Source organism: Streptomyces sp. NPDC044064, from assembly GCF_056434245.1.
The window spans coordinates 143,963-198,758 of sequence record NZ_JBWKFN010000004.1 but is presented as its reverse complement, the minus strand read 5'-3'; the positions used below and the strand labels follow the sequence as shown (position 1 = coordinate 198,758).

55 protein-coding genes and 2 pseudogenes (1 of these 57 only partly in view) are annotated in these 54,796 nt (G+C 71.9%); 33 read left to right on the top strand and 24 right to left on the bottom strand.

Going from position 1 to position 54,796, the window contains the following annotated elements; translation table 11 throughout:
- Positions 1–561, bottom strand: partial view of an MFS transporter gene (locus AC07DS_RS08600; protein WP_479143746.1) — the beginning only. It extends 888 nt beyond the left edge of the window; only the first 561 of its 1,449 coding nucleotides appear in the window; it begins with the start codon at positions 559–561; the stop codon falls past the left edge of the window.
- A gap of 341 nt (positions 562–902) precedes the next feature.
- On the opposite strand from AC07DS_RS08600, the gene AC07DS_RS08595 reads away from it, so the two are divergent.
- Complete coding sequence (locus AC07DS_RS08595; protein WP_479143745.1) at positions 903–1,811, top strand: helix-turn-helix transcriptional regulator; 909 nt, start codon at positions 903–905, stop codon at positions 1,809–1,811.
- 276 nt (positions 1,812–2,087) lie between these two features.
- On the opposite strand, the gene AC07DS_RS08590 is transcribed toward AC07DS_RS08595, so the two are convergent.
- Entirely contained in the window at positions 2,088–2,768 is a 681-nt protein-coding gene (locus AC07DS_RS08590) for an NAD(P)H-dependent oxidoreductase (RefSeq protein ID WP_479143744.1), read from the bottom strand.
- Between the two features lie 191 nt (positions 2,769–2,959).
- Between AC07DS_RS08590 and AC07DS_RS08585 the strand changes: the two genes are divergently transcribed.
- The 4 genes from AC07DS_RS08585 to AC07DS_RS08570 are packed head-to-tail and all read left to right on the top strand — an operon-like array spanning position 2,960 to position 6,151.
- Positions 2,960–4,393: a DUF2252 domain-containing protein gene (locus tag AC07DS_RS08585; RefSeq protein WP_479143743.1), complete on the top strand. Its 1,434-nt coding sequence runs from the start codon at positions 2,960–2,962 to the stop codon at positions 4,391–4,393.
- 40 nt (positions 4,394–4,433) lie between these two features.
- The gene (locus AC07DS_RS08580; protein ID WP_145879064.1) at positions 4,434–4,910 is read left to right on the top strand and encodes a hypothetical protein; all 477 of its coding nucleotides are present in this window, start codon (positions 4,434–4,436) and stop codon (positions 4,908–4,910) included.
- 49 nt (positions 4,911–4,959) lie between these two features.
- Positions 4,960–5,772: a hypothetical protein gene (locus AC07DS_RS08575; RefSeq protein ID WP_479143742.1), complete on the top strand. Its 813-nt coding sequence runs from the start codon at positions 4,960–4,962 to the stop codon at positions 5,770–5,772.
- 49 nt (positions 5,773–5,821) lie between these two features.
- Entirely contained in the window at positions 5,822–6,151 is a 330-nt protein-coding gene (locus AC07DS_RS08570; RefSeq protein WP_479143930.1) for a rhodanese-like domain-containing protein, read from the top strand.
- An 18-nt stretch (positions 6,152–6,169) separates the two neighbouring features.
- On the opposite strand, the gene AC07DS_RS08565 is transcribed toward AC07DS_RS08570, so the two are convergent.
- The 6 genes from AC07DS_RS08565 to paaA all read right to left on the bottom strand — a co-directional run bounded on the left by AC07DS_RS08565 (position 6,170) and on the right by paaA (position 11,014).
- Positions 6,170–7,303 (bottom strand): acyl-CoA dehydrogenase family protein, encoded by a 1,134-nt coding sequence (locus AC07DS_RS08565; protein ID WP_479143741.1) that lies wholly within the window; start codon positions 7,301–7,303, stop codon positions 6,170–6,172.
- A 124-nt stretch (positions 7,304–7,427) separates the two neighbouring features.
- Entirely contained in the window at positions 7,428–8,492 is a 1,065-nt protein-coding gene (locus AC07DS_RS08560) for a 2Fe-2S iron-sulfur cluster-binding protein (RefSeq protein ID WP_479143740.1), read from the bottom strand.
- Positions 8,492–9,019 carry a 1,2-phenylacetyl-CoA epoxidase subunit PaaD gene (paaD, locus tag AC07DS_RS08555; protein WP_479143739.1) on the bottom strand — a complete coding sequence of 176 codons (528 nt, stop codon included), beginning with the start codon at positions 9,017–9,019 and terminating at the stop codon, positions 8,492–8,494. Before paaD ends, AC07DS_RS08560 begins: the two co-directional genes overlap by 1 nt.
- Complete coding sequence (gene paaC, locus AC07DS_RS08550; protein ID WP_479143738.1) at positions 9,013–9,732, bottom strand: 1,2-phenylacetyl-CoA epoxidase subunit PaaC; 720 nt, start codon at positions 9,730–9,732, stop codon at positions 9,013–9,015. The genes paaD and paaC overlap by 7 nt, the downstream gene beginning before the upstream one ends.
- Positions 9,729–10,016 (bottom strand): 1,2-phenylacetyl-CoA epoxidase subunit PaaB, encoded by a 288-nt coding sequence (gene paaB, locus AC07DS_RS08545; RefSeq protein WP_145879076.1) that lies wholly within the window; start codon positions 10,014–10,016, stop codon positions 9,729–9,731. Before paaB ends, paaC begins: the two co-directional genes overlap by 4 nt.
- A complete protein-coding gene (gene paaA, locus AC07DS_RS08540) occupies positions 10,013–11,014 on the bottom strand; it encodes a 1,2-phenylacetyl-CoA epoxidase subunit PaaA (protein ID WP_479143737.1) in 1,002 nt (333 codons plus the stop codon). The genes paaB and paaA overlap by 4 nt, the downstream gene beginning before the upstream one ends.
- A gap of 308 nt (positions 11,015–11,322) precedes the next feature.
- On the opposite strand from paaA, the gene AC07DS_RS08535 reads away from it, so the two are divergent.
- Genes AC07DS_RS08535 through AC07DS_RS08525 form a run of 3 tightly spaced genes read left to right on the top strand, consistent with a single transcriptional unit; the run spans position 11,323 to position 14,098 of the window.
- On the top strand, positions 11,323–12,129 hold the full coding sequence (locus AC07DS_RS08535; protein WP_479143736.1) for a DUF5819 family protein: 807 nt from the start codon (positions 11,323–11,325) through the stop codon (positions 12,127–12,129).
- Positions 12,126–13,346 carry an HTTM domain-containing protein gene (locus AC07DS_RS08530; protein ID WP_479143735.1) on the top strand — a complete coding sequence of 407 codons (1,221 nt, stop codon included), beginning with the start codon at positions 12,126–12,128 and terminating at the stop codon, positions 13,344–13,346. Before AC07DS_RS08535 ends, AC07DS_RS08530 begins: the two co-directional genes overlap by 4 nt.
- Positions 13,343–14,098, top strand: a complete 756-nt coding sequence (locus AC07DS_RS08525; RefSeq protein WP_479143734.1) for a TrmH family RNA methyltransferase — start codon at positions 13,343–13,345, stop codon at positions 14,096–14,098. Before AC07DS_RS08530 ends, AC07DS_RS08525 begins: the two co-directional genes overlap by 4 nt.
- Here AC07DS_RS08525 and paaN read toward each other — a convergent pair.
- Complete coding sequence (paaN, locus tag AC07DS_RS08520) at positions 14,095–15,786, bottom strand: phenylacetic acid degradation protein PaaN (protein ID WP_479143733.1); 1,692 nt, start codon at positions 15,784–15,786, stop codon at positions 14,095–14,097. The genes AC07DS_RS08525 and paaN overlap by 4 nt on opposite strands.
- 160 nt (positions 15,787–15,946) lie before the next feature.
- Here paaN and AC07DS_RS08515 point away from each other — a divergent pair, with 160 nt between their 5' ends.
- The gene (locus AC07DS_RS08515; protein WP_479143732.1) at positions 15,947–17,461 is read left to right on the top strand and encodes a 3-hydroxyacyl-CoA dehydrogenase; all 1,515 of its coding nucleotides are present in this window, start codon (positions 15,947–15,949) and stop codon (positions 17,459–17,461) included.
- On the top strand, positions 17,458–18,045 hold the full coding sequence (locus AC07DS_RS08510; RefSeq protein WP_479143731.1) for a TetR/AcrR family transcriptional regulator: 588 nt from the start codon (positions 17,458–17,460) through the stop codon (positions 18,043–18,045). The genes AC07DS_RS08515 and AC07DS_RS08510 overlap by 4 nt, the downstream gene beginning before the upstream one ends.
- 2 nt (positions 18,046–18,047) lie before the next feature.
- Here AC07DS_RS08510 and AC07DS_RS08505 read toward each other — a convergent pair whose 3' ends face one another.
- Complete coding sequence (locus tag AC07DS_RS08505) at positions 18,048–18,542, bottom strand: Lrp/AsnC family transcriptional regulator (protein ID WP_479143730.1); 495 nt, start codon at positions 18,540–18,542, stop codon at positions 18,048–18,050.
- Between the two features lie 175 nt (positions 18,543–18,717).
- Between AC07DS_RS08505 and pdhA (AC07DS_RS08500) the strand changes: the two genes are divergently transcribed.
- From pdhA (AC07DS_RS08500) to AC07DS_RS08470, 7 genes are read left to right on the top strand one after another with little or no spacing between them, the layout of a single operon-like run.
- Positions 18,718–19,863: a pyruvate dehydrogenase (acetyl-transferring) E1 component subunit alpha gene (pdhA, locus tag AC07DS_RS08500; protein WP_479143729.1), complete on the top strand. Its 1,146-nt coding sequence runs from the start codon at positions 18,718–18,720 to the stop codon at positions 19,861–19,863.
- The gene (locus AC07DS_RS08495) at positions 19,860–20,864 is read left to right on the top strand and encodes an alpha-ketoacid dehydrogenase subunit beta (protein ID WP_145879093.1); all 1,005 of its coding nucleotides are present in this window, start codon (positions 19,860–19,862) and stop codon (positions 20,862–20,864) included. The genes pdhA (AC07DS_RS08500) and AC07DS_RS08495 overlap by 4 nt, the downstream gene beginning before the upstream one ends.
- Entirely contained in the window at positions 20,864–22,174 is a 1,311-nt protein-coding gene (locus tag AC07DS_RS08490; protein WP_479143728.1) for a dihydrolipoamide acetyltransferase family protein, read from the top strand. Before AC07DS_RS08495 ends, AC07DS_RS08490 begins: the two co-directional genes overlap by 1 nt.
- Positions 22,175–22,220: 46 nt before the next feature.
- The gene (locus tag AC07DS_RS08485) at positions 22,221–23,111 is read left to right on the top strand and encodes an NTP transferase domain-containing protein (protein WP_479143727.1); all 891 of its coding nucleotides are present in this window, start codon (positions 22,221–22,223) and stop codon (positions 23,109–23,111) included.
- Positions 23,108–24,460, top strand: coding sequence for a molybdopterin molybdotransferase MoeA (locus tag AC07DS_RS08480; protein WP_479143726.1), 1,353 nt, complete (start codon positions 23,108–23,110; stop codon positions 24,458–24,460). The genes AC07DS_RS08485 and AC07DS_RS08480 overlap by 4 nt, the downstream gene beginning before the upstream one ends.
- Positions 24,457–25,554, top strand: a complete 1,098-nt coding sequence (locus AC07DS_RS08475) for a potassium channel family protein (RefSeq protein ID WP_479143725.1) — start codon at positions 24,457–24,459, stop codon at positions 25,552–25,554. The genes AC07DS_RS08480 and AC07DS_RS08475 overlap by 4 nt, the downstream gene beginning before the upstream one ends.
- Positions 25,555–25,601: 47 nt before the next feature.
- Positions 25,602–26,582 (top strand): NAD(P)H-quinone oxidoreductase, encoded by a 981-nt coding sequence (locus AC07DS_RS08470; protein WP_479143724.1) that lies wholly within the window; start codon positions 25,602–25,604, stop codon positions 26,580–26,582.
- 13 nt (positions 26,583–26,595) lie between these two features.
- On the opposite strand, the gene AC07DS_RS08465 is transcribed toward AC07DS_RS08470, so the two are convergent.
- Positions 26,596–27,213 carry a hypothetical protein gene (locus AC07DS_RS08465; protein ID WP_479143723.1) on the bottom strand — a complete coding sequence of 206 codons (618 nt, stop codon included), beginning with the start codon at positions 27,211–27,213 and terminating at the stop codon, positions 26,596–26,598.
- A gap of 164 nt (positions 27,214–27,377) precedes the next feature.
- Between AC07DS_RS08465 and AC07DS_RS08460 the strand changes: the two genes are divergently transcribed.
- The gene (locus tag AC07DS_RS08460) at positions 27,378–27,914 is read left to right on the top strand and encodes a bacterial proteasome activator family protein (protein ID WP_479143722.1); all 537 of its coding nucleotides are present in this window, start codon (positions 27,378–27,380) and stop codon (positions 27,912–27,914) included.
- A 122-nt stretch (positions 27,915–28,036) separates the two neighbouring features.
- Here the strand turns inward: AC07DS_RS08460 and AC07DS_RS08455 are convergent, their stop codons facing one another.
- A complete protein-coding gene (locus AC07DS_RS08455) occupies positions 28,037–29,674 on the bottom strand; it encodes a protein kinase domain-containing protein (RefSeq protein ID WP_479143721.1) in 1,638 nt (545 codons plus the stop codon).
- A gap of 343 nt (positions 29,675–30,017) precedes the next feature.
- Between AC07DS_RS08455 and AC07DS_RS08450 the strand changes: the two genes are divergently transcribed.
- The gene (locus tag AC07DS_RS08450; RefSeq protein ID WP_479143720.1) at positions 30,018–31,637 is read left to right on the top strand and encodes a protein kinase domain-containing protein; all 1,620 of its coding nucleotides are present in this window, start codon (positions 30,018–30,020) and stop codon (positions 31,635–31,637) included.
- 51 nt (positions 31,638–31,688) lie between these two features.
- Here AC07DS_RS08450 and AC07DS_RS08445 read toward each other — a convergent pair whose 3' ends face one another.
- Together AC07DS_RS08445 and AC07DS_RS08440 are read right to left on the bottom strand one after the other, a co-directional pair.
- Positions 31,689–32,732, bottom strand: coding sequence for a phosphotransferase (locus tag AC07DS_RS08445; RefSeq protein WP_479143719.1), 1,044 nt, complete (start codon positions 32,730–32,732; stop codon positions 31,689–31,691).
- 167 nt (positions 32,733–32,899) lie between these two features.
- A pseudogene (locus AC07DS_RS08440) lies at positions 32,900–33,572 on the bottom strand (DNA-binding response regulator).
- A 341-nt stretch (positions 33,573–33,913) separates the two neighbouring features.
- Between AC07DS_RS08440 and pdhA (AC07DS_RS08435) the strand changes: the two are divergent.
- The 3 genes from pdhA (AC07DS_RS08435) to AC07DS_RS08425 are packed head-to-tail and all read left to right on the top strand — an operon-like array spanning position 33,914 to position 37,568.
- Entirely contained in the window at positions 33,914–35,125 is a 1,212-nt protein-coding gene (gene pdhA, locus AC07DS_RS08435) for a pyruvate dehydrogenase (acetyl-transferring) E1 component subunit alpha (protein WP_479143718.1), read from the top strand.
- 2 nt (positions 35,126–35,127) lie between these two features.
- The gene (locus AC07DS_RS08430; RefSeq protein ID WP_145879113.1) at positions 35,128–36,114 is read left to right on the top strand and encodes an alpha-ketoacid dehydrogenase subunit beta; all 987 of its coding nucleotides are present in this window, start codon (positions 35,128–35,130) and stop codon (positions 36,112–36,114) included.
- Positions 36,115–36,125: 11 nt separating this feature from the next.
- A complete protein-coding gene (locus AC07DS_RS08425; protein WP_479143717.1) occupies positions 36,126–37,568 on the top strand; it encodes a dihydrolipoamide acetyltransferase family protein in 1,443 nt (480 codons plus the stop codon).
- 72 nt (positions 37,569–37,640) lie between these two features.
- On the opposite strand, the gene AC07DS_RS08420 is transcribed toward AC07DS_RS08425, so the two are convergent.
- The gene (locus AC07DS_RS08420) at positions 37,641–38,606 is read right to left on the bottom strand and encodes a BRO-N domain-containing protein (protein WP_479143716.1); all 966 of its coding nucleotides are present in this window, start codon (positions 38,604–38,606) and stop codon (positions 37,641–37,643) included.
- A gap of 341 nt (positions 38,607–38,947) precedes the next feature.
- On the opposite strand from AC07DS_RS08420, the gene AC07DS_RS08415 reads away from it, so the two are divergent.
- The 4 genes from AC07DS_RS08415 to AC07DS_RS08400 all read left to right on the top strand — a co-directional run bounded on the left by AC07DS_RS08415 (position 38,948) and on the right by AC07DS_RS08400 (position 41,079).
- Positions 38,948–39,118, top strand: a complete 171-nt coding sequence (locus AC07DS_RS08415) for a hypothetical protein (protein WP_479143938.1) — start codon at positions 38,948–38,950, stop codon at positions 39,116–39,118.
- A 145-nt stretch (positions 39,119–39,263) separates the two neighbouring features.
- On the top strand, positions 39,264–40,037 hold the full coding sequence (locus AC07DS_RS08410) for a hypothetical protein (protein WP_479143715.1): 774 nt from the start codon (positions 39,264–39,266) through the stop codon (positions 40,035–40,037).
- 143 nt (positions 40,038–40,180) lie between these two features.
- Positions 40,181–40,591: an alpha/beta fold hydrolase gene (locus AC07DS_RS08405; RefSeq protein ID WP_479143714.1), complete on the top strand. Its 411-nt coding sequence runs from the start codon at positions 40,181–40,183 to the stop codon at positions 40,589–40,591.
- A gap of 2 nt (positions 40,592–40,593) precedes the next feature.
- Positions 40,594–41,079 (top strand): alpha/beta fold hydrolase, encoded by a 486-nt coding sequence (locus AC07DS_RS08400; protein WP_479143713.1) that lies wholly within the window; start codon positions 40,594–40,596, stop codon positions 41,077–41,079.
- Here the strand turns inward: AC07DS_RS08400 and AC07DS_RS08395 are convergent.
- The 3 genes from AC07DS_RS08395 to AC07DS_RS08385 all read right to left on the bottom strand — a co-directional run bounded on the left by AC07DS_RS08395 (position 41,076) and on the right by AC07DS_RS08385 (position 43,039).
- Positions 41,076–41,528, bottom strand: coding sequence for a hypothetical protein (locus AC07DS_RS08395; RefSeq protein ID WP_479143712.1), 453 nt, complete (start codon positions 41,526–41,528; stop codon positions 41,076–41,078). The two genes, AC07DS_RS08400 and AC07DS_RS08395, sit on opposite strands and share 4 nt — an antisense overlap.
- On the bottom strand, positions 41,525–42,067 hold the full coding sequence (locus AC07DS_RS08390; protein ID WP_145879121.1) for an RNA polymerase sigma factor: 543 nt from the start codon (positions 42,065–42,067) through the stop codon (positions 41,525–41,527). Before AC07DS_RS08390 ends, AC07DS_RS08395 begins: the two co-directional genes overlap by 4 nt.
- A 66-nt stretch (positions 42,068–42,133) precedes the next feature.
- Entirely contained in the window at positions 42,134–43,039 is a 906-nt protein-coding gene (locus AC07DS_RS08385) for a D-alanyl-D-alanine carboxypeptidase family protein (protein WP_479143711.1), read from the bottom strand.
- 188 nt (positions 43,040–43,227) lie between these two features.
- On the opposite strand from AC07DS_RS08385, the gene AC07DS_RS08380 reads away from it, so the two are divergent.
- Positions 43,228–43,878: a GntR family transcriptional regulator gene (locus AC07DS_RS08380; protein ID WP_479143710.1), complete on the top strand. Its 651-nt coding sequence runs from the start codon at positions 43,228–43,230 to the stop codon at positions 43,876–43,878.
- Positions 43,875–45,170 (top strand): MFS transporter, encoded by a 1,296-nt coding sequence (locus AC07DS_RS08375; RefSeq protein WP_479143709.1) that lies wholly within the window; start codon positions 43,875–43,877, stop codon positions 45,168–45,170. Before AC07DS_RS08380 ends, AC07DS_RS08375 begins: the two co-directional genes overlap by 4 nt.
- Before the next feature lie 52 nt (positions 45,171–45,222).
- On the opposite strand, the gene AC07DS_RS08370 is transcribed toward AC07DS_RS08375, so the two are convergent.
- Positions 45,223–46,047: a maleylpyruvate isomerase family mycothiol-dependent enzyme gene (locus tag AC07DS_RS08370; protein WP_145879129.1), complete on the bottom strand. Its 825-nt coding sequence runs from the start codon at positions 46,045–46,047 to the stop codon at positions 45,223–45,225.
- Between the two features lie 181 nt (positions 46,048–46,228).
- Between AC07DS_RS08370 and AC07DS_RS08365 the strand changes: the two genes are divergently transcribed.
- Positions 46,229–47,047: a carbon-nitrogen family hydrolase gene (locus AC07DS_RS08365; RefSeq protein WP_479143708.1), complete on the top strand. Its 819-nt coding sequence runs from the start codon at positions 46,229–46,231 to the stop codon at positions 47,045–47,047.
- A gap of 22 nt (positions 47,048–47,069) precedes the next feature.
- On the opposite strand, the gene AC07DS_RS08360 is transcribed toward AC07DS_RS08365, so the two are convergent.
- Positions 47,070–47,564, bottom strand: coding sequence for an LURP-one-related/scramblase family protein (locus AC07DS_RS08360; protein WP_479143707.1), 495 nt, complete (start codon positions 47,562–47,564; stop codon positions 47,070–47,072).
- Positions 47,565–47,596: 32 nt separating this feature from the next.
- A complete protein-coding gene (locus AC07DS_RS08355) occupies positions 47,597–48,631 on the bottom strand; it encodes a GlxA family transcriptional regulator (protein WP_479143706.1) in 1,035 nt (344 codons plus the stop codon).
- 51 nt (positions 48,632–48,682) lie between these two features.
- Between AC07DS_RS08355 and AC07DS_RS08350 the strand changes: the two genes are divergently transcribed.
- From AC07DS_RS08350 to AC07DS_RS08340, 3 genes and pseudogenes are all read left to right on the top strand, one after another.
- Entirely contained in the window at positions 48,683–49,069 is a 387-nt protein-coding gene (locus AC07DS_RS08350) for a cupin domain-containing protein (protein WP_479143705.1), read from the top strand.
- A 148-nt stretch (positions 49,070–49,217) separates the two neighbouring features.
- Positions 49,218–50,069 (top strand): calcium-binding protein, encoded by an 852-nt coding sequence (locus tag AC07DS_RS08345; protein ID WP_479143704.1) that lies wholly within the window; start codon positions 49,218–49,220, stop codon positions 50,067–50,069.
- Positions 50,070–50,125: 56 nt separating this feature from the next.
- A pseudogene (locus AC07DS_RS08340) lies at positions 50,126–50,266 on the top strand (thioredoxin-like domain-containing protein); the annotation flags it as partial.
- A 65-nt stretch (positions 50,267–50,331) separates the two neighbouring features.
- On the opposite strand, the gene AC07DS_RS08335 reads toward AC07DS_RS08340, so the two are convergent.
- Positions 50,332–51,048 (bottom strand): hypothetical protein, encoded by a 717-nt coding sequence (locus tag AC07DS_RS08335; protein ID WP_479143703.1) that lies wholly within the window; start codon positions 51,046–51,048, stop codon positions 50,332–50,334.
- Positions 51,049–51,123: 75 nt separating this feature from the next.
- Here AC07DS_RS08335 and AC07DS_RS08330 point away from each other — a divergent pair, with 75 nt between their 5' ends.
- The gene (locus tag AC07DS_RS08330; RefSeq protein ID WP_479143702.1) at positions 51,124–52,962 is read left to right on the top strand and encodes an NHL domain-containing thioredoxin family protein; all 1,839 of its coding nucleotides are present in this window, start codon (positions 51,124–51,126) and stop codon (positions 52,960–52,962) included.
- Positions 52,963–52,998: 36 nt separating this feature from the next.
- On the opposite strand, the gene AC07DS_RS08325 is transcribed toward AC07DS_RS08330, so the two are convergent.
- A complete protein-coding gene (locus AC07DS_RS08325; RefSeq protein WP_479143701.1) occupies positions 52,999–53,253 on the bottom strand; it encodes a DUF6458 family protein in 255 nt (84 codons plus the stop codon).
- 104 nt (positions 53,254–53,357) lie between these two features.
- Positions 53,358–54,656, bottom strand: coding sequence for a M18 family aminopeptidase (locus tag AC07DS_RS08320; RefSeq protein ID WP_479143700.1), 1,299 nt, complete (start codon positions 54,654–54,656; stop codon positions 53,358–53,360).
- Between the last annotated feature and the right edge of the window lie 140 nt (positions 54,657–54,796).

Genomic DNA, 54,796 nt, shown 5'->3' with positions numbered 1-54,796 from the left:
CGCCCAGCGCCACGACAGCAGGTCGGTCAGCACGCCGCCGAGGATGGCGCCGGTGGTGAATCCGCTGGACATCAGTGCCCCGTTGAGGCCGAGCGCCTTCTGGCGCAGCGGGCCCTCCGGGAACGAGGTGGTCATCAGCGACAGCGCGGCAGGGGTCACGGCCGCGGTGGCCAGTCCCTGGAAGACGCGGGCCGTGATCAGCATCTCCGGGTTCTGCGCCAGCCCGCCCATGAGCGAGGCCGCGCCCAGGACGACGAGGCCGCCGAGGAACAGCCGGCGGCGGCCGAACAGGTCCGCGACCCGGCCGAAGAGCAGGGTGAAGCCCGCCGCGCACAGCGCGAACGAGGTGGCGATCCACTGCAGGTGCGCCAGCGAGAAGCCGAGGTCCCCACCGATCACGGGCAGCGCCACGTTCAGGATGGCGAAGTCCACGGCCAGCATGAACTGCGTTGCGAGCAGCAGTACCAGCACCAGCCGGAGCCGGGGGGTGAGCACGGCTGGTGCCGTGTCGACGGCAGAGCCGGACGCGGTACCGGTCGCCTCCGTATCAGTGACAGACATGACGTCGAGTCCCTTTCCTCATCGTTCCTGACACGCGGCGCGCTCGGTCGCGTCACACGCGGTTGAGGAAAAGGCTCGTCGGCGTCCGGATTCCCAGCCAGAACCCTGCCTTGCACAGCCAGTGCGAGGGTAGTCATCGAAGGACCACCCTTACGGCTCCCGGCCGGCGGTACCGGCAGGCATCATGGGAGGTCAGCGGCCACGGCCCGGCGCACTTTGCCGGTCTGTGCGAGGGTAGTCATCACAGCACCCCCCTTATCGCTCCCGCCCTCCGGGACCGGCGTGCATGATGGGCAGTCAGGGGCCACAGCCCGTCGCACTCCGCCGACCTGGAGGCATGAATGGACGCGTCGTCCGAGCTGGGAGACTTCCTCAAGTCGCGCCGCGCCGCGCTGCGGCCGGAGGAAGTCGGCATCACCCCGCACCCGACCCGCCGCCGCGTCACCGGGCTGCGCCGCGAGGAGCTGGCGACGCTCGCCAACGTCAGCATCACCCACTACACCCGCCTCGAACAGGGCCGTGCCACCAGCGTCTCCGACGGCTTGCTGGAGGCGATCGCGCGCACCCTGCGCCTCACCGAGGACGAGACGGCCCACCTGAAGGCCCTCGCCCGCCCCGTCACCGCGTCGTCCCGCCCCGCCCCGCCCCGGGTGGCGCACGCCAGCGCCTCGGCCCGGCAGTTGCTGCAGGCCATGACCGACGTACCGGCCATCGTCATGGACCGGCGCAACGACGTCCTCGCATGGAACCGGCTGGGCCACGCGCTGCTCGCCGGACACCTGGCGCCCGAGAGCCCTGACACACCCGCCACCCGCCCCAACCTGACCCGGATGCTCTTCCTGGACGAGGCGTACAAGGCGTTGTACGCGAACTGGGACGACCAGGCACAACTCGCCGTGGCTTCGCTGCGTTTGATCGCCGGCCGTCACCCCGACGACCGCTCCCTGGCCGAGCTTGTCGGGCAACTCACCATGAACTGTGACGAGTTCGCCTCCCGTTGGGCCCGGCACCCGGTGCGCACCTGCACCTCGGGAGTGAAGCACCTGCGCCACCCGCTGGTCGGCGCGATGGAACTCAGCTTCGAGAACCTCGTCATCCCCGGCACCTCGGGCCAGCGACTGATCGCCTACACGGCCGAGCCCGGCTCGCCGTCGGAGGCGGCGCTGCGGCTCCTGGGCAGCGCGACGGCTCCGGTGGCACAGGACGCGGCGGCGGCACGGCGCCGCATCACCGCACCGGCGGTACGGTGATGCCGGCCCTGCTCGGGCGCTGAGCCGCACCGGCGGGCAGGGACTCCATCGGGCGCCCGGTGCGGGCGAGACGCCTGCGGGCGCAGCGCAGTTGCAGCGCAGTCGACGGGCGGGAACCACCTGCTTCTCGATCGGGGCGGCCGTGCCGGACCCGCCGTCCGGGCGATCGGCCGGCGGGTCCGGCGGTGCTCGATCGAACGGCGTTCGCCCTCAGTGGGCAGCGGGCAGCGGCGCATCGCGAGGCGAGATGTCCCGGGTTCCCGGCCGTCGGCGGCGTCAGCCGACCGTGGGCGTGAGAGCCGCCGCGGTGAGCGTGACGGACTTCGAGACCGCCTCCAGCGCCGCTGCCCTCTCCTCGTCGGTCAGGTGGGCCGGTCCATAGGTGACCACCGGGTCGAGGATCTGGTAGCCGACGAACTCCAGCATCCCGCGGTGGATGTGGTACAGGAAGTCGTCCACCGCGCCGAAGGCACCGCCGGGCCGGAACGCCTCGGTGGAGCCGCCCGTCGTGAACAGCAGCATCGCGCGCTTGCCGGCGAGTGCGGCGTCGCCGAAGAACCCGTGGTCCCCGCCGAAGAGGGCGCCCATCACGAAGACCCGGTCGATCCACCCCTTGAGGATGGCCGGCAGCGAGAACCACCACAGAGGGAACGACAGCACCAGAAGATCGGCGGCCAGCAACCGGTCGAGCTGGTCCTTGACGGCCGCGTCGAGCGTGCCGTCCTGGACCGCGCGCATCTGCTCCGCCTGCGGCTTGAACGAGCCTTCCACCGGGGCGAACTCCTCGCGGGCGAGGACCGGGGCCCAGGCGTCGGCGTAGAGGTCGAGGATGTCGACCTTGTAGCCGGCGTCACGGAGGGCCTGGGCGGCGACGGTCATCTGGGCGGTGCTGAACGACTGGGGCTCGGGATGGGCGTGAACGATCAGGGCGGTGGGAGCGGCATCGAAGGTCGGCATGCCAAGATCATATCGACGTACCGCGATACGTCAATCCGTGAGGGCGGAGGGTTACGGGGCTCTCCACAGGCGCTTACTTGTCCACAGGGTGTGACGCGTTTCGGCCACCGGTTGTACCGTCTGCACGAGTTGATGTTCGAGCTGATCCGCGTGCGAGTGCGCGTGTGGTGTCTTCGGGGGAGGCGGTCGCGGTGACCGAGAGCGGTGCGGGAGTGGCGGAATCGGCCGAGCAGGCGGCGGCACCCCGGCTGCCCCGGATGCGCGGGTTCGCCGAGTGGCCGCCCCAGGGCTCGCCCAAGGAGGAGGGCAAGGCACTGCGGGCGAGCGTGCCGCGCAGCGCACACCGCACCCTCGACCTGGACGGCGCCCGCCCGGACGCGGTCACCGCGGTCGAGGAGTCCAACGCCGGCCGCATCCCCGAACTGACGCCGATACGCGTGGGCCGGATGGCTGCCACACCGTTCGCCTTCCTGCGCGGCTCGGCCGGACTCATGGCCCACGACCTGGCGCGCACCCCCATGACCCGGATCGGCGCCCAGATATGCGGCGACGCGCACGCGGCCAACTTCGGCCTGTACGGCGACGCCCGCGGCGGCCTGGTCATCGACCTCAACGACTTCGACGAGACCGTGCACGGCCCCTGGGAGTGGGACCTGAAGCGGCTCGCCGCCTCGCTGGTGCTGGCCGGGCGCGAGGCGGGCGCCGACGAGGACACCTGCCGCAAGGCGGCCAACGACGCGGCAGGCGCCTACCGGCGCACCATGCGGCTGCTGGCCAAGCTGTCGGTGCTGGACGCCTGGAACGCCATCGCGGACGAGGAACTGGTCTCCCACACCGACGCCCACGACCTGCTCGGCACCCTGGAGCGCGTCTCCGAGAAGGCACGGGCCAACACCAGCGGCCGGTTCGCGGCGAAGTCGACCGAGGAGGTGGCCGACGGCGGACGCCGCTTCGTCGACGCACCGCCGGTGCTGCGCCGGATCCCGGACGCCGAGGCGGCCGCGGTGGCCATGGCCCTGGAGCCGTACGTGGCGACGCTCTCCGAGGACCGGCTCCCCCTGCTGGCCCGGCACGCGGTGCACGACGTCGCCTTCCGGGTCGTCGGCACCGGCAGCGTGGGCACCCGGTCGTACGTGGTGCTCCTGCTGGACCACCGTGGGCAGCCGCTGGTGCTCCAGGTGAAGGAGGCCCGCCCGTCCGCACTGGTCGCGCACCTGGCCACGGCGGGCTTCGAGGCGGCGCCGGTGGAGCACGAGGGACGCCGGGTGGTGCTCGGCCAGAAGCGGATGCAGGTGGTCAGCGACATCCTGCTCGGCTGGACGACGGTCGACGGTCGGCCCTACCAGGTGCGCCAGTTCCGCAACCGCAAGGGCAGTGTCGACCCGGCCGCGCTCGCCGCCGACCAGGTCGACGACTACGGCCGGATGACCGGCGCCCTGCTGGCCCGCGCCCACGCCCACAGTGCCGACCCGCGCCTGATCGCCGGCTACTGCGGCAAGAACGAGGAGCTGGACGAGGCGATGGCCGACTTCGCCGTCGCCTACGCCGACCGTACCGAGGCGGACCACGCCGAACTGCTGGCGGCGGTGCGGTCGGGGCGGATCGCGGCCGAGACCGGCGTGTGACGGCGGGGACGGGGAAGGGGAGGGCCGAGGTGGTGGTGAGGTGAGGTACGTCGAGCTGACCGACGACGAGGACGGGTACCCGGGGTTCATCGACCCCCGGCCCTACCTCGACCGGCTGCCCGCACTCGCGGCCGAACTGCCGCCGGGCGCCCGCGCGTTCGCCACCGACCCCGGGCACTACGACTTCGGCGGCAAGCGCTGCGTGAAGGACCTCCGGCCCGAGCGGGTGCGCCGCACCCGGGACGGGGACGTCGAGATCCGCTTCCGGCACAACTGCTTCAAGCACGACGAGGACCTCCTCGTCCGCTACACCGGAGTCTCCCGCTTCCAGTCGGACGTCCTGGGCGTCTGCGACCCCGCCTCCCTCGGCGACGTGATCCTCGACGAAATCCTGCCGCACCCCGGCGGCTGCACCCACGAGCTGGCCTGCCGGCCCGGCACGCTCGTGGTCGCCTGCCGGGACCTGGAGGCCGAGTGGGTGCCGGCCGACTGCCCGGACGCGCCACCGGCAGGCTGAGCCGGGGCGTCTACGGCGACGGGTTTCGGCCGTGGCCTACGCTGGTCGGGTGACGACCCCGGAAGCTGAGCAGTCCCAGGCACCGCGGCCCGAGGAACGGCTGGAACAGGCCGTGCGGGCCGCCGAGCAGGCGTTGATCGAGTACGAGATCGCCGTGGAGACGTACCGCGTCGAGGTTGAGAACTTCTCCCGGCTGCACGAACAGAGGCTCGGCCCGCTCTACTCCCGCATCGAGGAGCTGGACGCGCTGATCGCCGAGGCGAAGGCCGCCCGCACCGGCGACCCCGAGGACATCCGCCGGGCCGAGGAGGCCCGCGCCCAGGTGATGCCCATCCCCGGCGTCGAGGAACTGCTGCACGGCTGGATGGACGGCAACGGCCTGTTCCCGGAGGCCGCCGCCATGCTCACCGGCCAGGCGGTGCGGCCCCCCGAGCGGGTGCGGCCCAGCGAAGAGGCCCGCAAGCTCTACCGCGACCTCGCCCGCAAGGCCCACCCCGACCTCGCCCAGGAGGAAGCGGAGCGCCAGCGGCGCGAGGAGTTCATCACCCGCGTCAACGCCGCCTACGCCCGCGGCGACGAGATCCTCCTCGCCGAACTGGCCGCGGAGTGGGCGGCGGGCCCCGTGCCGCCGGAGCGGCGCCCCAGCCCCGCCGAGGAGCTGTACGCCCGCCTGGAGTGGCTCACCCAGCGCAAGGAGATGCTCACGCTGATCGCCCGCGAGCTCGAGGACGGCGCGATCGCCGGCATGCTGCGCCTGGCCCCCGACGACCCCGACGCCCTCCTCGAAGAGATCGCCACCCGCCTCCGCGCCGACATCGAGCAGCGGGAGTCCACGCTGGCGGGCCTGCAGGGGCAGGAGTGAACCCCGGCGGCGGTCGGGTAGCGTCGGGGACATGAGTTTTGGAGCTGCGGTGCCCACGGTCGAGGTCACGGACCTCAAGGACGACGACTTCCTGCTGGACGTCCGCGAGGACGAGGAGTGGGAGGCGGGCCACGCCGCGGGGGCGCTGCACATCCCCATGAGCGAGTTCGTCGCCCGCTACGGAGAGCTGACCGAGGCCGCCCCGCAGGACGGCCGCGTCCACGTGATCTGCCGCTCCGGCGGCCGCTCCGCCCAGGTCGCGATGTACCTGGGCCAGCAGGGCGTCGACGCCGTGAACGTGGCCGGCGGCATGCAGGTCTGGGAGGCCATGGGCCGCCCGGTGGTCACCGACGCCGGGGCACCCGGCGTGGTCGTCTGACCTTCTCGGCGGGCGCTGTCAGCTGAGCTGGTGGGCCGCCAGCAGGTCCCCGAGCGTCTCCTCGTACGCCGCCGCCGGGCCCAGCGCCAGCTCCAGCTGCTTGGCCCAGGCGTGGTACCGGTGCAGCGGGTAGTCGGTGTCCGCGCCGAACCCGCCGTGCAGGTGCTGCGCCGTCTGCACCACGCGGCGCACGCCCTCGGCCGCCCAGATCTTCGCCACGGCGACGTCTCCGGCGGCGGGCAGTGCCCCTGGTGCTCCCGAGGCGATCCGCCAGGCCGCCTGCCACAGGGTGGCCTCCATGGCGCGCAGATCGATGTACCGGTCGGCGGCCTGGACGGCGACCGCCTGGAAGGTCGCGATCGGATGGCCGAACTGTTCCCGCTTGCCGGTGTACTCCCCGGTCATCCTCAGCACGCGCTCGCCCAGACCGAGGGCCAGGGCACAGGTGCCGGTGGCCAGCAGCGCGTGCAGCCACTCCCAGGCACCGTCGGCCTCGATGACGTCACCCGCCCCGACCCGCACGGACCGCAGCCGCAGCTCGGCCAGCCGCTCCCCGCTGGTGGAGAACTGCTCCGCGAGCACCAGCCCGTCCTGCGTGCACGGCACCACCGCGAGCACGGTCCGGTCGGCGTCGGTGTGCGCCGGCACGAGGGCCAGGTCCGCGTCGTACGCCCACGGCACCGCCGTCTGCACCCCGTCCAGCACCCAGTCCGGCCCGTCGCGCCGCGCGGTGACGGCGAGCCCCGCCGGATCATGTCCGGTGCGGCCGTGCGCGGCGACGGTCAGTACCAGCTCACCACGTCCCGCCCGGGCCAGCAGCCGCTCTCCCAACTCCTTGGCTCCGTAGGCCTGTACGACCGCGGCGGCTGCGCTGTGCTCCAGGAGCGGCACCCGGGCGAGCACCCCGGCGGACTCGCGCAGCACCAGGCACAGCGCGATGGCGTCGAGCCCTGCCCCGCCGTACCGCTCGTCCAGCAGCAGGCCGGTCAGGTCCGCGCCGGCCAGCCGGGACCATAGCGCCCGGTCGAAGCCCTCGGCCACGGCGCCGGTGGTGAGCGCCGGACTGGGCACCGCGTCCGGCACCACCCCGGCGAACACCCCCCGCGCCGCCTCGGCCGCCGCCAACTGCTCCTCGCTGAAGGTGAAGTCCACGGCCTGTCCTCCCGGCGGATCCGGTCATCTGACGGTTCGTCCGACGCATTCGCCTGACGGGTCGTCAAGATAGAACAGGTTCTAGAAGAAGGGAACGGGGAGGGAGCCGCCTCCGGGGCACGCCTCAGCGGTCGAAGTCCAGCTCCACCTTCTCCGTGACCGGATGCGACTGGCAGGCCAGCACATATCCGGCGTCCGTCTCCTCCGCCTCCAGCGCGAAGTTGCGGTCCATGCGTACCTCGCCCGAGACCAGGAACGCCCGGCAGGTTCCGCACACCCCGCCCTTGCAGGCGTAGGGCGCGTCGGACCGGTTGCGCAGCACCGTCTCAAGCAGGGACTCGCCGTCCTGGACCGGCCAGGTGCCGCCGCGTCCGTCGAGCCGGGCGGTGACGGTGCTGTGCGCGGGTACCGGCACACCGGCCGCCGGGGCCGCCCCCGCGTCCACGTGGAAGATCTCCTGGTGGATGCGGGCCCGGTCCACGCCCAGCTCGCGCAGCGCCTTCTCAGCTCCCTCGACCAGCCCGAACGGCCCGCACAGGAACCATCCGGCCACCCGGTCCACCGGCAGCAGTGCCGGCAGCAGCCCCGCCAGCCGCTCCCGGTCGAGCCGGCCGGAGGGCAGGCCGGCCTGCTGCTCCTCGCGGGAGAGCACGGTCACCAGCTGCAGCCGCTCCGGATAGCGGTCCTTCAGATCGGCGGCCTCCTCCAGGAACATCGTCGACGCGGCCGTGCGGTCACTGCGGATCAGGCAGAACCGGGCCTCGGGCTCACGCGCCAGCAGCGTGGAGACGATCGACAGCACGGGGGTGATGCCGCTGCCGCCGACGATCGCCGCGTACAGGCCCGGTGCCGGTTCGAGGGTGAAGCGTCCGGCCGGGGTCATCACCTCCAGCTCGTCGCCGACGTTCACCTCCTTGAGCGCGTACGTCGAGAACGCGCCGCCCTCGACCAGCCGCACGCCCACCCGCAGCGTGGCCGGGCCCTCGCCGGCCGGGTCGGGAGCCGGGGAGCAGATCGAGTACGTCCGCCGTATCTCGACGCCGTCCTCACACCGCCGCAGGGCGAGGTGCTGGCCCGGTGCGTGCCGGTACTCCTCGCGCAGCTCGGGCGGGACGGTGAGGGTGAGCGCGACGGAGTCGTCGGTGAGCCGGTCGACCGCGGCCACCGGGAGCGGGTGGAAGCGTGCCATCACAGCTCCTTGAAGTGGTCGAACGGTTCACGGCAGGACAGGCAGCGGCGCAGCGCCTTGCAGGCGGTGGAGGAGAACCGGCTCAGCAGCTCGGTCTCCGCGGATCCGCAGTGCGGGCAGCGCACCGGGTCGGTGTCCTCGGTGAGGGTGCGGGTCGCGCCCAGGGTCAGCGTCACCGGTCCGGAGTCATGGCGCACGCGCGGGGGAGCGATGCCGAACTCCTGGAGTTTGCGGCGGCCTTCGGAGGTGATGTCGTCGGTCGACCAGGCGGGGGTGAGCACCGTGCGGACGGTGACGTCGCGCACGCCATGGGCGCGCAGCACCCGCTCGATGTCCACGCTCATCGCCTCGACGGCGGGGCAGCCGGTGTAGGTCGGGGTCAGGTCGACCTCGACCGAGTCCGGGCCGCTGATGTGCACCGCGCGCAGCACGCCCAGCTCCTGGAGCGTGAGCACGGGCAGCTCGGGGTCGGGCACCGAGCCGGCCAGCTCCAGCAGCTCCGCCTCCACAGCGGTGGCGATCACCATGACGCCCCCGGGTGGCTGCGGTGCAGGTGCTGCATCTCGGCGAGCATCCGCCCGAACGACTCGGTGTGCAGGCCCTGCCGGCCGGCGCCCGCCGCCCATGCTCCGGTGCGCGGCCCCTCGGGGACGGTCAGGGTGGCCCGGCCGAGGACGTCCGTCATGGACCGGAGCCACTGGGCCTCCATGCCCGCCCAGTCGGCGTCCAGGCCGTCCACCGGCTGGAACATCTCCCCGGTGAACCGCCACAGCGCCTCGCAGGCCCGCTGCATCCGCTCCCGGCTCGTCTCGGTGCCGTCGCCGAGCCGCAGCGTCCACAGCTCGGCGTGGTCGCGGTGGTAGGCGACCTCCTTGACAGCCTTCGCGGCCAGCGGTGCGAAGGGGCCGTCGGTCGCGGCCAGTTCGGTGTAGAGCAGCTGCTGGTAGGTGGAGAAGTACAGCTGGCGGGCGATGGTGTGCGCGAAGTCGCCGTTGGGCTGCTCGACCAGCTGGAGGTTGCGGAAGGAACGCTCCTCGCGCAGGTAGGCCAGCTCGTCCTCGTCGCCGGCCGTCGAGAGCAGCACACGGGCCTGGCCGAGCAGGTCGAGGGCGATGTTGGCGAGGGCGACCTCCTCCTCCAGGACGGGGGCGTGCCCGGCCCACTCCCCCAGGCGGTGGGAGAGCACCAGGGCGTCGTCGCCGAGGGCGAGGGCGGCGGTCGCGGTGACGGTCGCGGTCACAGGTGCTTCACCCCTTCCGGGATCTCGTAGAAGGTCGGGTGCCGGTACGGCTTGTCCGCGGCCGGCTCGAAGAACGGGTCCTTCTCGTCGGGCGAGGACGCGGTGACGGCGGCCGCCGGGACGACCCAGATCGAGACGCCCTCGCCGCGCCGGGTGTACAGGTCGCGGGCGTTGCGCAGGGCCAGCTCCGCGTCCGGTGCGTGCAGGCTGCCGGCGTGGGTGTGGGAGAGGCCGCGCCTGGAGCGCACGAAGACCTCCCACAGGGGCCAGTCGGTGTTGGTCATGCCTGCTTCGCTCCCGTCTCACCAGTGTGCTTGGCCGCGTAGGCGGCGGCCGCTTCCCTTACCCACGCGCCCTCGGCGTGGGCGTTTCTGCGCTGGGTGATCCGCTGCTCGTTGCAGGGGCCGTTGCCCTTGAGGACGTCCCAGAACTCGGTCCAGTCGATCGCGCCGAAGTCGTGGTGCCCCCGCTCCTCGTTCCACCGCAGGTCCGGGTCGGGGAGGGTCAGGCCCAGGGATTCGGCCTGTGGGACACAGATGTCGACGAAGCGCTGGCGCAGCTCGTCGTTCGAGTGGCGCTTGATCTTCCACTCCATGGACTGCGCGGAGTGCTGCGACTCGTCGTCGGGCGGGCCGAACATCATCAGCGAGGGCCACCACCAGCGGTCCACCGCGTCCTGCGCCATCGCGTGCTGCTCCTCGGTGCCCTTGCTGAGGGCCAGCAGCAGCTCGTACCCCTGGCGCTGGTGGAAGGACTCCTCCTTGCAGATCCGCACCATGGCGCGCGCGTACGGGCCGTAGGAGCAGCGGCACAGGGGGACCTGGTTGGTGATCGCGGCGCCGTCCACCAGCCAGCCGATCGCACCGACGTCGGCCCAGGTCAGGGTGGGGTAGTTGAAGATCGAGGAGTACTTCTGGCGGCCGCTGTGCAACTTGTCGAGCAGCTCGTCACGGCCGGTGCCGAGGGTCTCGGCCGCGCTGTACAGGTACAGGCCGTGGCCGGCCTCGTCCTGGACCTTGGCCATCAGGATCGCCTTGCGGCGCAGGCTGGGCGCGCGGGTGATCCAGTTGGCCTCCGGCTGCATGCCGATGATCTCGGAGTGCGCGTGCTGGGCGATCTGCCTGACCAGAGTCGCGCGGTAGGCCTCGGGCATCCAGTCGCGGGGCTCGATGCGCTCGTCGGCGGCCACGGCCGCGTCGAAGGCGCGCTCGAACTCCGCCGTGTCGCCGGCGGTGGTCCGTGCGCCGTCCGCGTCCGTGCGGTGCGCGGCTGCTGTGGCCATGCCTTCCCCCTGACCTCGGGCTTTCCTGGAACATGTCCCGACCGATCGTTCGGTCCGTGCGCAATCAATGGTGTGCCGGGCCGCTGCGGGTGTCAACCGCTGTGGAAAACCTTGCGCGCCACCTGTGGATAACCGCGGGTCGGCGGCACGGCGTGGCGAGAGCCACTGAACCGGCCCGTACCTGGGGCTGCGCCGGACGGCCGGTGCTGAGTACCGTTCCGTGCGAGTGCCGAGGAGTGGCGCTCGGGAAGAGCGCGGCGCCTGTGGCGGTGCCGCGACGGCCGAGTGGAAGCGGGGGACGGGGCGGAATGGACGCGTACGACGAGGACTCGCAGGCCCTGCGCGGGCCCGACGGGTCGACCGGGGCGCGTCGCCCACCGGACCCGGAACAGCACGGGGATCCCGCGCCGGGGGCCTCCGGCGACCCCGACGGCCCGCCGGCTCCCGACTCTCCGGCCCCGGCGCCGCGCACCGGCGTCGCCGCCCTCTCCCCCGGCTACCAGGTCGGCGCCGCCGTGGCGCTCGCGATCGTGGCCGTCGCCGCCTGTGTGCATCTCGGCATGGTGTTCCTGAGCCTCGCGCCGGCGAACACGGTGACCAAGCAGCACGGCAAGGCGATAGAGGAGTGGGTGTACCCGGAGTTCGAGCAGAACTGGAAGCTGTTCGCCCCGAACCCGCTGCAGCAGAACATCTCCGTCCAGGTGCGCGCCGAGGTGCGCATGAAGGACGGCAGCCTGCGCACCACCGGCTGGACCGACCTCTCCGCCCAGGACGGCGCCGCCATCGACGGCAGCCTGGTGCCCAGCCACACCGAGCAGAACGAGCTGCGCCGCGGCTGGGACTTCTTCGTCGCCACGCACGGCACCGACAACCGGCCCGTGGGCATGCGCGGCGCGCTCTCCGAGCAGTACGTGCGCCGGATCGTGGTGATGCGCATGTACCGGACCGACCCGATCAGCAGGGAGGGCGTCATCCAGCGCGTGCAGGTCCGCTCCAGCACCACCAATGTGCAGCCGCCGAAGTGGAGCCGCGAGAAGATCTCCGACAAGCCCTTCTACCGGCTGCTGCCGTGGTGGACCGTGACCCCCGACGAGGCCGCCGGAGGTGTGCGGTGAACCGCCTCTCCCTGACGCTCTCGCGCGGCATCGCCCGCGTCACCGAGTCGGCGCTCGGCCCGTACCAGAGCGCCGTCATCCGCATCGGCTTCGCCGCGACCTGGCTGCTGTTCCTGCTGCGCGAGTTCCCCCACCGCCAGGAGCTGTACGGTCCCGACGGCCCTTGGGGCTGGGACCTCGCCCAGCAGCTGATCTCCGACAACCACGCCTTCACGGCCCTGATGTGGTCCGACGGACAGGCCTGGTTCGAGACCTTCTATCTGCTGGCGATCCTCGCCGGCGCGGCCCTGCTGCTGGGCTGGCGCACCCGGACCGCCTCCGTGCTGTTCATGGTCGGTGTGCTGTCGCTGCAGAACCGCAGCGTCTTCGTCGGTGACGGCGGCGACAACGTCCTGCACCTGATGTCCATCTACCTGGTCTTCACGCGCTGCGCCCAGGTGTGGTCGCTGGACGCGCGCCGGGCGGCCCGCGACGAGGCGGCACTCGCGCGTGGTGAGCAGGTCCGCCCCGACCGTGTGGGACCCGTGCTGTGGGCGGTCCTCGGGCTCGCGCTCAGCGGTGTGACGCTGGCCGGCCGGTTCGACAGCGGCCTGCTGGTGCCCGCGCTGCTGTGGACGGCGTGGGTGGGGCTCGGCCTGTGGTGGGCGATACGGCGCTGGGCGAGGTCGCAGCAGCCGCGGATCCTGCTGGACGTCATCGCCAACATCCTGCACAACGGTGCCCTCGCCGTGATCATGGCGGAGGCCTGCCTGATCTACGCCACCGCCGGCTGGTACAAGATCCAGGGCTCCCGCTGGCAGGACGGCACCGCCGTCTACTACCCGCTCCACCTGGACTACTTCTCGCCCTGGCCGGGTCTTGCCGACCTGATGTCCTCCAGCGGCACGATGATGATGATCGTGGCCTACGGGACGGTCATGGTGCAGGTCGCCTTCCCGTTCACGCTGTTCAACCGGCGGGTCAAGAACGTCCTGCTGGTGCTGATGATGGCCGAGCACGCCGTGATCGCGGTCGTCCTCGGCCTGCCGTTCTTCTCGCTGGCGATGATCACCGCGGACGCGGTCTTCCTGCCGACGTCCTTCCTGCTGCTCCTCGGCGGCTGGGTGGCCCGGGCGTGGGGCCGGCTGGGGCGCCGCGGCGCCGGTGGCGACCCCACGCTGCCGACGCAGCGCAGCTCGGAGGACAGCACGCCGGGACGCGTAGGGTTCACGGCATGACCGACCCCGTGACCCGGTGGCGCGAGCGCGCCGACGGCGCCGTGCTGCTCGACGGCTTCCACGCCCTCAAGCACGCGCTGCGCTTCGGCGCGGAGGTGCCGGTCGCGGTCACCACCGACCGGCGGGCGGCGCTCGACCTCGCCGGGGAACTGGCCGGGGACGTCCGGGACGCGCTGGACGCGCTCCTGACGGAGGTGCCGCAGGAGACGTACGCCTCGCTCGTGCCGCGCCCCCATCCGACGGGCGTGGCCGCCCTGGCCGTACGGCCGCCCCGCGAGGCCAGTCTGCGGGCGCTCGCCCACACGCCCCGCACCGCGCCGATCGTGGTCCTCGACAACCCGCGCAACCTCGGCAACGCCGGGGCCGTGATCCGGCTGGCCGCCGGTTTCGGGGCGACCGGAGTGGTCACCACGGGCACCCTCGACCCCTGGCACCCCACCGTGGTGCGCGGCGGGGCGGGGCTGCACTTCGCGACGGCCGTGGAGCGGCTCGAGGTGGAGGAGCTGCCCGCCGGGCCGCTGTTCGCCCTGGACCCCGAGGGTGACGACATCCGGGGCACCAAGCTTCCGGACGACGCCGTGCTCGCCTTCGGGTCGGAGCGCAGCGGTCTGTCGGCCGAGCTGCGCGCGCGTGCCGACCACCTGCTGGCGCTGCCGATGCGCCCCCAGGTCTCCAGCTACAACCTGGCCACCAGCGTGGCCATGACGCTGTACCACTGGAGTGCGACCGGGGGCACACCCACGGCTTCCTAGACCTCCCGGCGGACCTCCACCACCCGGAAGCGGTTGGCCACGAACGCGCCGTCGGTGAGGGCCGCGTTCGCCGCCGGGTTTCCGCCCGAGCCGTGGAAGTCGGAGAAGGCGGCCGTCTGGTTCACGTACACCCCGCCGATCAGGTTGAAGGACAGCTGGGCGGCCTCCTCCAGGCAGACCTCCTCGATGGCCTGCGCGACGTCCTGGTCGGTGGTGTAGGCGCCGACCGTCATGGCGCCCTTGTCGCGGACCGTGCGGCGCAGCAGCTCGACCGCGTCGGTCGCCGAGTCGACCGCGACGGTGAAGGAGACGGGGCCGAAGCACTCGTTCATGTAGGCGGCCTCGTCGTCCGGCTTGGCGCCGTCCAGCTTGACGATCACCGGGGTGCGGACGACCGCGTCCGGGAACTCCGGGTTGCTGATCTCGCGCGAGGCCAGGGCGACCTCACCGAGGCCGGCCGCCGCCTCCAGGCGGGCCTTGACGTCCGGATTGACGATCGCGCCGAGCAGGGCGTTGGCGCGGGCGTCGTCGCCGAGCAGGCCGTCGACCGCGCGGGCCAGGTCGGCGGTCACCTCGTCGAAGGTCTTGGGGCCCTCGTCGGTGCGGATGCCGTCGCGCGGGACGAGCAGGTTCTGCGGGGTGGTGCACATCTGGCCGCTGTAGAGGGACAGCGAGAAGGCCAGGTTGGACAGCATGCCCTTGTAGTTGTCGGTCGACTCCACGACGACCGTGTTGACGCCGGCCTTCTCCGTGTAGACCTGCGCCTGGCGGGCGTTGGCCTCCAGCCAGTCGCCGAAGGACGTCGAGCCGGTGTAGTCGATGATCCGGATCTCGGGGCGGGTGGCGAGCGTCTTGGCGATGCCCTCGCCGGGGCGCTCGGCGGCGAGCGCGACCAGGTTCGGGTCGAAGCCCGCCTCGGTGAGGACCTGCCGGGCGACCTGCACGGTCAGCGCGAGCGGCAGCACCGCGCGCGGGTGGGGCTTGACCAGGACCGCGTTGCCGGTCGCCAGGGAGGCGAACAGGCCCGGGTAGCCGTTCCAGGTCGGGAAGGTGTTGCAGCCGATGACCAGGCCGATGCCGCGCGGGACCGGCGTGAACTGCTTGGTCAGCGCCAGCGGGTCGCGCTTGCCCTGCGGCTTGGTCCACTCGGCCGTCTCGGGGGTGCGGACCTGCTCCACGTATGCGTAGGCCACCGCTTCCAGGCCGCGGTCCTGGGCGTGCGGACCGCCCGCCTGGAACGCCATCATGTAGGCCTGTCCACTGGTGTGCATGACCGCGTGCGCGAACTCGTGCGTCCGGTCGCTGATCCGCTTCAGGATCTCCAGGCAGACCACCGCGCGGGTCTCCGCGCCCGCGTCCCGCCAGGCGCGCTGTCCGGCCTTCATCGCGGGCAGCAGCACGTCGACGTCCGCGTGCGGGTAGGTCACGCCCAGCTCGACGCCGTACGGCGAGAGCTCGCCGCCGACCCAGTCGTCGGTGCCGGGCTGGCCGAGGTCGATGCGGTTGCCGAGGAGGGCGTCGAAGGCGGCCTTGCCCGCCGCCGCGTCCAGGCTGCCGTGCTCGCCGTAGGCCTTCGGATGCTCGGGATGCGGGGACCAGTACGCGCGCGTGCGGATCGCTTCCAGGGCCTGGTCGAGAGTGGGCCGGTGCTTCGCGATCAACTCGTGCGCGGTCAGTTCGGCGGCCATGCGGGACCAACTCCTCGTCTGGAGAACTCTTCGTCGAGTTCATGACCTGGGTGGAAACAGAGGCGGGAAAGGGCGGTCAGAGCTAGAGTAACCGAACGATCGGTCGGGACAAGAGGGCCTGCCGCATCTGTGGACAACGTCGTGCGGGAGGATCGCGCACATGACAGCACTCGACCTCAGCAGGCCCGTGGCCGTCGTCGGCACCGGCACCATGGGCCAGGGCATCGCCCAGGTCGCGCTGGCCGCCGGCCACCCGGTGCGGCTCTACGACGCCGTGCCCGGGCGGGCCCGGGAAGCGGCCGAAGCGATCGGCGCCCGACTCGACCGGCTCGTCGCGAAGGACCGGCTCACCGCCGCCGACCGGGACGCGGCCCGCGCCCGGCTCACGCCCGCGGACAGCCTCGCCGAGCTGTCCGACTGCACGCTGGTGGTCGAGGCCGTCCTGGAGCGGCTGGACGTCAAGCAGAAGCTCCTGCGCGAGCTGGAGGACGTCGTCGCCGACGACTGCCTGCTCGCCACCAACACCTCGTCCCTGTCGGTGACGGCCATCGGCGGCGCGCTCGTCAACCCCGGCCGCTTCGTGGGCCTGCACTTCTTCAACCCGGCCCCGCTGCTGCCGCTGGTCGAGGTCGTCTCCGGGTTCGCCACCGACGTCACGTCGGCCACGCGCGCGTACGAGACCGCCCGCGCCTGGGGCAAGACCCCGGTGGCCTGCGCGGACACCCCCGGCTTCATCGTCAACCGGATCGCCCGGCCCTTCTACGCCGAGGCCTTCGCGGTGTACGAGGCCCAGGCCGCCGACCCGGCCACCATCGACGCGGTCCTGCGCGAGTCGGGCGGCTTCCGGATGGGCGCGTTCGAGCTGACCGACCTGATCGGGCAGGACGTCAACGAGTCCGTCACCCACTCGGTGTGGCAGTCCTTCTTCCAGGACGTCCGCTTCACGCCCTCGCTGGCCCAGCGCCGGCTGGTCGAGTCCGGGCGGCTCGGCCGCAAGAGCGGGCACGGCTGGTACGACTACGCCGAGGACGCCGAGCGTTCCGAGCCGCACACGGCCGAGAAGGAGCGGCCGCCCGCGTACGTCGTCGCCGAGGGCGGCCTGGGCCCGGCGGCCGAACTGCTCACGCTGGTCCGTGAGGCGGGCATCGAGGTCCGCGAGGAGGACGAGGACAGCGGCACCCGCCTGGTGCTGCCGAGCGGCGGCCAGCTGGTCCTCGCCGACGGCCAGACCTCCGTGGAGTTCCGCGACGTCGTCTACTTCGACCTCGCCCTCGACTACCGCAGGGCCACCCGCATCGCCCTGTCCGCCTCCCAGGACACCGCGCCGCAGACCCTCGCCGAGGCGATCGGCCTCTTCCAGGCGCTCGGCAAGGAGGTGAGCGTCATCGGTGACATCCCCGGCATGATCGTCGCCCGCACGGTCGCCCGGATCGTGGACCTCGCGCACGACGCCGTCGCCAAGGGCGTGGCCACCGAGGAGGACATCGACACCGCGATGCGCCTCGGCGTCAACTACCCGCTCGGCCCCTTCGAGTGGAGCCGCCGGCTCGGCCGCGGCTGGGCCTACGACCTGCTGGACGACCTGCACCTGCGCGACCCCTCCGGCCGGTACGCGCCGTCCCTCGCGCTCTACCGGCACGCGTACGCCACCGACAAGAGGGAGGGCACCTCATGACGACCGCCAGGCGCGACACGTACACCCCCGAGACGCTGCTCTCCGTCGCCGTTCAGGTCTTCAACGAGCGCGGCTACGACGGCACCTCCATGGAGCACCTGTCCAAGGCGGCAGGCATCTCCAAGTCGTCCATCTACCACCACGTCAGCGGCAAGGAGGAGCTGCTGCGCCGGGCCGTCAGCCGGGCGCTGGAAGGGCTGTTCGGGATCCTCGAGGAGGAGCGCGCCCGCGTGGGGCGCCCCGTGGAGCGCCTGGAGCACGTCGTGCGGCGCATGGTCGAGGTGCTGATATCCGAGCTGCCCTACGTCACGCTGCTGCTGCGTGTGCGCGGCAACACCGAGACCGAGCGCTGGGCGCTGGAGCGGCGCCGCGACTTCGACCACCGGGTCGCCGAACTGCTGAAGGCCGCCGCCGACGACGGTGACGTACGCGGCGACGTGGAGGTACGGCTGGCCACCCGGCTGGTCTTCGGAATGATCAACTCCGTCGTGGAGTGGTACCGGCCCGACACCCGTGGCGCCAGCGGCCGTGAGGTGGCCGACGCCGTGGTCCTGCTTGTCTTCGCGGGCCTGCGGCAGAACTGAACTCAGGTCGGCTCCAGGTCCTCCTCCTCGAACACCAGCAGGGTGCGGGTGCTGAGCACCTCGGGGATCGCCTGGAGCCGGGTGAGCACCAGCTCGCGCAACGCCCTGTTGTCGGGCGTGTGCACCAGGAGCAGGACATCGAAGTCACCGCCCACCAGAGAGATGTGTGAGGCGCCGGGCAGCTGCCTGAGCTGGTCGCGGACCGTGCGCCAGGTGTTCTGGACGATCTTCAGCGTGACGTACGCCGATGTGCCGTGCCCTGCCCGCTCGTGGTCGACGCGGGCGCTGAACCCCCTGATCACACCGTCCTCGACGAGACGGTTGATGCGCGCGTACGCGTTGGCGCGCGAGACGTGCACACGCTCGGCTACGGAACGTATCGAGGCGCGGCCGTCCGACTGCAGGATCTTCAGGATGTCCTGGTCTATGGCGTCCAGCGGACGCGGCGGCGGCAGCACGCCGTCCTGCGGTCCATCGGCCATTTGTTCAGCTGCCATGTCCCCCTGCTCCATCGCCGTGGACGTCCTGCATTCATTGCAGGATGTGGAGAACCGTTTGTCCACAGCCTGACGGGGCCTGTAGCCAAAATGTGCCAACGACCGAACAATCGGTAGGTGAGGCGGGTCACAGCCGACCCGCCTCCCGTAGCCGCTCCCACGAGGAGGTGCCGTCATGACGGTCATGGAGCAGCGAGGCGCGTACCGGCCTTCGCCGCCGCCCGCCTGGCAGCCCCGTATGGACCCCGCGCCGCTGTTGCCCGACGCCGAGCCCTACCGCGTCCTCGGCACCGAGGCGGCCGCCAAGTCCGACCCGGACCTGCTGCGCCGGCTGTACGCACAGCTGGTGCGCGGCCGCCGGTACAACGCCCAGGCCACCGCGCTCACCAAGCAGGGCCGCCTCGCCGTCTATCCGTCCAGCACCGGCCAGGAGGCCTGCGAGGTCGCCGCCGCGCTGGCTCTCGAGGAGCGCGACTGGCTGTTCCCCAGCTACCGCGACACCCTCGCCGCCATCGCCCGCGGCGTGGACCCCGTGGAGGCCCTCACCCTCCTGCGCGGCGACTGGCACACCGGGTACGACCCGTACGCGCACCGTGTGGCGCCGCTCAGCACCCCGCTGGCCACCCAGCTCCCGCACGCCGTCGGCCTCGCCCACGCCGCCCGCCTCAAGGGTGACGACGTGGTCGCGCTCGCCATGGTCGGCGACGGTGGCACCAGCGAGGGCGACTTCCACGAGGCGCTGAACTTCGCCGCCGTCTGGCAGGCACCGGTGGTCTTCCTGGTGCAGAACAACGGCTTCGCCATCTCCGTCCCGCTAGCCAAGCAGACCGCCGCGCCCTCCCTGGCCCACAAGGCCGTCGGCTACGGCATGCCGGGCCGGCTGGTCGACGGCAACGACGCGGTCGCCGTGCACGAGGTCCTCGGCGACGCCGTGCGGCGCGCCCGCGCGGGCGGCGGCCCGACCCTGGTCGAGGCGGTGACGTACCGCATCGAGGCCCACACCAACGCCGACGACGCCACCCGCTACCGCGGCGACTCCGAGGTCGAGGCCTGGCGTGCACACGACCCGATCCAGCTGCTGGACCACGAGCTGACCGCGCGTGGCCTGCTCGACGACGCAGGCCGGGAGGCCGCCCGGCAGGACGCCGAGGAGATGGCCGCGGACCTGCGTGAACGCATGAACCAGGACCCCGAGCTCAACCCCATGGACCTCTTCGACCACGTCTACGCCGAGACCACCGCGCAACTGCGCGAGCAGCGCGCCCTGTTGCGCGCCGAGCTGGAGGCGGAGCAGGACGACCAGGAAGGCGACCACCGATGACCACCGTCGCCGTCAAGCCCGCCACCATGGCGCAGGCCCTCACGCGCGCGATGCGCGACGCGATGGCCGCCGACCCCACCGTGCACGTCATGGGCGAGGACGTCGGCACCCTCGGCGGTGTCTTCCGGGTCACCGACGGACTCGCCAAGGAGTTCGGCGAGGACCGCTGCACCGACACCCCGCTCGCCGAGGCGGGCATCCTCGGCACCGCCGTAGGCATGGCCATGTACGGACTGCGCCCGGTCGTGGAGATGCAGTTCGACGCCTTCGCCTACCCGGCGTTCGAGCAGCTGATCAGCCATGTCTCGCGGATGCGCAACCGCACCCGCGGCAGGATGCCCCTGCCGATCACGGTCCGCGTCCCCTACGGCGGCGGCATCGGCGGAGTCGAGCACCACAGCGACTCCTCCGAGGCCTACTACATGGCCACCCCGGGCCTGCACGTCGTCACCCCCGCGACCGTCGCCGACGCCTACGGCCTGCTGCGCCAGGCCATCGCCTCCGACGACCCGGTCGTCTTCCTCGAGCCCAAGCGGCTGTACTGGTCGAAGGACTCCTGGAACCCCGAGCACCCCACGGACGTCGAGCCCATCGGCCGCGCGGTGGTGCGCCGCCCGGGCAGCAGCGCCACGCTCATCACCTACGGTCCGTCCGTGCCGGTCTGCCTGGAGGCCGCCGAGGCCGCCCGGGCGGAGGGCTGGGACCTGGAAGTGGTCGATCTGCGCTCCCTGGTGCCGTTCGACGACGAGACGGTCTGCGCCGCCGTCCGCCGCACCGGACGCGCGGTGGTCGTGCACGAGTCGACCGGATTCGGCGGCCCGGGCGGCGAGATCGCGGCCCGCATCACCGAGCGCTGCTTCCACCACCTGGAGGCGCCGGTGCTGCGCGTGGCCGGCTTCGACATCCCCTACCCGCCGCCGATGCTGGAGCGGCACCACCTGCCCGGCGTCGACCGCATCCTGGACGCCGTGGCTCGCCTGCAGTGGGAGGCCGAGGGCTGATGGCACAGGTGCTGGAGTTCAAGCTCCCCGACCTCGGCGAGGGTCTCACCGAGGCGGAGATCGTCCGCTGGCTGGTGCAGGTCGGTGACGTCGTCGCCATCGACCAGCCGGTCGTGGAGGTCGAGACGGCCAAGGCGATGGTCGAGGTCCCCTGCCCCTACGGCGGCGTGGTCACCGCCCGCTTCGGCGAGGAGGGCACGGAACTGCCCGTCGGCGCCCCCCTCCTGACGGTGGCGGTGGGACCCTCGGCTTCCCAGGTCACCGGCGGGGACACCGAGGGTTCGGGCAATGTCCTGGTCGGCTACGGCACCTCCGAGGCGCCGGCGCGGCGCCGGAGGGTGCGGTCGGCGTCCCCTGCCAACGGGACGGTGAAGGAGCCCGCTCCGGCATCGCCCGCCCCCGCAGTCGCGGCGGCACCCGCGCTCGCCGAGGGCCCCGTCCCGGTGATCTCCCCGCTGGTGCGCCGGCTCGCCCGGGACAACGACATCGACCTGCGGCAGCTGGCCGGTTCGGGTCCCGACGGGCTGATCCTGCGGGCCGACGTCGAGGGTGTCCTGCGGGCCCAGGCCACCCCCGCCCCCGTGGCGGCGGAACCGGCCGTCCCCATGTCCCCCGACCGCAACGGCATCCGCATCCCCCTCAAGGGCGTCCGCGGTGCCGTCGCCGACAAGCTGTCCCGCAGCCGCCGGGAGATTCCCGACGCGACCTGCTGGGTCGACGCCGACGCGACGGAACTCATGCGCGCGCGGGCCGCGATGAACGCGGCCGGAGGACCGAAGATCTCTCTCCTCGCGCTGTTCGCCCGCATCACCACCGCTGCCCTGGCCCGCTTCCCCGAGCTGAACTCCTACATCGACACCGGCGCCCGCGAGGTCGTCCAGCTCGACCACGTGCACCTCGGGTTCGCGGCGCAGACCGAGCGCGGGCTGGTCGTGCCGGTCGTCCGGGACGCCCACGCACGCGACGCCGAGTCACTGACCGCGGAGTTCGCCCGGCTCACCGAGTCCGCCCGGGCCGGGACGCTGACCCCCGGGGAACTCACCGGCGGGACCTTCACGTTGAACAACTACGGGGTCTTCGGCGTCGACGGCTCCACCCCGATCATCAACCACCCCGAGGCCGCCATGCTCGGCGTCGGCCGCATCGTCCCCAAGCCCTGGGTGCATGAGGGCGAGCTGGCCGTGCGCCAGGTCGTCCAGCTCTCGTTCACCTTCGACCACCGGGTGTGCGACGGCGGCACGGCAGGCGGTTTCCTGCGGTACGTGGCGGACTGCGTGGAGCACCCGGCGGTGCTGCTGCGCACGCTGTGACGCACGCGAAGGCCTGGAGGAGCAGGAGGCAGGACATACTCGGGGGGTGACCGACAACGCTCCCGTCGCCCCCGGGACAGCCCCGCCGTACGACGCCGTCGTGCTGGCCGGCGGCGCCGCCCGGCGGCTCGGCGGGGCCGACAAGCCCGGGCTGCGGGTCGGCGGGCGCGCACTGCTCGACCGGGTGCTCGCGGCCTGCGCCGGGGCTGCCACGACCGTCGTCGTCGCAGCCCCTCGGCCCACCGTACGCCCGGTGCGCTGGGCGTGCGAGGAACCGCCCGGCGCCGGACCGGTCGCCGCACTGGAGGCCGGCCTGCGGTCCAGCACCGCCGAGCACGCCGTCGTCCTCTCCGCCGACCTGCCCTTCGTCGAAGCGGCCACGCTGGAGCGGTTGTTGACGGCCCTGCGGGACACCGGCGCCGACGGCGCGCTGCTGACCGACGCCGACGGCCGCGACCAGCCGCTCGTGGCCGCCTACCGCACCGCCGCCCTGCGCCGCGAACTGGCCGCCCTCGCGGCCGGACCCCACGGCCTGACCGGCCTGCCCCTGCGCCGGCTGACCGGAGCCCTCGATCTCACCCGCGTCCCGGACCCGCTCGCGTCCTTCGACTGCGACACCTGGGACGACATCGCCGACGCCAGGGCACGCATCAGGGAGCATGGGCACGTGTTGGATGAATGGATCTCCGCAGTCAAGGACGAGCTGGGCATCGACCTGGACGTCGACACCGGCGTCCTGCTCGACCTGGCCCGTGACGCCGCCCATGGAGTGGCCCGGCCCGCCGCGCCCCTGACCACCTTCCTCGTCGGCTACGCCGCAGCCCTCGGTGGCGGCGGCCCCGAAGCCGTCGCCGAGGCCGCGCGCAAGGCCGTCGCCCTGGCGCTGCGCTGGGAAGAAGAGAACAGCGGGGGCGCGTCCGCCCCGGACGCGGGATGACCGCCCCCGGCATCCGGGCCGAAGCGCCCGCCGAGGACAGCGACGACCTCGACGTCGAGGAGGCCCTGGCCCTCGTGAGGGAACCCAAGGACGACAGCAGCGGCCCCGCGCCCTCCTCCACCGGGGCCCGGCAGCGGCACGAGCGGCACAAGGCCACTCCCTGGCCCCGCGCCCGCGAGATCGCCGCCCGAGCCGCCCGCTCGGTCAGCCGCCGCACCCCCGTCTCCGTCTCCCTCGCCGACGCCCTCGGCCTGGTCCTCGCCGCCCCCCTCGACGCACTCACCGACCTGCCCTCGTTCGACACCTCGGCGATGGACGGCTGGGCGGTCGCCGGACCCGGCCCCTGGGAGATCCGGGACGAGGGCGTACTCGCCGGACACGCACAGCCCGAGCAGCTGACCGACGGCGAGGCCGCCCGCATCGCGACCGGTGCCCGCATCCCGGCCGACACCACCGCGGTGCTGCGCACCGAGCACGGCCGCACCGACGCCCAGGGCCGCCTCCACGCGACCCGGGAGGTCAGCCACGGCCAGGACATCCGCCCGCGCGGCCAGGAGTGCCGCAACGGCGATCAGCTGCTCCCTGTCGGCACCCTCGTCACCCCGGCCGTGCTGGGCCTCGCGGCGGCCGCCGGGTACGACACCGTCACGGCCGTCCCCCGTCCCCGCGTCGAAGTCCTCGTCCTCGGCGACGAGTTGCTCACCGAGGGGCTCCCGCACGACGGGCTGATCCGGGACGCGCTAGGCCCCATGCTGCCCCCCTGGCTGCGCGCGATGGGCGCCGAGGTCACAGCCGTACGCCGGCTGGGCGATGACGCCAAAGCCCTGCACAAGGCGCTCACGGCCTCCGGCGCCGACCTGATCGTCACCACCGGCGGCACCGCGGCGGGACCCGTCGACCATGTCCACCCCAGCCTGGAACGCATCGGCGCCGAACTCCTCGTCGACGGTGTCAAGGTGCGCCCCGGCCACCCCATGCTGCTGGCCCGCACCAAGGAGAACCAGCACCTGGTCGGCCTGCCCGGCAACCCCCTCGCGGCCGTCTCCGGCCTGCTCACGCTCGCCGAGCCCCTGCTGCGCACCCTCGCAGCCCGCCCCGCCCCCGAGCCGTACACGCTGCCGCTCAGGGAGGCGGTGCAGGGACATCCGTACGACACCCGGCTCGTCCCCGTGGTGCTGCGCGGCGACCGTGCCGTAACGCTGCACTACAACGGCCCGGCCATGCTGCGCGGTATCGCCGCCGCCGACGCGCTGGCTGTCGTACCGCCGGGCGGGGCACGACAGGGCGAGGAGACGGAGCTGCTGGACCTGCCGTGGGCGGCGGCCGGAATCGGGGTGTGTTTCACGTGAAACTTCCGGGCCATGACGCCATCGCCCGCCAAGCGGACGAGCATCTGGTGACCCATCGGGTGAAACTGCCGAGAAGAGTGGTGGAGCGCCCGATCCGCCAGGTCGCCAAACGGCTGCTCATGGCCCTCGCGGTGCTGGTCGCCACCGCACTGATCGTCTACGCCGACCGTGACGGCTACAACGACAACGCCGACGGTTCGATCGACCTCCTCGACGCGTTCTACTACGCGACCGTCACGCTCTCCACCACCGGGTACGGCGACATCACCCCGGTCAGCGACAGCGCCCGGCTCACCAACATCTTCGTCATCACGCCCCTGCGGGTGCTGTTCCTGATCATCCTGGTCGGCACCACGCTGGAGGTCCTCACCGAGCGCACCCGGGAGGAATGGCGTCTGAACCGCTGGAGGTCCACCTTGCGCGACCACACCGTCGTCGTCGGCTTCGGCACGAAGGGACGGTCGGCCGTCCAGACCGTCTGCGCGACGGGTCTGAAGAAGGAGCAGGTGGTCGTGGTCGACCCCAGCTCCAAGGTGATCGACGCGGCGACCTCCGAGGGCTACGCGGGCGTCATAGGCGACGCCACCCGCAGCGAGGTGCTCAAGCGTGCCGAGGTGCACCGGGCCCGGCAGATCATCGTCGCCCCGCAGCGCGACGACACCGCCGTCCTCGTCACCCTGACGGCCCGGCAGCTCAACCGGAGCGCGAAGATCGTGGCCGCCGTCCGTGAGGAGGAGAACGCGCCGCTGCTCAAGCAGTCCGGCGCCGACGCCGTCATCACCAGCTCCGGCGCGGCCGGCCGGCTGCTCGGCCTGTCCGTGCTCAGCCCCGCAGCCGGCATGGTCATGGAGGACCTGATCCAGCAGGGCAGCGGGCTCGACCTCATCGAACGCCCGGTGGTCCGGGCCGAGGCGGGCAAGTCCCCGCGCGAGACGAACGACCTCGTGGTGAGCGTTGTACGCGGGCACCGGGTGCTCGGCTACGACGACCCCTCCATCGGCACCCTCCAGCTGACGGACCGCCTGATCACCATCGTCCGGGCGACCCCTGGAGCGCATGTCGCCCCGCACACCCGCCCGCTGCCCCGCGACTGAGCGGGCCTGCCCCGGAGAGGACACCGGCGGGGAGTAGCGTCGCGCTCATGCATGCGATCACGATTCCCGAACCTGGTGGTCCCGAGGCGCTGGTGTGGGGCGAGGTGCCCGATCCGGTGCCCGGCGCGGGGGAGGTGCTGGTCGAGGTGGTGGCCAGCGCCGTCAACCGTGCCGACATCCTGCAGCGGCAGGGCTTCTACAACCCGCCGCCCGGCGCGTCCCCCTACCCCGGCCTGGAGTGCTCCGGCAGGATCGCCGCGCTCGGCCCCGGGGTCTCCGGCTGGGCCGTCGGCGACGAGGTGTGCGCGCTGCTCTCGGGCGGCGGCTACGCCGAGAAGGTCGTCGTTCCGGCCGGGCAGCTGCTGCCCGTGCCCCGTGGCGTGGACCTGAAGCGGGCGGCCGCGCTGCCCGAGGTGGTCTGCACGGTCTGGTCCAACGTCTTCATGGTCGCGCATCTGCGCCCGGGCGAGACGCTGCTGGTGCACGGCGGCTCCAGCGGTATCGGCACGATGGCGATCCAACTGGCCAAGGCCGTCGGCGCCAAGGTCGCGGTGACCGCCGGGACGAAGGAGAAGCTGGAGCACTGCGCCGAGCTGGGCGCGGACGTGCTGATCAACTACCGGGAGCAGGACTTCGTCGCCGAGATCGGGCAGGCCACGGACGGCGCGGGCGCCGATGTCATCCTCGACAACATGGGCGCGAAGTACCTGGACCGCAACGTCCAGGCCCTCGCCGTCAACGGGCGGCTCGCGATCATCGGCATGCAGGGCGGGATCAAGGGTGAGCTGAACATCGCCGCCCTGCTGAACAAGCGGGCCGCCATCAGCGCGACCTCGCTGCGGGCCCGGCCGCTGAGCGAGAAGGCCGCCATCGTGGCCGCCGTTCGCGAGCATGTGTGGCCCCTGCTCGCCGCGGGCCAGGTCCGCCCGGTCGTCGACAGCGAGGTGCCGATGCCGGAGGCGGCCGAGGCACACCGGGTGGTGGAGGCGAGCCGGCACATCGGCAAGGTGCTGCTGGTGGCGCCGTAGCAGGCCGGTCGGATCAGCTGCGCCGTACCCGCAGGCCCACGAACGCCAGACCCAGGCCCAGGCCGATGAGGACCAGACCGGAACCCAGCGGCAGGATCTGCAGGGTCGGTTCGGAGGAGGTCCCTCCCTGTTGAACGGCGTTCTGGCCCGCCGGCTGCTGCGGGGGCCGGGCGGGGTTCAGTCCGGCCTCCGCGGGAGACTCGGAGGCCGCCGGCGCCTGGTCCGGGATCACCGCGGTCTCCGCCTCCTCCGGGTAGCCGTCCTCCGGATCGGTGTCGGGCGCCCCGGTGACCGTGCCGGTGTCGTCGTCTCCCTCCTCCGCGGCGGCCGGTCCGTCCGGCCGTCCCGGCCGCAGCCTGCCCTCACCGGCACGGCTTCCGGCCCGGGACGGCTCGGCGGGCGCGGATGGTGAGGCGGAGGCGGAGGCCGGGTCGGAGTCGGAGTCGGAGAACCGTGCAGCCGGCGAGGCCGTGACCCGCAGGACGGGGGACGGGGACGCCGAGGGCACGGCGGAGTCCGGCGGGGCGGTCTCCGCGCCGTATGCGATGGCCGTGCCGCACACCGGCACGGCTGCCGCGAGGACGAGCAGCATCCGCAGCAGGCGGAGCGTCAGTCGCAGCCATGGAGTCACGTCGGTGACCTCCCAAAGCCAAGTCGTCGAACATCGACGGAATCCAGCCTCACATTTCATTGCAGACAGGGCATTCCGGATTGGGCCGACAGGTCTAAACGGTGGATCAGCCCCAAGAGGGGGCACCACGGTGATGAGGTGTAGGCGTGCGAGAGAATGGCGGCATGGAGATGCCGAGGAACGAACGGTCGCCTGAGAATCCCCAGATCCTGGTCGTGGGCCAGGACGGCATGGCGATTGGCGGCGGCGGAGACCAGGACTCCCGCGAGACCCCGGTGACGGAGCAGGTCGAGCAGCCGGCCAAGGTCATGCGGATCGGCAGCATGATCAAGCAGCTCCTCGAGGAGGTGCGGGCGGCTCCCCTGGACGACGCGAGCCGGGCCCGGCTGAAGGAGATCCACCGCAGCTCGGTCAAGGAGCTGGAGGACGGGCTGGCGCCGGAGCTGGTCGAGGAGCTGGAGCGGCTCTCCCTGCCGTTCACCGACGACGGAACCCCGAGCGACGCGGAACTGCGGATCGCACAGGCCCAGTTGGTCGGCTGGCTGGAGGGTCTGTTCCACGGGATCCAGACGACGCTGTTCGCCCAGCAGATGGCCGCGCGGGCCCAGCTGGAGCAGATGCGCCGGGCGCTGCCGCCGGGCGTGGGCCACGAGGGCGACGATCACCACACGGGCGGCCGCTCGGGCGGACCGTACCTCTAATCCCAGGACCACCTCAGCACGAAGGGCCCGGCGGCAGTCCGCCGGGCCCTTCCTATGTCTGCCGTTCTGCGGCCGTGTCTGCCGTTCTGCGGCAGTGTCGGCCGTGGTCGGCAGGTGGCTGCTTAAGGGTTGCCCGACGACACGTTGAGCTGGATCTCGACGCTCTTCGGGTCGACGTCCGTGCCCTGCTTCGGGAACTGGTCGATGATCGCGCCCTCACCGTAGGTATTCTCGTCGACTTCCTTGGTCGTGACGCGCCAGCCCGCTGCGGCCGCGCAGTCCTTGACCGACTTGATGTACTTGAACCGGAAGTCCGGGAGCGTGATCTTCTTCGGGTCGTTGTACGACTCCTGCGGCTCCGTGCACTCGGTCTTGTCGACCGTCTTGCTCGTGTCCGGACCCCGGTAGCCGTCCGCGTGGGCCGACGCGGAGGGGCTGGCGCCGCCGCCTCCCTTGTCGTCCTCGCCGCCGTTGTTCAGTGTCACCGCGACGATCAGACCGACCACCGCGACGAGGGACACCACGATCGAGCCGATGATCACCGGCTTGTTGCTCTTGCCGCCGCCTCCGCCGGACTGGGACTGCACCGCGGTCTGGGGCGTGAGGTTGTACGGCGGCGGGGTCGCGGGGGCCTGCTGCCCGTACCCCGCAGGCGGGGTCTGGTAGCCGGCCTGCTGCGGATAGCCGTACGCCGGCGCAGGGGTCGTGGCCGGGGTCGGGGTGCCGTACGGGCCCGGAGCCGGGGTCGGCTGGTACGGCGTCTGAACCGGGCCGGCGGGCGCCGGAGTCGCCTGGTCGACCGGCGGGAACACCGCGGAGCCGACACCCGCGCCGCTCTGCGTCGGACCGGAGCCCGGCACGATGCTCGGCGCCGCGGCCTGGAGGGAGGCGGCGACGCGCAGGCACTCGTCGCGCATGGACTCGGCGGTCGGGAAGCGCTCGTTCGGGTTCTTCTTCAGCGCGCGGGCGATCAGCGCGTCCACCGCGGGCGGAAGGGAACGGTTGATCGAGGAGGCGGCGACCGGCTCCTCCTGGACGTGCGCGTACGCGATCGCGAGCGGGGAGTCCGCGTCGAACGGCAGCCGCCCGGTGACCAGCTGGAACAGCATGATGCCGACCGAGTACAGATCGGAGCGGGCGTCCACGCCGCGGCCCAGGGCCTGCTCCGGCGAGAGGTACTGCGGGGTGCCGACGACCATGCCGGTCTGGGTCATCGAGGTGACGCCGGACTGCATGGCGCGGGCGATACCGAAGTCCATGACCTTGACGACGCCGCGCTTGGTCATCATCACGTTGCCCGGCTTGATGTCGCGGTGGACCAGGCCCATCTCGTGGCTGATCTCCAGCGCGGCCAGCACGTCCGCGGTGACCTTCAGGGCCTTGTCGGCGGGCATCGCGCCGTACTGCCGTACGTCCGCGTCGAGCACCGAGCCGAGCGGGTGGCCCTCGACGTACTCCATGACGATGTACGGCATCGTCGCGCCGTCCAGATCGTCCTCGCCGGTGTCGAAGACCGAGACGATGTTGGTGTGCGTGAGCTTGGCCACTGCCTGGGCCTCGCGGCGAAAGCGCTCGCGGAAGGCCTGCTCCCGGCCCAGCTCGGTGTGGAGCGTCTTGATCGCGACCTGGCGGTCCAGCACGGCGTCGTACGCCAGGTGAACCGAGGCCATGCCGCCTTCACCGAGCAAGTCACGCAGCTGGTAGCGACCGCCGGCCAGCGACCTTCCCGCATACCGGCCCTGTGCGCCGTCGTGGCTCATCTCTCCGCGTCCCCCACTGGCCGTCCGGCGCCGTCATTGAGCGAACAAGCCTTGATCGAATATGTCATTCCCGGCCAAGTCTGCCCCAGGGCACTGACACGTCAAGCTCGGTGCCCGTTCCGTGACCGTACGCGAAAGAAGCGTCGCGGAAGCGTTACAGCGGCCGTACGACCAGTACACGGAATTTGCACGAGAGCGCGTGCTAGGGGTTTCATGACCGGTCAGTCTCGGGCCGGTCCCGGCACCGGATCCGGACCGGTGGCCCATGCGAAGGCTGTAGCGTGGCCGACGGAGACCGTAACAACACCGCGCGCACCGCGGGCAGAAACGACGGCGAGGACCGATGGCACAGACGCACAGCGCCCAGGGCCCGTCCGACCCCGAGGCGACTGGCGGCGGCATGTCAGACACGCCGGAGATGTGGGGCAACGGCGGGCTCGTCGGCGACGGCCGGTACCGGCTGACCCACCGGCTGGGCCGGGGTGGCATGGCCGAGGTGTTCGCCGCCGAGGACGTCCGTCTGGGCCGCACGGTCGCGGTCAAGCTGCTCCGTGCCGACCTGGCCGAGGATCCGACCTCCAAGGCCCGCTTCACGCGCGAGGCCCAGTCGGTGGCCGGTCTCAACCACCACGCGATCGTCGCCGTGTACGACTCCGGCGAGGACTACGTGGGCGGCCAGTCCGTGCCGTACATCGTGATGGAGCTGGTCGAGGGCCGCACCATCCGCGACCTGCTGCTGAACGCCGAGGCGCCGGGCCCCGAGCAGGCCCTGATCATCGTCTCCGGCGTGCTGGAGGCGCTCGCCTACTCGCACCAGCACGGCATCGTGCACCGCGACATCAAGCCGGCCAACGTCATCATCACCAACAACGGTGCCGTCAAGGTGATGGACTTCGGCATCGCCCGCGCCCTGCACGGCGCTTCGACAACGATGACGCAGACCGGCATGGTCATGGGTACCCCGCAGTACCTGTCGCCCGAGCAGGCGCTCGGCAAGGCCGTCGACCACCGCTCCGACCTCTACGCGACCGGCTGCCTGCTGTACGAACTTCTCGCGCTCAGGCCCCCGTTCACCGGTGAGACTCCGCTGTCGGTGGTCTACCAGCACGTACAGGACATCCCGACCCCGCCGTCCCAGTTCGCCGACGCCTGCCCGCCGGAGCTGGACGGCATGGTGATGCGCTCGCTCGCCAAGGAGCCCGACGACCGGTTCCAGACCGCCGAAGAGATGCGCGGCATGGTCCAGTACGGCCTGCAGATGCTGTACGACCAGGGCGGCCACACGGGCACCTGGAACACCGGCCCGGTGATGACGCACGAGGGCCGGCACACCCCGGCGGGCGGCTTCGCGGGGACGACCGCGATGCAGCACCCCGGTGAGTTCGGCGCCGGCACCACGCAGATCCCGCAGCCGATCCTGCCCGGCGGGTACGGCAACGGCGACGACGGCGGCTTCGAGGGGCACGGCAACAGGGGCAGCGGCCGCGGCAAGCTGTGGATCCTCGCGGTCCTTGCGGTGATCGCGATCGCGGCCGGTGTCGCGATCGCGATGAACAACATGGGAGACGGCAAGGGCGCGGGCACCGATCCGACGCCGAGCCACTCGCAGACCACGAAGGACGAAAAGCCCTCCAAGAAGCCGACCGCCGAAGACACCGGCCGGCCCACGGACACGTCCACGGACGACAACTCGAACACGGGCGGGAGCTCGGGGTGGACGCCGTCGTACACACCGTCGACGGCCCCGTCCGACACGGAGACCTCCGACCCGACCACCGAGCCGACCTCGCAGGAGCCGACGGACCCGGCGACCACCCCGACGGACGGCGGTACGGACACCGGCACCACTGACGGCGGTACGGACACCGGCACCACGGACGGTGGCACGGACACGGGCACCACGGTCGGTGGCACGGACACGGGCACCACGGACGGCACCACGGTCGGCAACGGCACCACTTGAAGGCCGCCGACGCCGTCCACCCCGCCGACCCCCTGAGGGCCCACGGCTAGTTCACCCGACGAAGGCGTCGCACACCGCGTCGTACTCCCGGGTCCACCACACCGCGAGCGCCGAGGCGGCCGGGAACTGGCAGTCCGCGCGCGTGTCGCCGCGTTCGTAGTGCCAGCGCAGCATCCAGAAGTCGTTCAGGCGCTCCCACCACACCCGGTGCACGGCCGCCGCGAGCTCCGAGGGAGTGGCGCCGGCCGCGCGCCGGTACGCGCGCGCGTACGCCAGCACCTTGGGCAGGTCCAGCGCCCCCGCGGGCCGTACGAAGAAGATCGCGGCGGCGCGTACGGCCTCCTCGGCGCGGGGCTGCACGCCGAGCCGGTCCCAGTCGACGATGGCGGCCGGGGCGTCCCCCTTGTAGAGCAGGTTGAAGGGGTGGAAGTCACCGTGCACCCAGCCCACCGAGGCGCCGCGCGGGGGGCGTCGATCGGCGTGCTGCTCCAGGAGGGAGCGGCGTTCCAGGAGGCGGTGGCGGGCCAGTTCGTCGAAGGCGTCGGCGGGGCGGTGGCGGCGGACGTGGTCGAGCAGGTCGTCGATGAGGGCGAAGGTGTCCGCCGGGTCGGCGCTCTCCACGGGATGCGGGCTCGTGGCCGGGCGCGTGCGCCCCTTGGGAGGCATCACGCGCTCCAGACAGGCGTGTACGGCGCCCAGGAGCGCCCCCAGGCGTGAGCTCTCCCCGCGGGTCAGCTGCCCGCCGTGGCGGTGCCTGCCGTCGATCCAGGGGTGCAGGGCGTAGGCGTGGCCGCCGACGACGGCGACCGTACGGCCCTCGCGGTGGGCGAGCGGCTGGGCGACCGGGACACCGAGGTCGGCCAGCCGCTGGGTGGCCCGGTGCCGGCGTTCGATGGCGGCGGGGTCGGCGGTGTCCGGGTCGAAGTGGTGCTTGAGGAAGTAGCGGCCGCGGGTGGTGCACAGCCGGTAGCCGCGGTTGAGCAGGCCCTGGTCGACGGGCTCGCAGGTGAGGGCGGTACCGGCGGCGTACAGGCGCAGCAGGGCGCCCAGAGGGGGCGCGTGGGGTACGGGGGGTGGTACACATGAGCGCGGCACGCGCCAGATGTTAGGGCACGAAAAGCGGCTGTGAGCTGGGGCTTGTCACAGGCAGTCGCCGCTGGTCGCTTCCGGTCACGCTGTGCACCGTGATGAACTCGGCCCTTCGAAAGATCCGATGAAAGGCCGACGTTCGGGTAAAGGAACGGCAAAATCTGACCGGGCCGTCAATGGCTTTTATGCTTTTCCGACTGCATGCGCATCGCATGGGTGAACGCCTGGGAATGTCGTTGCGCGCCGAGTCGGCGAGCATGCCGGAAACGTATTTCTTGATCGTTTTTCGGCGGGATGCAAACCTGTCGCCGATCTGCCGGCCGGTGCGCCCTTCGCCGATCAGTTCGAGGATCTTGTGCTCCTGCCCGGTGAACCCGGCCGGTCCGCGGTCGGTGCGCGCACTGGCGCCGTCGCGCAGCCGCTCCGGGGCGCGGGCCGTCGCGACCGGGCCGAACGGGACGCGCCGGCGGCCACGGCCCTTACGCCCCACGGCAGTTGTTCACCTGCGTCCCACAGCGGTTGTTCACCGCGCATCGCCTTCGACGCGTGTCCGCGGGCGCCCGCCACGAGCGCGCCGAAGAGGGCCTCGTCGTCCGCGAACGGGATCGGCATCAGGCACCCGACCGCCTCGTCCAGGGGCCGGATCCCCCGGCACGCCTCGACCCGCCGCCGTCCGGGAGCCGGCATGTCGAGCACCGCGCGGCCGCACCGGGTGGCCGGAATCCGTACCGGTGCGCCGGCCGCCGTACCGGCCTCGCCGGCCACCTCGGCATCCGCTTCGACGCAGAGCGTTTCGCGCACTCCGCGGTGCACGGCCTCGTGGTCGCCGAGCGGGAATACCAGGATTTTTCACTCTTCGTGTACGAGGGCGGTGTCACACATTGACTCTTCCCGTGCCCGGGGTGGCCGGGATAACGTGCCGTTGCTCCGGCCTCCTGCAAGGCTGTGACCAGCGGCCTTCCAGCCTCTGCCGATTTACTTGGAAATCCAAGCAAAAACGCAGGTCAGGAGGGGTTTCACAGAAATGTGGAGCACTGGGTAACGTGAAAGTTGCAGGGCGCTCGCCGGGGCACCTGTCACGCCTGTTCCCGGCCGAGTGGCACCCACCCCGTGCCCGGTGGTCGAGAACAGGTGAGCCGCACTGGCCTACCGGCAACCCCGGGGGCCGGACCGACGGAGGAGCACACGTGACCGTGGACAGCAGTGCCGCGCGCAAGCCGCGACGCAGCGCCGCAGGCAAAGCCGGCACCACCGGCAGCAGTACCGGGACCACCGGCACCAAGCGCACCACCCGCACCACCAAGAAGAGCGTCGACCCGGAGCTCGTGCAGCTCCTGACGCCCGAGGGCAAGCGGGTCAAGAACGCGGAGTACGACGCCTACGTCGCCGGGATCACCCCCGAAGAGCTGCGTGGCCTGTACCGCGACATGGTGCTCACCCGCCGGTTCGACGCCGAGGCCACCTCCCTGCAGCGCCAGGGCGAGCTGGGCCTGTGGGCCTCGCTGCTCGGCCAGGAGGCCGCGCAGATCGGCTCCGGCCGGGCCCTGCGTGACGACGACTACGTCTTCCCGACCTACCGCGAGCACGGCGTCGCCTGGTGCCGCGGGGTCGACCCGGCCAACCTGCTCGGGATGTTCCGCGGCGTGAACAACGGCGGCTGGGACCCGAACGGCAACAACTTCCACCTGTACACGATCGTCATCGGCTCCCAGACGCTGCACGCCACCGGCTACGCGATGGGCGTGGCCAAGGACGGCGCGGACTCGGCCGTCATCGCCTACTTCGGCGACGGCGCCTCCAGCCAGGGCGACGTGGCCGAGTCGTTCACCTTCTCCGCGGTCTACAACGCGCCGGTGGTCTTCTTCTGCCAGAACAACCAGTGGGCCATCTCCGAGCCCACCGAGAAGCAGACCCGTGTGCCGCTCTACCAGCGTGCCCAGGGCTTCGGCTTCCCGGGCGTGCGCGTGGACGGCAACGACGTGCTGGCCTGCCTCGCGGTCACCAAATGGGCGCTGGAGCGCGCCCGCAACGGCGAGGGCCCGACCCTGGTCGAGGCGTACACCTACCGCATGGGTGCCCACACCACCTCCGACGACCCGACCCGCTACCGGGGGGACGAGGAGCGGCAGTCCTGGGAGGCGAAGGACCCGATCCTGCGCCTCCGCAGGTTCCTCGAGGCCTCAAACCACGCGGACGAGGGATTCTTCGCGGAACTCGAGGCCGAGTCCGAGGCGTTGGGCAGGCGAGTGCGCGAAGCGGTCCGCTCCATGCCGGACCCGGACCACTTCGCCATCTTCGAGAACGTGTACGCGGACGGGCACGCGCTCGTCGACGAGGAGCGAGCCCAGTTCGCCGCCTACCAGGCGTCGTTCGCGGACGTAGAGGCAGAGGGGGTCTGATCATGGCAGCCGAGACCAAGACCATGGCGCTGGCCAAGGCGATCAACGAGTCGCTGCGCCGCGCACTGGAGACGGACCCCAAGGTCCTCGTCATGGGCGAGGACGTCGGCAAGCTCGGCGGTGTCTTCCGGGTCACCGACGGCCTGCAGAAGGACTTCGGCGAGAGCCGCGTCATCGACACCCCGCTCGCCGAGTCGGGCATCGTCGGCACCGCGATCGGCCTGGCCCTGCGCGGCTACCGCCCGGTGGTGGAGATCCAGTTCGACGGCTTCGTCTTCCCGGCCTACGACCAGATCGTCACGCAGCTGGCGAAGATGCACGCCCGTGCGCTGGGCAAGGTCAAGATGCCGGTCGTCATCCGCATCCCCTACGGCGGTGGCATCGGCGCGGTCGAGCACCACTCCGAGTCCCCCGAGGCGCTGTTCGCGCACGTGGCGGGCCTGAAGGTGGTCAGCCCCTCCAACGCGTCCGACGCGTACTGGATGATGCAGCAGGCCATCCAGAGCGACGACCCGGTGATCTACTTCGAGCCCAAGCGCCGCTACTGGGACAAGGGCGAGGTCAGCACCGAGGCGATCCCCGGCCCCCTGCACAAGGCGCAGGTCGTCCGTGAGGGCACGGACCTGACCCTGGCCGCGTACGGGCCGATGGTGAAGCTGTGCCAGGAGGTCGCCGCCGCGGCCGCCGAGGAGGGCAAGTCCCTGGAGGTGCTGGACCTGCGCTCGGTCAGCCCCCTCGACTTCGACTCCATCCAGGCCTCGGTCGAGAAGACCCGCCGCCTGGTCGTCGTGCACGAGGCCCCGGTGTTCTTCGGCTCCGGCGCGGAGATCGCCGCCCGGATCACGGAGCGCTGCTTCTACCACCTGGAGGCCCCGGTGCTCCGGGTCGGCGGCTACCACGCCCCGTACCCGCCGGCGCGCCTGGAGGAGGAGTACCTGCCGGGTCTGGACCGGGTGCTCGACGCTGTCGACCGTGCCCTGGCGTACTGAGGAGAGGGTTCGTGACGACGATGACGGAAGCTTCCGTACGCGAGTTCAAGATGCCCGACGTGGGCGAGGGACTCACCGAGGCCGAGATCCTCAAGTGGTACGTCCAGCCCGGTGACACGGTCACCGACGGCCAGGTGGTGTGCGAGGTCGAGACCGCCAAGGCGGCCGTCGAACTCCCCATCCCCTACGACGGCGTGGTCCGCTCGCTGCACTTCCCCGAGGGCACCACGGTCGACGTGGGCACGGCCATCATCGCGGTGGACGTGGCCGGCGGCGCACCGGGGCAGGCTCCCGCCGAGCAGCCGAAGGCGGAAGAGCCCAAGGCGGAGGAACCCAAGGCGGAGGAGCCCAAGGCGGAGGAGCCCAAGCCGGAGGGCCGCCAGCCGGTCCTGGTCGGCTACGGCGTGGCGACCACCTCCACCAAGCGCCGCCCGCGCAAGGGCCCGGAGGTCACGGTCCCGGCCGCGGCCCAGGCCGTCCAGAGCGAGCTGAACGGGCACGGCGGCGCCGTCCCCGCCCAGGCCCGCCCGCTGGCCAAGCCGCCGGTGCGCAAGCTGGCGAAGGACCTCGGCGTCGACCTCGCCACGATCACCCCGTCCGGCCCGGACGGCGTGATCACCCGCGAGGACGTCCACGCCGCGGCGACCCCCGGGGCCGCCGAGCCGGCCGTGGCCGCGCCGGTCACCGCCCCCGCTGTGGCCGCTCCCGCCGTGACGGCTCCTGCCGCGACCGCCCCCGTGGCGTACGACGGCGCCCGCGAGACCCGCATCCCGGTCAAGGGCGTCCGCAAGGCGACCGCGCAGGCCATGATCGGCTCCGCGTTCACGGCTCCGCACGTCACGGAGTTCGTGACGGTGGACGTGACGCGCACGATGAAGCTGGTCGAGGAGCTCAAGCAGGACAAGGAGTTCCAGGGTCTGCGGGTGAACCCGCTGCTCCTGATCGCCAAGGCCCTGCTGGTCGCCATCAAGCGCAACCCGGACATCAACGCGTCCTGGGACGAGCCCAACCAGGAGATCGTGCTCAAGCACTACGTGAACCTGGGCATCGCGGCGGCCACCCCCCGCGGCCTGATCGTCCCGAACATCAAGGACGCCCACGCCAAGACGCTCCCGCAGCTGGCCGAGTCCCTGGGCGAGCTGGTGGGCACGGCCCGCGAGGGCAAGACGTCCCCCGCGGCGATGCAGGGCGGCACGGTGACCATCACCAACGTCGGCGTCTTCGGCGTCGACACCGGCACACCGATCCTCAACCCCGGCGAGTCCGCGATCCTCGCGGTCGGCGCGATCAAGCTCCAGCCGTGGGTCCACAAGGGCAAGGTCAAGCCGCGCCAGGTCACCACCCTGGCCCTCAGCTTCGATCACCGTCTGGTCGACGGTGAGCTCGGCTCCAAGGTGCTCGCCGACGTGGCGGCCGTCCTGGAGCAGCCGAAGCGGTTGATCACCTGGGCCTGAGGGTCCTCGGCCCTGTAGCCTCTGAGGCCTGAAGGGGGCGGCCGCAACTTTGTCTTGCGGCCGCCCCCTCTCTCAGGGCTGGTTCAGCACATACACCGGCGCGCCGTCCGCAGCAGCGCCCCGTGAACGGATGCAGGCGTGCTTGCGCAGCAGACGCAGGCATTCGTTGACGCGGCGTACCGACAGCCCCGTACGGGCCGCGATCGATTCGGGCGGCTCGCGCAGCTCACCGCTCTCGACGAGAACCGGGGCGATCACCACGGCAACCGTCCACACGTCCTCCGTCACGGACAGCCGTTGCCGCCAGTCGGCCAGCACGGTCTCCGTGGTGGGGTGACCGGTGGGGGCGGCACGGACGAGGGTCAGGGCCTCGAACCGGTCCGCGATGCGTTCCAGCGCCCGGACCATGGCCTGTTGCACGGCGAGTGTGGCCTTCTGCGTCGCCAGCGTCTCCCTCTGGACGGCCAGCATCTCCTTCTGCAGCTCGGCCGATTCGCGCTGCCCGTTCGCCAGCTCCTCGTCCAGCTGAAGGTTGTGCGCCTCAAGCCGGACGATGGCCTCCGCGACCTGTTCCGGCATGGCGTACGCGATGGGCGCGCCCGGTTCGGCGGGCTGCACCTCGGCCTCTTCGAGAGTGTAGGAACCCTCTCGCTGCACGGTCTCGACGACCTCGGCGACCCACTGCTTGAAGGGGGCGCAGGAGGGTTTCGTACAGGCCTGGACGAGGAGGATCAGGCCCTGGAGATCGATCAGATTCATGTCTCGGCGCCACTCCCGACCTGCGGGAATGCTGAGACCGTAACCTCCGGTTACGGTCTCGAGGATCTCTCGGTGCTCTTCCGGGACATGGTCGGCGAGAGCCTTCCTCGAGTTGGTGTGCCCGAGTTCCCGACAGACATCCACAGCCGGAAACCAATGCGTCCCGTCCGGCATGGTCAGCCGTCGTACCCGGGCTCCGGTGGCCGCGTACACGAAGTCGCTGATGTCGATCGCTTCGTGCCGTCCGGCGGGCTTCGCCTGCTTGCTGGGTTCGTTCATGTGAATCACCTCCGCTGCGGAAGGTAGGGCGGAGGAAATCGAATATGCCAACTGCAATCTGGATGTTCATCATTGAGAGGGAACATCGCCGATTCCGCTGGCGCGGACCGCGGTTGAGCGAGAGTGATCTCAACTGCCGAAAAATGACCGCATGGTAGCGGGGGCAAAGAGTGCGGTGTGGCATGGGAAGAGACCGACCGGGGCGGGGAAGGGCGGGCTCGCGCGGTCCTCGGTGATGATGGCCGGGGCCACCGTCGTGTCGCGGGCGACCGGGCTGATCCGGCAGGTGCTGCAGGGCGCGGCGCTCGGCCGAGCTGCTGGGCGCGGGTGCCGCGGCCGCCGTGGCGGGCTGGGCGGTGGTGCGGGGCTGCGCGGCGGTGCTGGGCGGCGGCGGTGCGGCGATGACGGCCCTCACCACGGCCGCCGGCACCCTCGCCCTGGCCGTGACCTGCCTCGTCCTCGGCCGTCTGCTGCGCGTCAGCGAACTCCGGAGGATTCCGGGACTCGGCTGAGTCGTCCTCCGGCCCGGTGGCCGAGAAAGGGCCCGTCTCGGAAGAGGCGTTGGCCAGAACCCTGACGGGGCATCAGGGGTGACTCGGGGGCGTGCCGGGGATGTCACCGATGGTGGTCGAGTGACGGCGGCGGCACGCTGGACGCATGACGAAATCCGCTGCCGCTCGCCCGACTTCCGCCACCGCCCGCCGTGCCGCCGCTGTCGCGGGCGCCGCCGTCCTCGCCGGTACCGCAGCGGTGTGCGCGCCGGGTGTCGCCTACTCCGTGCCTCGTTCCACCCTCGCGTCCACCAGCGCGTCCACCACCGCGTCCGCGACCGACTTCGGTGACTGTCCCCCTCTGCCCGACGGTGTCGACCCGGCCCGCTGGAGATGCGAAGTGCACACCGCCGCACCGCGGTTGACCATGGGCGCGGTCACAGTGGATCTGGCCCCGATCACCATGACGCACGCCGAGGGTCCTCTGCCGGACGGCAGCAACGGGCAGGTGTGGGGAGCGATGCACAGCACGCCGACCGCCGTGCCGGGCGGGCTGACCGGCACCCCCGCGGGCGATCACGTGCCGGCCCTGGGGATGGCGATACAGCCGGAGTACGGTGGCCGGTCCGACTTCTACACCGGCACGTTCAGCCTCCGCTTCCGGCTCGTGGGTCCGCTGCTGCCGCACGGCTGCACCATCGGCGCGAGCGCACCCGTCGACTTCCGGCTGAAGCGCTCGGGTCCCTCCAAGTGGGTCTCCCAGGATCCGCCGGTGATCGAGTTCTCGGCGTACGACGACACCTTCACCGCTCCGGCGGCCGAGCACTGCGGTCCGCTCACCCCTTCCCTCAACCGACGGCTCGGCCTGCCGGCGGCCGGCCACAACCTGATGTCCTACGACGCCTCCTACACCTTCAAGACGTACGACCAGCTCTCGTGAGAAACCCGGCCCTGGTTCCGGACGAGAAAGAGGGACGGGACGAGATGAGCTGAGAAAGGAGGGAACCTTTCGCACTCACCCCTGCTCCTGACCCGGCGACGCGGACCCGACGGGGGACCGCACGGGCCCGAGAGGGGTCATGGATGGCACCGCACACCGTGGTCGTGTCCGACCGGCCGATGCCAAAGGACATACGTGCAGAGCACCGTCGGCTGGAGGTCCGGTGCACCCGGCTGCACCTCGCCGAGTACGGCGGCACCGGCACCCCGCTGCTGATGCTGCACGGCTTCCCGCAGCACTGGTACGCCTGGCACAAGGTCGCCGCCCTGCTGCCGGACGGGTACCGGCTGATCTGCCCGGACCTGCGCGGCTTCGGCTGGTCCGAACCCACCCCGCGCGGCTACGACATGGACGCCCTGGCCGAGGACGCCGTCGCACTGCTGGACGCGCTCGGGCTGGAGCGGGTCGGGCTGGTCGGTCACGACTGGGCGCGTACCTGGGGTTCCGGCTGTGTCTGCGGGCGCCGGAGCGGTTCACCGGGTACCTGGCGCTGAACATGCCCCACCCCTGGCCCCGGCACCGGGCGGTCCTGCCCAACCTGTGGCGGATGTGGTACACCGCGTTCGTCGAGTACCCGGTGCTCGGGCGGGCCGTACTCCGGCACTGGCCCGGCTTCACCCGCTTCCTGCTGCGTCACCAGGCCGCCGATCCGGCCGTGTGGACGGACGCCGATCTCGCCGAGTACGCGGCCGCGACCTCCGTGAGCGCGCCCGCCGCACAGTCGCTGTTCTGGCAGTACGTGCTGCACGACATCCCCGCGCTGGTCCGCGGCACCTGGCGCCGGCACCGGCTGACCGTGCCCACGCTGCTGCTGGGCGGGGAGCGGGACGTCGTGGTCCCGCCGTCGCTGCTCGCGGGGTCGGAGCCGTACGCCGACGAGCTGACCGTGCGGCTGGTGCCGGGGGCCGGGCACTTCCTGCCGCAGGAGCGGCCGGAGGCGGTCGCCGAGGGGATCGGGGAACTGTTCGCCGTGCCGCGCTAGCGCAGTGCCGCACGCTCGGTGAGCCGGTGGACGAACGCCCGCCCGCGCGGCTCGCCGAGCGTTCGGCCGTAGAGCCACTGGACCGGTCGCAGGGCGGCGGGGCGGGTGGCGCCGAGGACCGCGAAGCGTGTGCCGGAGCCCTCGGGTACGGCTGCCATGCCGCCCACGATCAGGCGGGACTGCATCAGGCACCAGCCGGGGGCGAGGCGTACCTCGAAGGCTTCGCGCAGGCCCGAGCGGCCCACGGCCAGGGCCTGTTTGCGGTCCGCGTCGCCCGCCGGGACGCGGAACTCTCTCAGGAAGGGGACCAGATGGGGCAGTTCGGCCGAGAGGTCGGAGGCGACCGCCCAGACCTGTTCGTACGGCAGCGGGAGGTGCTCCTCGCCGTACAGGCCGGCGTGCAGACCGGCGGCCAGGACGCGCAGGCGTCGTACGGGATCGGTGTTCATCGCGACCACGCCTTCCGGAACGCGGAACGGGCCCGGTGCAGCCGGGACTTGACGGTGCCCGTGGGGACCCCGAGCAGTTCGGCCACGGCGGCCTCGTCCAGGCCCTCCAGCTCGCGCAGGACGAGGACCGCGCGGTGCCGTACCGGCAGCCGGGCGAGCACGTCCCGGACGTCGGCGGGCAGCTCGCCGTCGGTGCCGGTGCGCAGTCCGCCGAGCCGCGACAGGTCGGCGGGGTCGGCCGGTTCCTCGACCGCGGTGCGCCGGGCGATCCGTACCGCCTCACGGACGGCGACCGTACGCACCCAGCCGTAGAAGGCGAGCGGGTCGCGCAGGCCGCGCAGACCCTTGAAGACCGCGACCAGCGACTCCTGTACGGCGTCGGACACGTCGTCCGGCGCGATCGGGCGGCACAGCCGGGTCACGTAGGGCGTCACCAGCGTCAGCAGCTCGTCCATGGCCAGGGCGTCCCCGCCCTGCGCGGCCCGGACGAGCGGGGCGGCCGTCTCCCACGGCTCGGCGGTGTCCCCCTGTGTGTCCATGACGGGGGCACCCTACGCGAAGGGCCCGCCGCGTTCCCGCGACGGGCCCGGTTGCCTCGAGTGGCGTCAGCCGAGCTTGGCGAAGCCGTAGTTGAGGAGCTTCTTCGCGTCCGCCTCGCGCTGGGCGATGGAGGTGGAGGCGAGGACGGTGCCGATGACCGTCTTGCCGCCCCGGGTCGCGGCGAAGACCAGGCAGTACTTGGCCTCGGGGCCGGAGCCGGTCTTCACGCCGATGGTGCCGCTGTAGCTGTTGAGGAGCCCGTTGGTGTTGACCCACGGGTTCATCGTGCGGGTGCTGCCCGTCTTGGTGATCGTCTTCGCCGTGTACGACTTCGTCTTGACGACCGTGCGGAACGTGGAGCTCTTCATCGCGCTGCTGGCGATCTTCGTCAGGTCGCGCGGCGTCGAGTAGTTGTTGCCGTTGCCGATGCCGTCGAACGAGTCGAAGTGCGTGTGCGTCAGGCCGAGGTTCTTGGCGGCGGTGTTCATCTTGCCGATGAAGTTCGACACGCGCTTGGCCATGGTGGTGCCGCTGCCGTACTTGTCGGCGAGCGCGTAGGCGGCGTCGCAGCCGGACGGCAGCATCAGGCCGTACAGCAGCTGGCGCACGGTGACCTTGTCGCCGACGATCAGGTGCGCCTGGGAGGCGTTGTTCCTGACGACGTAGTCGCTGTACTCCTTCTTGATCGTCACCTTGGAGTCGAGGTTGAGGTTCGACTGGGCGAGCACGACCTTGGCGGTCATGATCTTGGTGGTGGAGCCGGTGGCGAGCGTCGTGTCGGCCGCCTTCTTGAACAACGTCGAGCTGTTCGCGTTGTTCATGAGGTAGCCGCCCTTGGCCACGATCGAGGGCGTCGTGACGGCCTGCGCGGGCGTCGCGGTGAAGGCACCGGTGGCGAGCAGGGCGCCGGAGGTGACGGCGAGAGCGGTTGCTCGGCGGAAGCGGCGGGTGCCTTTAATGCCGGTATTCAAAGTGAGATACCCCGATTGTCTTGAATGCCCCTACTGTGCGGCCAAGTTGAGGTGGCAAGGGAGCAGGGCCGCAGATGTGTGACACGTAAGTAGCACAGAAGGTTGTGCAGTCGCTGGGGGAGATCTGCATCACGTCCGCATGATGGACGAAACTGCTCATGCGTACGTGTTGTATCTATCCTGTGGGCATGGCCACGCCCACGAAGCAACCACCCGCCGCCGACCGTGTCTACAGCCATGTGAAGCAGGGCGTCCTCGACCGCCGCTACGAGGGCGGGACGCTGCTCACCGAGGGGGAGCTCGCCGAGGCCGTGGGGGTCTCGCGCACGCCGGTCCGGGAGGCGCTGCTCAGGCTGGAGGCGGAGGGCCTGATCAGGCTGTACCCGAAGAAGGGTGCCCTGGTCCTGCCGGTCTCCGCGCAGGAGATCGCCGACGTGGTGGAGACCCGGCTGCTGGTGGAGGAGCACGCGGCCCGCAAGGCCGTACCCGCCCCGCCGGCGCTGCTGGAGCGGCTGGCCGAGCTGCTGGAGCGGCAGAAGACGCAGGCCGCGGCCGGTGACCTGGCCGCGGCCGCGAAGACCGACCGCTGCTTCCACGCCGAGATCGTGCGCAGCGGCGGCAACGAGATCCTGTCCCGGCTCTACGACCAGCTGCGCGACCGGCAGCTCAGGATGGGCGTGGCGGTCATGCACTCCCACCCCGACCGCATCGCCAAGACGCTCGCCGAGCACGAGGAGATCCTCGAGGCGCTGCGCTCCGGGGACGCGGAGGCGGCCGTCGGGGTCGTGCACCGGCATGTGAGCTGGTTCTCGCACCTCGCGCGGGGTGAGGTCCGATGAGCAACGCCACCCTGCCGGGTGACCCGCCGGGCGGCCGTCGCGCCGTCGCGGTGTGGTCCGTCGGAGTCTCGGTCTACTTCGTCGCCGTCATCTTCCGGACGTCGCTGGGTGTCGCCGGGCTGGACGCGGCCGACCGCTTCCACGTGGGCGCCTCCGCCCTCTCGACCTTCTCGATCCTCCAGCTGCTGGTCTACGCCGGCATGCAGATACCGGTGGGCCTGCTCGTCGACCGGCTCGGCACCAAGAAGGTGCTCGGCATCGGCACGGTGCTGTTCACGGCGGGCCAGCTCGGCTTCGCCTTCTCACCCTCCTACGGCACGGCGCTCGCCTCGCGGGCGCTGCTCGGGTGCGGTGACGCGATGACGTTCATCAGCGTGCTGCGGCTCGGCACCCGCTGGTTCCCGGCCCGGCGCGGACCGCTGGTCGCCCAGCTCGCGGGCCTGGTCGGCATGGCGGGCAACCTGGTCTCGACACTGGTCCTGGCCCGGCTGCTGCACGGCCTCGGCTGGACGCCGGCGTTCGCGGGCAGCGCGCTGGCCGGTGTGGTCGTGTTCGTCCTGACGCTGCTGCTCCTGAGGGACCACCCCGAGGGGCACGAGCCGGAGCCGGTCCCGCACCAGGGTGCGGCCTACGTCCGCCGGCAGATCGCGGCGGCCTGGCGGGAGCCCGGGACCCGGCTGGGGCTGTGGGTGCACTTCACGACCCAGTTCCCGGCGATGGTGTTCCTGCTGCTGTGGGGGCTGCCGTTCCTGGTCCAGGCCCAGGGGCTGTCCCGGGCCACGGCCGGTGAGCTGCTGACGCTCGTCGTCCTGTGCAACATGGTGATCGGGCTGGTCTACGGCCAGATCGTCGCCCGGCACCACGCCGCCCGGCTGCCGCTGGCGCTGGGCACGGTCGGGGCGACGGCGGCGCTGTGGGCGCTGACCATTCTCTGGCCGGGCGAGCATGCGCCCATGTGGCTGCTGGTGGTGCTCTGCGCGGTGCTCGGCGCGTGTGGGCCGGCGTCGATGCTGGGGTTCGACTTCGCTCGGCCGGCCAACCCGCCCGAGCGGCAGGGGACGGCGTCGGGGATCACCAACATGGGCGGGTTCGTCGCCTCCATGACGACGTTGTTCGCGGTCGGGGTGCTGTTGGACGCGACCGGGGACGACTACTCGGTGGCCTTCTCCGCGGTGTTCGTGCTGCAGGCGCTGGGAGTGAGCCAGATTCTGCGGCTGCGGGGGCGGGCGGCCCGGCGGGAGCGGGAGCGGCTGGTGGCGAGCCGGGTGGAGACGGTGCACGTGCCCGCGTGAGTTTCTTCCCCCGTCCGCGCACCGCCCGTTACCGGTCGGGCCTCCGGCAGGCCTACGGAGTCACCGTGAAGTTGCGCAGGATCGCCGCCGTCAGGTCCGGGTCGCCCTCCGTCTTCAGCCGGTCCGCGACCGCCTCCGGGGTCACGCGGCCGCATGCCAGGCGGACGTACGTCTCCCAGTCGAGGGTGAGCGTGGCGGCGGGGCCCAGGGCGGGGGCGGTCTCCAGGCTGCCGCGGCCCTGGATGTCCACGCGGATGGTGCGCAGGAACTCGATCGGGCCGTGCACGTCGAAGACTATGGCCGAACTGCGCGGCGCGTTCGCGTCCTTGGCGACCACCTTGGGGAGCGCGGCCAGCAGGAAGTCGCGGGTGATGTGCGCGCCCGGCGAGTCGAGGTTGCCGGGGCGGCCGAGGGCCGTGCGCAGGTCCTGCTCGTGCACCCAGACGTCGAAGGCGCGGGTGCGCATCGCCTGTTCGAGGGTGACCTCGGTGCCCAGCGGGCCGCGCACCTTGGTGCCGGGGTCGCGGGACTCGTTGCGCAGCTGGCGGTTGCGGCGGATGACCGTGTACTCCAGCTCGGCCGTCATCTCCGGCGCCGTGTGGTGGCGGCGGACGTCGACCTGCATCTCCATGTAGCGCTGGTGCTCGTTGGTGACGTGGAAGAGGTCTCGGGGGAGGGTGTGGATGGGACGCGGGTCACCGAGCATCTCGCAGTCCAGGCCGATGACGTGCGAGACCACGTCACGGACGGACCAGCCCGGGCAGGGCGTACGCCGGTTCCACTCGCCCTCCGGGAGCGCGCCGACCAACTCGGATATCGCGTCGATGGAGTGGGTCCAGGCGTCGGCGTAGGGCTGGAGGGTGGGATGCAGACTCACGGAACGGGACCCCTCGGCGGTTGGTACACGGGCGGTTGTGGCGGCGTTGCCAGTGGGAGGTGGCTGCACTCGGCGGGTGTCTCGAGTCGCTAAGTTACGCTGCTGTGAGGCACCCCGGCAGTGCTTTCGTGTGACGATCGTAGGCCCGTGTGGACGACTCGAATGCCAGGGCGGTGGTAGTGTGCGCGCCTCGTTGATCCAGATTGCCGTGGACCAGGGCGAATCGGTTGCCGATCGGCGGCAGCGTGCGGCCTCGTTGGTCCGGGAACAGGCCGGGTCCGATCTGGTCGTTCTGCCCGAGCTGTGGACCACGGGCGCCTTCGCCTACGAGGAGTTCGGCCCGGAGGCCGAGCCGCTCGAAGGGCCGACCTACGAGGTGATGGCCAAGGCGGCGAGCGACGCGGGCGTGTGGCTGCACGCCGGCTCGATCCCGGAACGGGCTCCGTCCGGCAGCGGCTCCGCCGCGGGCGACGCTCCCCTCTACAACACGTCTCTCGTCTTCTCCCCCTCCGGTGAGCTGGCCGCGGCCTACCGCAAGATCCATCGCTTCGGCTTCGACAAGGGCGAGGCCGTGCTGATGAGCGCCGGGCGTGACCTGGTGACGGTCCGGCTGCCCGGGACCACCCTCGGCGTTGCCACCTGCTACGACCTCCGTTTCCCCGAACTCTTCCGCTCCCTCGTCGACGCCGGCGCCGAGACGCTGGTGGTCCCGGCGGGCTGGCCCGAGCGGCGACGCGCGCACTGGACGCTGCTGGCCCAGGCACGGGCGGTGGAGAACCAGGCGTTCGTGCTCGCGTGTGGAACGGCCGGGACGCACGCCGGAGTTCCCCAGGCGGGTCACTCGATCGTGGTGGATCCCTGGGGCGAGGTGCTCGCCGAGGCGGGCGCGGGCGAGGAGATCCTCACGGTCGACTTCGACCCCGCGAAGGTGACGGCGACCCGCGAACAGTTCCCGGCCCTGAAGGACCGGATGCTGGGCCTGGCACCGCCGCGCCGCTGAACAGCCCGGGCGGCCACCGGCCCTAACCGTCCTCCCGCTCCCGCTGCGCCAGATGGATCACGCACACCGCCACCGCGATCAGCAGGGCCGGGTCGGCGTCGTCGCGCACGATGTCGACGCCGTACGTGTCCCTGAGGTGCAGCCACCGGCGGGAGATCACCGCGAGGAGTTCGCCGTCGCACTCGATGGCGAACTCGTGGTCGAGGATCTTGCCGCTGACGTCCAGTTCGGTGCCGTCCACGAGCGCGACCCGGTAGTGGTTGCGCAGCAGGGACAGCCGTTTGCGCCTGATGGTGGCCAGGCCCTCGCCGTCCCGTTCGATCACCATGGTGTCGCGCAGGGCGAGCATCTTCTGGTGGATGTCGATCAGGACGCGCCCCTGGGCGTCCTTCAGCTCGAAGGTGTCCCGCAGCCGCATGGCCTTGCCGTCGACGAGGAAGACCTTCCGGCCGTGCTCGTCCTCGATCCAGTAGTCGTCACCGATGCCGAGGAGCCGGTCGCGTACGAGGAGTCTCATGCGGATAACCGTTCCCCGGCCCGGCGGGATCATCACGGAACCCGCGGGAACGGAACCGCGGGAACGGAACCGGGCAAGGGGGCGGGCTCCGGTCCGAACCGCCTGCGGTAGTCCGACGGGCTCAGCCCCGTCTCGCGGCGCAGCCGCGCGCGCAGGTTGGCCGCCGTGCCGAGGCCGCTGCGGGCCGCCACGACGTCCAGGCGCTCCTCGCCCCGCTCGATCAGCCGGCAGGCGAGCGCGACCCGCTCCCCGGTGAGCCAGGCCAGCGGGGTCGTACCCAGCCGGGCGCGGAAGCGGCGGTGCAGGGTCGCGGGGGAGACGGCCGCGCGGGCGGCCAGGTCCGCCACCGTCAGCGGCTCGCCCAGCCGTTCCTGCGCCCAGGCCAGCAGCGGGCCGAGCGACTCGTCGGGGACCGGGGGCAGCGGGCGTTCCACGAACTGCCGCTGGCCGCCGTCCCGGTGGGCGGCGAAGACCAGGCGGCGGGAGACCGCGTTGGCGATCTCCGCGCCGTGGTCCCGGCGCCAGATGTGCAGCCCGAGGTCGAGCGCGGCCGCGCTGCCGGCGGAGGTCAGGACGTCGCCCTCGTCCACGAACAGCACGTCGGGCTCCAGCCGAACCTCCGGGTGCAGCTTCCGGAAGGTGTCGGCCCACAGCCAATGGGTGGTGGCCCGTCTTCCGTCGAGCAGCCCCGCCTCGGCGAGCGCGAAGCTGCCGGTGCAGAAGCTCACGACCCGGGCGCCACGCGCGTGCGTGCGCCGGATCGCGTCCAGGACGTCGGGCCCGCGGGGTACGACGTTGTCCGGGCGGCCGGGCACGACCAGGGTGTCCGCCTCGTCCACCGCCTCCAGGCCGGGCACCGCGGCCAGCGTGAAGAAGTCGTGGTTCATCCGCACCTCGGGCGTCGGCGCGCACAGCGTCACCGCGTACAGGGGCCGGGGCAGGCCCAGTTCGGGGCGCGGCAGCCCGAACAGTTCGGTCGCGACACCGACCTCGAACGGGTTCGTGCCCCCGTCGACGAGCACGGCGACCCGGTGGGGCCGCACCGGCTGAGAGGAATCTAGCGGCATGTGCGATTTCTAGCACTCGTCGGCCGCCCCGGCGCCCCGGACGATGAACGCATGGAACCGATCTCCCTGGAGGCGGCTCTCGCCTCCTTCTCCGAGCAGTGGAGCCCGCGCATCGTCACCGCGGTCAACGACTACGACGTCCGCATCGCCAAGGTCGAGGGTGAGCACGTCTGGCACGTGCACGACGACACCGACGAGTTCTTCCTGGTCCTCGACGGCGAGTTGCACATCTCCCTGCGGGAGCCGGCCGGCGAACGCACGGTCGTCCTCCCCAGGGGCTCGGTGTTCACCGTCCCGCGCGGGACCTGGCACAAGCCGTACGCGCCCGTGCCCAGCGCGATCCTGGTCCTCGAGCCCACCGGCACCTTCTCGGTGGGCGACCGGCACGACGAGGTGCCGGAGCACGTGGACGCGACCACCGGCCACGCACTCACCTGACCCGGACCCGGAATCCGGCGGGACGAGAGGTATCGCGCAATTGAACTTCCAGTTCTCCCACGGAAGTTGCCCAACCAAGGCGCTGGGCGCCGAGTCGGACGTTGCACAAGTCGCTCAGGCTCCGCACGTTCCTTCCGGAGGTCCGCCCATGTCCTTTCGTCCCGCCCGCCGCCGGGTCGCACGAGCCGTCACCCTGGCCCTCGGCACCGCGCTGGCCGTACCGCTCACCCTGGCCGGCAGCGCCGGGGCCGCGACGGCTCCGGCCACCGCAGCGGTCAACCAGTACGGCTGGCAGCTCGCCTACGAGGCCGCCGCCGGCCAGACCAACAAGGCCACCGTCACCGCGTCGCTCACCGGCGGCGGCGCGGGCATCACCTACGTCATCGACGACGTCGTCCCGATCACCGCGGGCCACGGCTGCGCCCACCCCGACGGCGCGGACCGCACGAAGGTCTCCTGCACGGTCACCACCGAGGAGAGCCAGGACCCGTACGCCGCCCTGACGATGGACCTCGGTGACCGCGACGACACGGTCGCCTACGACAACGCCACCGGCCAGGTGTACTACTTCGCCCGGATCTCCCTGGGCGCCGGCAACGACAGGCTCACCGACACCGGACGCCTCGACGGCAGCGACGTCTCGGGCGGCCCGGGCGACGACACGCTCACGGTGGGGGCGACGGCGCTGGCCCTCGGCGGGGACGGCGACGACACCGTCCAGGCCGACGGCGACCTCGTCATCGCGCAGGGCGGCAAGGGCGACGACGTGCTGCGCGGCGGCGCCCACGGCCAGTACCTGTCGGGCGACGACGGCAACGACAGGATCTTCGGCGGATCGGGCGCCGACACGCTGTACGGCGGCAAGGGCAACGACGTCCTGTACGGAAACAGCGGCAACGACAAGCTGTACGGAAACAGCGGGAACGACAGGCTGTACGGCGGCGCCGGCCGCGACACGCTCTCCGGCGGCCCCGGCACGGACGTGATCCGCCAGGACTGACGGCCCGGACGGGCGCGCCGGGCCCGCTGTCGGTGCCGGGTGGCACCCTTGGGATCATGACCGATTCCGCACCCCGCCGCCGCGCCCGCGTCCGAGCCCCCGAGCTCGTCGGCAAGGGTGGCTGGCTGAACACGGGAGGCAAGCAGTACACCCTGGCCGACCTGCGCGGACGCATCGTCGTCCTGGACTTCTGGACAGGTCACATGACCTTCCTCCGGGAGTTCTCGGAGGTCGCGGTGGTCGAGCGTGCCCATTGAGCGTGTCAATCGCCGACCTGGTGTTCCACGCGGTGGCGGATGTACTCGTCCGGGTGGGACCGGGCCATCGCCACCGCCGCTTCCACCAGGTCGTGCAGCTCCGGGGGGTAGGCCGCCTTCCGGAGCGACAGACCCGGCAGGATGCAGCGTCGGACGTCCAGATGCTCGTTGCCCACGAACTCGCGCAGAGCAGCTTCATTCCACTCGGCCACCACGGCCGAGCCGTCATCGGTCTCCGGCTGACTGGCGGCTCCGCCGTTCTCCGCCCGCACGACGGGCATCCTCAAGGGCAGGGCTGACCAGTACCAGGCGCGCGCGGCGCCCGCCCGCTCAAGGTCTGTGCCCGTTCGCAGGTACCCGAGCAGCACGACCTGGACGCGACTGCGCCCGAACGCGTTCAGCGCGGGCTCGAGGAACACGCGGTTGAAGCTCGGGTCGGGGTCGTGGACGGCCGCCCTGACCAGCGCGTCGAACGACTCCCCGGAAACCGTCAGGCCCTGCCGGCAGGACTTGCGCACTGCCGTACGGACCCGTGACACCCAGGCCCCCCGATCGTCGGACTCCGACTCGGGAGCGACATCGAGCGAGAGGGCGCGCACGACGTCCGCCAAGCACTCGGCGAACGCCTCCCGCCGCTGCTCCGTACTTCCCGGCAACGCCATGAATCCCGCTGCCGCCTCCGCCGCCCCGTCGGCCGCCGTCCTGTTCCCGTCCACAGCCATCCGCCGCCCCCTGTGTCGTAGTCACTGCAGTACGCGTGTGATCCGACGTTCATACCAGGACGGCAAGCTTGAAGGATGAACGATGCTGCCCCTGCGCCCGCACCCCGCAAGCGTGCCCGTGTCCGTGCCCCCGAACTGATCGGCAAGGGCGGCTGGATCAACACCGGCGGGAAGGATCTGAAGCTTGCCGACTTCCGAGGTCACACATTGATCTTGGATTTTTGGACCTTCTGCTGCATCAACTGCCTGCACGTCCTTGACGAGCTGCGCGCACTGGAGGACAAGCACCGGGACACGGTGGTGGTCATCGGCGTGCACTCGCCGAAGTTCGTGCACGAGGCCGAGCACGGCGCGGTCGTGGACGCGGTGGAGCGGTACGGCGTCGAGCACCCGGTGCTGGACGACCCCGAGCTGGCCACCTGGAAGCAGTACGCGGTCCGGGCCTGGCCGACCCTCGTCGTCATCGACCCCGAGGGCTACGTGGTGGCCCAGCACGCCGGTGAGGGCCATGTGCACGCCATCGAGCGGCTGGTCGGGGAGCTGGCGGCCGAGCACGAGGCGAAGGGCACCCTGCGCCGCGGCGACGGGCCGTACGTGCCGCCGGAGCCCGGGCCGACGGTGCTCCGCTTCCCCGGCAAGGCGCTGCTGCTGCCGGGCGGGACGTTCCTGGTCAGCGACACCACCCGGCACCAGCTGGTGGAGCTGGCCGAGGACGCCGAGACCGTCGTACGGCGGATCGGCAGCGGCACGCGCGGGTTCGCCGACGGCGGCCCCAGGGAGGCCTCCTTCAACGAGCCGCAGGGCCTCGCGCTGCTCGACGACGGCACGTCCGTGGTCGTCGCGGACACGGTCAACCACGCCCTGCGCCGCCTGGATCTCGCCACCGGCGAGGTGACCACCCTGGCCGGCACCGGCCGCCAGTGGTGGCAGGGGTCCCCGACCTCCGGCCCGGCCCGCGAGACCGACCTCTCCTCCCCCTGGGACGTGGCGGTCTTCGGCGGCAGGGTGTGGATCGCCATGGCCGGTGTCCACCAGCTGTGGACGTACGACCCGGCCACGCGGACCGTCGCCGTGGGAGCAGGCACCACCAACGAGGGCCTGGTCGACGGCCCCGGCGCCGAGGCCTGGTTCGCGCAGCCGTCCGGCCTCGCGGCCACCGCCGACCGGCTCTGGCTCGCCGACTCCGAGACCTCCGCGCTGCGGTGGGTGGACCCGGACGGACATGTCCACACAGCCGTCGGCGAGGGCCTGTTCGACTTCGGCCACCGGGACGGCGCCGCCGGCCAGGCCCTGTTCCAGCACCCGTTGGGCGTCACCGTCCTCCCGGACGGGTCGGTCGCGGTCGCCGACACCTACAACCACGCCCTGCGCCGCTACGACCCCGCGACCGGCGAGGTCAGCACCCTCGCCACCGATCTGCGCGAGCCCAGCGACGCCGTCGTCGTCGGCGAGGACATCGTGGTCGTGGAGTCGGCCCGGCACCGTCTGACCCGGCTGCGGCTGCCGGAGGAGGCGGTACGGGTGGCGGCGGTCGCCCATCGCAGCCGGCGCGCGGCCACCGAAGTCGCCCCCGGTGAACTCCGGCTGGACGTCGTCTTCCAGGCCCCGTCGGGCCAGAAGCTCGACACCAGGTACGGCCCCTCCACCCGTCTCCTGGTCTCCTCCACCCCGCCCGAGCTGCTCCTGAAGGGCGAGGGCGCCGGCACGGACCTGTCCCGCACCCTGGAGTTCGACTCTGCCGTCACGGAGGGCGTCCTGCATGTCTCCGCCATGGCGGCGTCCTGCGACGACGATCCGTCGGTCGAGTACCCGGCCTGCCACGTCCACCAGCAGGACTGGGGCGTCCCGGTCCGTCTCACCGAGGGCGGCGCGGACCGGCTGCCGCTCGTCCTGGCCGGGACGGACGAGCAGTAGCCGAGCGGGGGCCGGGGAACCTCACACGCGGGAACCTCACACGCCGTACCCGTCGCTGTAGCCGTCGCCGCGGTGATGGTGGTGATGGGGTTCCTCCTCGACCACCGGTGCCGACGGCACCACGATCCGTCGGCGCCGTGCGATGCCGCTGAACGTGGCGGTGCCGATGAGCCCGACGGCCATCAGGATGACGCCGACTACGTGGAGGTCGACTCCCTGCATGTGCCAGTCGGTCGCGAACGTGAGGATGGCTCCCACGGCGATGAGGATGATGCAGCCACCGAGGCCCATGAGTCGTCGCCTCCCCTTCCGGTCCGGAATCTGCGGACCTTCCGGGTACCCGGCGCCGCCCCGGTCATGCCCGGGGCGGGCGTCGGGGAGACGGGCGGTGGGACTCAGTCCTCCAGGAACGCCGTCAGTGCGTTCGCGAGCAGGAACGGGTCGTCGGCGCCGCACAGTTCGCGCACGCTGTGCATCGACAGGATCGCCACGCCGATGTCGACGGTCCGGATGCCGTGCCGGGCCGCGGTGATCGGGCCGATCGTGGTGCCGCAGGGCATCGAGTTGTTGGAGACGAAGGTCTGCAGCGGCACGCCCGCCTTCTCGCAGGCCGCGGCGAACACCGCCCGGCCCGAACCGTCCGTGGCGTAGCGGTTGTTGACGTTGACCTTGAGGATGGGGCCGCCGTTGACCCGGGGGTGGTGCGTCGGGTCGTGCCGCTCCGCGTAGTTGGGGTGGACGGCGTGGCCCGTGTCGGAGGACAGACAGACCGTGCCGGCGAAGGAGCGGGCCCGGTCCTCGTACGAACCGCCGCGCGCGAACACCGAGCGCTCCAGCACGGTGCCGAGCAGCGGGCCGTCCGCGCCGGTGTCCGACTGCGAGCCGTTCTCCTCGTGGTCGAAGGCGGCCAGCACGGGGATGTGGGTGAGCGGGGCGCCGGAGGTCGCGGCGGAGGCCAGGGCGGCCGCGCCCGAGTGCACCGACAGCAGGTTGTCCATCCGGGGACCGGCGACCAGCTCGCGGTCCCGGCCGAGATACGCGGGCGGCTCCACCGAGTGGGTCATCAGGTCCCAGCCGGCCACCGAGCCCGCCGGGAGACCCGCCTCCGTCTCCAGGAACGCGATCAGCTCACCGTCGCGCAGGTCGTTGCCGAGCCCCCACACCGGCTGCAGATGGCGCTGCTTGTCGAGCTTGAGGCCCTCCGAGGACACCGAACGGTCCAGGTGGATGGCGAGTTGGGGCACCCGCAGCAGCGGCCGGTCCACGTTGACCAGGACCGTGCTGCCGTCGCGCAGGGTCAGCCGCCCGGCCAGGCCCAGGTCCCGGTCGAGCCAGGAGTTCAGCAGCGGGCCGCCGTAGATCTCCACCGCGACCTGCCGCCAGCCGTGCGCCCCGGCGTCGGGCTGCGGCTTGACCCTGAGGTTGGGCGAGTCGGTGTGCGCGCCGATGATCCGGAACGGCGTGTGCGGCTGGGCGCCCTCGGGGACGTACCAGGCGATGATCGCCCCGCCGCGCAGCACGTACCTGCCGCCGCTCGCCCCGTCCCAGGCGTCCGTCTCGGCGACCTGCCTGAAGCCCGCCTTCTCCAGCCGCTCGGCGGTGTTCGCCACTGCGTGGTACGGCGACGGGCTCGCCGCCAGGAAGGACATCAGGTCGTCGGTGTGGCCGCGGTCGAAGCGGGCTGGTGCGCTCATGGGCTTACCTTAACGACGTGGGGGGGGGGGGGGGGGGGGGGGGGGGGGGGGGGGAGGAGGGGGGAGGGGGGGGGGGGGGGGGGGGGGGGGGGGGGGGGGGGGGGGGGGGGGGGGTGGTATCGCGCGGCTGGTTCCATTCT

Bases quoted from the DNA above. Each gene is read 5' to 3' on its own strand.
- AC07DS_RS08595 (WP_479143745.1), top strand. From the start codon at position 903: ATGGACGCGTCGTCCGAGCTGGGAGACTTCCTCAAGTCGCGCCGCGCC.
- AC07DS_RS08590 (WP_479143744.1), bottom strand. From the start codon at position 2,768: ATGCCGACCTTCGATGCCGCTCCCACCGCCCTGATCGTTCACGCCCAT.
- AC07DS_RS08560 (WP_479143740.1), bottom strand. From the start codon at position 8,492: ATGGCACGCTTCCACCCGCTCCCGGTGGCCGCGGTCGACCGGCTCACC.
- paaD (WP_479143739.1), bottom strand. From the start codon at position 9,019: ATGGTGATCGCCACCGCTGTGGAGGCGGAGCTGCTGGAGCTGGCCGGC.
- paaB (WP_145879076.1), bottom strand. From the start codon at position 10,016: ATGACCAACACCGACTGGCCCCTGTGGGAGGTCTTCGTGCGCTCCAGG.
- paaA (WP_479143737.1), bottom strand. From the start codon at position 11,014: ATGGCCACAGCAGCCGCGCACCGCACGGACGCGGACGGCGCACGGACC.
- AC07DS_RS08535 (WP_479143736.1), top strand. From the start codon at position 11,323: ATGGACGCGTACGACGAGGACTCGCAGGCCCTGCGCGGGCCCGACGGG.
- AC07DS_RS08525 (WP_479143734.1), top strand. From the start codon at position 13,343: ATGACCGACCCCGTGACCCGGTGGCGCGAGCGCGCCGACGGCGCCGTG.
- paaN (WP_479143733.1), bottom strand. From the start codon at position 15,786: ATGGCCGCCGAACTGACCGCGCACGAGTTGATCGCGAAGCACCGGCCC.
- AC07DS_RS08515 (WP_479143732.1), top strand. From the start codon at position 15,947: ATGACAGCACTCGACCTCAGCAGGCCCGTGGCCGTCGTCGGCACCGGC.
- AC07DS_RS08510 (WP_479143731.1), top strand. From the start codon at position 17,458: ATGACGACCGCCAGGCGCGACACGTACACCCCCGAGACGCTGCTCTCC.
- AC07DS_RS08505 (WP_479143730.1), bottom strand. From the start codon at position 18,542: ATGGCAGCTGAACAAATGGCCGATGGACCGCAGGACGGCGTGCTGCCG.
- pdhA (WP_479143729.1), top strand. From the start codon at position 18,718: ATGACGGTCATGGAGCAGCGAGGCGCGTACCGGCCTTCGCCGCCGCCC.
- AC07DS_RS08495 (WP_145879093.1), top strand. From the start codon at position 19,860: ATGACCACCGTCGCCGTCAAGCCCGCCACCATGGCGCAGGCCCTCACG.
- AC07DS_RS08490 (WP_479143728.1), top strand. From the start codon at position 20,864: ATGGCACAGGTGCTGGAGTTCAAGCTCCCCGACCTCGGCGAGGGTCTC.
- AC07DS_RS08480 (WP_479143726.1), top strand. From the start codon at position 23,108: ATGACCGCCCCCGGCATCCGGGCCGAAGCGCCCGCCGAGGACAGCGAC.
- AC07DS_RS08470 (WP_479143724.1), top strand. From the start codon at position 25,602: ATGCATGCGATCACGATTCCCGAACCTGGTGGTCCCGAGGCGCTGGTG.
- AC07DS_RS08460 (WP_479143722.1), top strand. From the start codon at position 27,378: ATGGAGATGCCGAGGAACGAACGGTCGCCTGAGAATCCCCAGATCCTG.
- AC07DS_RS08455 (WP_479143721.1), bottom strand. From the start codon at position 29,674: ATGAGCCACGACGGCGCACAGGGCCGGTATGCGGGAAGGTCGCTGGCC.
- AC07DS_RS08450 (WP_479143720.1), top strand. From the start codon at position 30,018: ATGGCACAGACGCACAGCGCCCAGGGCCCGTCCGACCCCGAGGCGACT.
- AC07DS_RS08430 (WP_145879113.1), top strand. From the start codon at position 35,128: ATGGCAGCCGAGACCAAGACCATGGCGCTGGCCAAGGCGATCAACGAG.
- AC07DS_RS08420 (WP_479143716.1), bottom strand. From the start codon at position 38,606: ATGAACGAACCCAGCAAGCAGGCGAAGCCCGCCGGACGGCACGAAGCG.
- AC07DS_RS08410 (WP_479143715.1), top strand. From the start codon at position 39,264: ATGACGAAATCCGCTGCCGCTCGCCCGACTTCCGCCACCGCCCGCCGT.
- AC07DS_RS08405 (WP_479143714.1), top strand. From the start codon at position 40,181: ATGGCACCGCACACCGTGGTCGTGTCCGACCGGCCGATGCCAAAGGAC.
- AC07DS_RS08400 (WP_479143713.1), top strand. From the start codon at position 40,594: ATGCCCCACCCCTGGCCCCGGCACCGGGCGGTCCTGCCCAACCTGTGG.
- AC07DS_RS08395 (WP_479143712.1), bottom strand. From the start codon at position 41,528: ATGAACACCGATCCCGTACGACGCCTGCGCGTCCTGGCCGCCGGTCTG.
- AC07DS_RS08390 (WP_145879121.1), bottom strand. From the start codon at position 42,067: ATGGACACACAGGGGGACACCGCCGAGCCGTGGGAGACGGCCGCCCCG.
- AC07DS_RS08380 (WP_479143710.1), top strand. From the start codon at position 43,228: ATGGCCACGCCCACGAAGCAACCACCCGCCGCCGACCGTGTCTACAGC.
- AC07DS_RS08375 (WP_479143709.1), top strand. From the start codon at position 43,875: ATGAGCAACGCCACCCTGCCGGGTGACCCGCCGGGCGGCCGTCGCGCC.
- AC07DS_RS08360 (WP_479143707.1), bottom strand. From the start codon at position 47,564: ATGAGACTCCTCGTACGCGACCGGCTCCTCGGCATCGGTGACGACTAC.
- AC07DS_RS08355 (WP_479143706.1), bottom strand. From the start codon at position 48,631: ATGCCGCTAGATTCCTCTCAGCCGGTGCGGCCCCACCGGGTCGCCGTG.
- AC07DS_RS08350 (WP_479143705.1), top strand. From the start codon at position 48,683: ATGGAACCGATCTCCCTGGAGGCGGCTCTCGCCTCCTTCTCCGAGCAG.
- AC07DS_RS08345 (WP_479143704.1), top strand. From the start codon at position 49,218: ATGTCCTTTCGTCCCGCCCGCCGCCGGGTCGCACGAGCCGTCACCCTG.
- AC07DS_RS08335 (WP_479143703.1), bottom strand. From the start codon at position 51,048: ATGGCTGTGGACGGGAACAGGACGGCGGCCGACGGGGCGGCGGAGGCG.
- AC07DS_RS08330 (WP_479143702.1), top strand. From the start codon at position 51,124: ATGAACGATGCTGCCCCTGCGCCCGCACCCCGCAAGCGTGCCCGTGTC.
- AC07DS_RS08325 (WP_479143701.1), bottom strand. From the start codon at position 53,253: ATGGGCCTCGGTGGCTGCATCATCCTCATCGCCGTGGGAGCCATCCTC.
- AC07DS_RS08320 (WP_479143700.1), bottom strand. From the start codon at position 54,656: ATGAGCGCACCAGCCCGCTTCGACCGCGGCCACACCGACGACCTGATG.